48 protein-coding genes (2 of these 48 running past the window's edge) are annotated in these 57,671 nt (G+C 65.4%); 27 read left to right on the plus strand and 21 right to left on the minus strand.

Annotation, left to right across the window (positions count from 1 at the left end):
* The 3 genes from ACFWCF_RS09275 to ACFWCF_RS09285 form a co-directional block, all read left to right on the plus strand.
* Positions 1-733: the 3' portion of a LysR family transcriptional regulator gene (locus ACFWCF_RS09275; RefSeq protein WP_378560000.1), read on the plus strand. The gene continues 203 nt to the left of window position 1, outside the view; the window shows 733 of its 936 coding nt (coding positions 204-936); its start codon lies beyond the left edge, outside the window; the stop codon is at positions 731-733.
* Positions 734-890: 157 nt separating this feature from the next.
* Positions 891-2,228, plus strand: coding sequence for an MFS transporter (locus tag ACFWCF_RS09280; RefSeq protein ID WP_378560003.1), 1,338 nt, complete (start codon positions 891-893; stop codon positions 2,226-2,228).
* 3 nt (positions 2,229-2,231) lie between these two features.
* Positions 2,232-4,130 carry an FAD-dependent oxidoreductase gene (locus ACFWCF_RS09285; RefSeq protein WP_378560006.1) on the plus strand — a complete coding sequence of 633 codons (1,899 nt, stop codon included), beginning with the start codon at positions 2,232-2,234 and terminating at the stop codon, positions 4,128-4,130.
* 83 nt (positions 4,131-4,213) lie between these two features.
* Here the strand turns inward: ACFWCF_RS09285 and ACFWCF_RS09290 are convergent, their stop codons facing one another.
* Complete coding sequence (locus tag ACFWCF_RS09290; protein WP_378560009.1) at positions 4,214-4,873, minus strand: SDR family oxidoreductase; 660 nt, start codon at positions 4,871-4,873, stop codon at positions 4,214-4,216.
* A gap of 80 nt (positions 4,874-4,953) precedes the next feature.
* Entirely contained in the window at positions 4,954-6,150 is a 1,197-nt protein-coding gene (locus ACFWCF_RS09295) for an FAD-dependent monooxygenase (protein ID WP_378560012.1), read from the minus strand.
* A 115-nt stretch (positions 6,151-6,265) separates the two neighbouring features.
* Here ACFWCF_RS09295 and ACFWCF_RS09300 point away from each other — a divergent pair, with 115 nt between their 5' ends.
* From ACFWCF_RS09300 to ACFWCF_RS09315, 4 genes are read left to right on the plus strand one after another with little or no spacing between them, the layout of a single operon-like run.
* The gene (locus ACFWCF_RS09300; RefSeq protein ID WP_378560015.1) at positions 6,266-7,138 is read left to right on the plus strand and encodes an IclR family transcriptional regulator; all 873 of its coding nucleotides are present in this window, start codon (positions 6,266-6,268) and stop codon (positions 7,136-7,138) included.
* Between the two features lie 56 nt (positions 7,139-7,194).
* Positions 7,195-8,265 carry a cupin domain-containing protein gene (locus tag ACFWCF_RS09305; protein WP_378560018.1) on the plus strand — a complete coding sequence of 357 codons (1,071 nt, stop codon included), beginning with the start codon at positions 7,195-7,197 and terminating at the stop codon, positions 8,263-8,265.
* 5 nt (positions 8,266-8,270) lie between these two features.
* On the plus strand, positions 8,271-9,092 hold the full coding sequence (locus tag ACFWCF_RS09310; RefSeq protein WP_378560021.1) for a fumarylacetoacetate hydrolase family protein: 822 nt from the start codon (positions 8,271-8,273) through the stop codon (positions 9,090-9,092).
* Positions 9,093-9,104: 12 nt separating this feature from the next.
* On the plus strand, positions 9,105-9,818 hold the full coding sequence (locus ACFWCF_RS09315) for a maleylpyruvate isomerase family mycothiol-dependent enzyme (RefSeq protein ID WP_378560024.1): 714 nt from the start codon (positions 9,105-9,107) through the stop codon (positions 9,816-9,818).
* 117 nt (positions 9,819-9,935) lie between these two features.
* On the opposite strand, the gene ACFWCF_RS09320 is transcribed toward ACFWCF_RS09315, so the two are convergent.
* From ACFWCF_RS09320 to ACFWCF_RS09330, 3 genes are all read right to left on the minus strand, one after another.
* Positions 9,936-10,313, minus strand: coding sequence for an excalibur calcium-binding domain-containing protein (locus ACFWCF_RS09320; RefSeq protein WP_378560026.1), 378 nt, complete (start codon positions 10,311-10,313; stop codon positions 9,936-9,938).
* 112 nt (positions 10,314-10,425) lie between these two features.
* Positions 10,426-12,369 carry a ketoacyl-ACP synthase III gene (locus ACFWCF_RS09325; protein WP_378560029.1) on the minus strand — a complete coding sequence of 648 codons (1,944 nt, stop codon included), beginning with the start codon at positions 12,367-12,369 and terminating at the stop codon, positions 10,426-10,428.
* A gap of 50 nt (positions 12,370-12,419) precedes the next feature.
* A complete protein-coding gene (locus ACFWCF_RS09330) occupies positions 12,420-13,250 on the minus strand; it encodes a 3-oxoacyl-ACP reductase family protein (RefSeq protein ID WP_378560032.1) in 831 nt (276 codons plus the stop codon).
* 691 nt (positions 13,251-13,941) lie between these two features.
* Between ACFWCF_RS09330 and ACFWCF_RS09335 the strand changes: the two genes are divergently transcribed.
* Positions 13,942-14,703, plus strand: coding sequence for an alpha/beta fold hydrolase (locus ACFWCF_RS09335; RefSeq protein WP_378560257.1), 762 nt, complete (start codon positions 13,942-13,944; stop codon positions 14,701-14,703).
* Positions 14,704-14,801: 98 nt separating this feature from the next.
* On the plus strand, positions 14,802-15,209 hold the full coding sequence (locus ACFWCF_RS09340) for a hypothetical protein (protein WP_378560035.1): 408 nt from the start codon (positions 14,802-14,804) through the stop codon (positions 15,207-15,209).
* 67 nt (positions 15,210-15,276) lie between these two features.
* On the opposite strand, the gene ACFWCF_RS09345 is transcribed toward ACFWCF_RS09340, so the two are convergent.
* The gene (locus ACFWCF_RS09345; protein WP_378560260.1) at positions 15,277-20,754 is read right to left on the minus strand and encodes a carboxyl transferase domain-containing protein; all 5,478 of its coding nucleotides are present in this window, start codon (positions 20,752-20,754) and stop codon (positions 15,277-15,279) included.
* A 779-nt stretch (positions 20,755-21,533) separates the two neighbouring features.
* Here ACFWCF_RS09345 and ACFWCF_RS09350 point away from each other — a divergent pair.
* The 5 genes from ACFWCF_RS09350 (at position 21,534) to ACFWCF_RS09370 (ending at position 25,578) form a co-directional block, all read left to right on the plus strand.
* Positions 21,534-22,718, plus strand: a complete 1,185-nt coding sequence (locus ACFWCF_RS09350) for a hypothetical protein (RefSeq protein WP_378560038.1) — start codon at positions 21,534-21,536, stop codon at positions 22,716-22,718.
* 159 nt (positions 22,719-22,877) lie between these two features.
* Complete coding sequence (locus ACFWCF_RS09355) at positions 22,878-23,345, plus strand: hypothetical protein (RefSeq protein WP_378560041.1); 468 nt, start codon at positions 22,878-22,880, stop codon at positions 23,343-23,345.
* 82 nt (positions 23,346-23,427) lie between these two features.
* Positions 23,428-24,285, plus strand: coding sequence for a ParA family protein (locus tag ACFWCF_RS09360; protein ID WP_378488868.1), 858 nt, complete (start codon positions 23,428-23,430; stop codon positions 24,283-24,285).
* Positions 24,282-24,773, plus strand: coding sequence for a hypothetical protein (locus ACFWCF_RS09365; protein ID WP_378560044.1), 492 nt, complete (start codon positions 24,282-24,284; stop codon positions 24,771-24,773). The genes ACFWCF_RS09360 and ACFWCF_RS09365 overlap by 4 nt, the downstream gene beginning before the upstream one ends.
* 49 nt (positions 24,774-24,822) lie before the next feature.
* Positions 24,823-25,578, plus strand: a complete 756-nt coding sequence (locus tag ACFWCF_RS09370) for a hypothetical protein (protein ID WP_378560047.1) — start codon at positions 24,823-24,825, stop codon at positions 25,576-25,578.
* Positions 25,579-25,586: 8 nt separating this feature from the next.
* Here the strand turns inward: ACFWCF_RS09370 and ACFWCF_RS09375 are convergent, their stop codons facing one another.
* Both ACFWCF_RS09375 and ACFWCF_RS09380 read right to left on the minus strand, forming a co-directional pair.
* Positions 25,587-26,006 (minus strand): CoA-binding protein, encoded by a 420-nt coding sequence (locus ACFWCF_RS09375; RefSeq protein ID WP_378560050.1) that lies wholly within the window; start codon positions 26,004-26,006, stop codon positions 25,587-25,589.
* Positions 26,007-26,041: 35 nt separating this feature from the next.
* Positions 26,042-26,881 (minus strand): hypothetical protein, encoded by an 840-nt coding sequence (locus ACFWCF_RS09380; RefSeq protein WP_378560053.1) that lies wholly within the window; start codon positions 26,879-26,881, stop codon positions 26,042-26,044.
* 118 nt (positions 26,882-26,999) lie between these two features.
* Here ACFWCF_RS09380 and ACFWCF_RS09385 point away from each other — a divergent pair, with 118 nt between their 5' ends.
* Positions 27,000-27,980 carry a TauD/TfdA dioxygenase family protein gene (locus ACFWCF_RS09385; RefSeq protein WP_378560056.1) on the plus strand — a complete coding sequence of 327 codons (981 nt, stop codon included), beginning with the start codon at positions 27,000-27,002 and terminating at the stop codon, positions 27,978-27,980.
* 10 nt (positions 27,981-27,990) lie between these two features.
* Here the strand turns inward: ACFWCF_RS09385 and ACFWCF_RS09390 are convergent, their stop codons facing one another.
* Complete coding sequence (locus ACFWCF_RS09390) at positions 27,991-28,926, minus strand: hypothetical protein (RefSeq protein WP_378560059.1); 936 nt, start codon at positions 28,924-28,926, stop codon at positions 27,991-27,993.
* A 217-nt stretch (positions 28,927-29,143) separates the two neighbouring features.
* On the opposite strand from ACFWCF_RS09390, the gene ACFWCF_RS09395 reads away from it, so the two are divergent.
* Entirely contained in the window at positions 29,144-31,483 is a 2,340-nt protein-coding gene (locus ACFWCF_RS09395) for an esterase-like activity of phytase family protein (protein WP_378560062.1), read from the plus strand.
* A 51-nt stretch (positions 31,484-31,534) separates the two neighbouring features.
* On the opposite strand, the gene fadD1 is transcribed toward ACFWCF_RS09395, so the two are convergent.
* Genes fadD1 through ACFWCF_RS09415 form a run of 4 tightly spaced genes read right to left on the minus strand, consistent with a single transcriptional unit; the run spans position 31,535 to position 36,219 of the window.
* Positions 31,535-33,121, minus strand: a complete 1,587-nt coding sequence (fadD1, locus tag ACFWCF_RS09400) for a fatty-acid--CoA ligase FadD1 (protein WP_378560065.1) — start codon at positions 33,119-33,121, stop codon at positions 31,535-31,537.
* Between the two features lie 2 nt (positions 33,122-33,123).
* Positions 33,124-34,059: an alpha/beta hydrolase gene (locus tag ACFWCF_RS09405; protein ID WP_378560068.1), complete on the minus strand. Its 936-nt coding sequence runs from the start codon at positions 34,057-34,059 to the stop codon at positions 33,124-33,126.
* Positions 34,056-35,384 (minus strand): flavin-containing monooxygenase, encoded by a 1,329-nt coding sequence (locus ACFWCF_RS09410; protein ID WP_378560071.1) that lies wholly within the window; start codon positions 35,382-35,384, stop codon positions 34,056-34,058. Before ACFWCF_RS09410 ends, ACFWCF_RS09405 begins: the two co-directional genes overlap by 4 nt.
* Before the next feature lie 55 nt (positions 35,385-35,439).
* Positions 35,440-36,219: an SDR family NAD(P)-dependent oxidoreductase gene (locus ACFWCF_RS09415; protein ID WP_378560074.1), complete on the minus strand. Its 780-nt coding sequence runs from the start codon at positions 36,217-36,219 to the stop codon at positions 35,440-35,442.
* Between the two features lie 195 nt (positions 36,220-36,414).
* Here ACFWCF_RS09415 and ctaD point away from each other — a divergent pair, with 195 nt between their 5' ends.
* Positions 36,415-38,172 carry a cytochrome c oxidase subunit I gene (gene ctaD, locus ACFWCF_RS09420; RefSeq protein WP_378560077.1) on the plus strand — a complete coding sequence of 586 codons (1,758 nt, stop codon included), beginning with the start codon at positions 36,415-36,417 and terminating at the stop codon, positions 38,170-38,172.
* 4 nt (positions 38,173-38,176) lie between these two features.
* Here ctaD and ACFWCF_RS09425 read toward each other — a convergent pair whose 3' ends face one another.
* Positions 38,177-38,860 carry a TetR/AcrR family transcriptional regulator gene (locus tag ACFWCF_RS09425; protein ID WP_378560080.1) on the minus strand — a complete coding sequence of 228 codons (684 nt, stop codon included), beginning with the start codon at positions 38,858-38,860 and terminating at the stop codon, positions 38,177-38,179.
* A gap of 176 nt (positions 38,861-39,036) precedes the next feature.
* Here ACFWCF_RS09425 and ACFWCF_RS09430 point away from each other — a divergent pair, with 176 nt between their 5' ends.
* The 7 genes from ACFWCF_RS09430 (at position 39,037) to ACFWCF_RS09460 (ending at position 46,965) form a co-directional block, all read left to right on the plus strand.
* Positions 39,037-39,879, plus strand: a complete 843-nt coding sequence (locus tag ACFWCF_RS09430; protein WP_378560083.1) for an urea amidolyase associated protein UAAP1 — start codon at positions 39,037-39,039, stop codon at positions 39,877-39,879.
* 3 nt (positions 39,880-39,882) lie between these two features.
* Positions 39,883-40,563 (plus strand): urea amidolyase associated protein UAAP2, encoded by a 681-nt coding sequence (locus ACFWCF_RS09435; protein WP_378560086.1) that lies wholly within the window; start codon positions 39,883-39,885, stop codon positions 40,561-40,563.
* 7 nt (positions 40,564-40,570) lie between these two features.
* Positions 40,571-42,541 carry a 5-oxoprolinase/urea amidolyase family protein gene (locus ACFWCF_RS09440; protein WP_378560089.1) on the plus strand — a complete coding sequence of 657 codons (1,971 nt, stop codon included), beginning with the start codon at positions 40,571-40,573 and terminating at the stop codon, positions 42,539-42,541.
* A complete protein-coding gene (locus ACFWCF_RS09445; RefSeq protein WP_378488884.1) occupies positions 42,538-43,311 on the plus strand; it encodes a hypothetical protein in 774 nt (257 codons plus the stop codon). The genes ACFWCF_RS09440 and ACFWCF_RS09445 overlap by 4 nt, the downstream gene beginning before the upstream one ends.
* Entirely contained in the window at positions 43,308-44,336 is a 1,029-nt protein-coding gene (locus tag ACFWCF_RS09450) for an isopenicillin N synthase family dioxygenase (RefSeq protein WP_378560092.1), read from the plus strand. Before ACFWCF_RS09445 ends, ACFWCF_RS09450 begins: the two co-directional genes overlap by 4 nt.
* Before the next feature lie 19 nt (positions 44,337-44,355).
* The gene (locus ACFWCF_RS09455) at positions 44,356-45,834 is read left to right on the plus strand and encodes a sodium:solute symporter family protein (protein WP_378488886.1); all 1,479 of its coding nucleotides are present in this window, start codon (positions 44,356-44,358) and stop codon (positions 45,832-45,834) included.
* 210 nt (positions 45,835-46,044) lie between these two features.
* Positions 46,045-46,965, plus strand: a complete 921-nt coding sequence (locus tag ACFWCF_RS09460; RefSeq protein ID WP_378560095.1) for a phosphodiesterase — start codon at positions 46,045-46,047, stop codon at positions 46,963-46,965.
* Between the two features lie 8 nt (positions 46,966-46,973).
* On the opposite strand, the gene ACFWCF_RS09465 is transcribed toward ACFWCF_RS09460, so the two are convergent.
* The 4 genes from ACFWCF_RS09465 to ACFWCF_RS09480 all read right to left on the minus strand — a co-directional run bounded on the left by ACFWCF_RS09465 (position 46,974) and on the right by ACFWCF_RS09480 (position 51,570).
* Positions 46,974-48,458 (minus strand): stealth family protein, encoded by a 1,485-nt coding sequence (locus tag ACFWCF_RS09465; RefSeq protein WP_378491833.1) that lies wholly within the window; start codon positions 48,456-48,458, stop codon positions 46,974-46,976.
* 321 nt (positions 48,459-48,779) lie between these two features.
* Positions 48,780-49,808 carry a 4-hydroxy-2-oxovalerate aldolase gene (dmpG, locus tag ACFWCF_RS09470; protein ID WP_378491790.1) on the minus strand — a complete coding sequence of 343 codons (1,029 nt, stop codon included), beginning with the start codon at positions 49,806-49,808 and terminating at the stop codon, positions 48,780-48,782.
* Positions 49,808-50,749, minus strand: a complete 942-nt coding sequence (locus ACFWCF_RS09475; RefSeq protein WP_378491791.1) for an acetaldehyde dehydrogenase (acetylating) — start codon at positions 50,747-50,749, stop codon at positions 49,808-49,810. The genes dmpG and ACFWCF_RS09475 overlap by 1 nt, the downstream gene beginning before the upstream one ends.
* Complete coding sequence (locus ACFWCF_RS09480) at positions 50,746-51,570, minus strand: 2-keto-4-pentenoate hydratase (RefSeq protein WP_378491792.1); 825 nt, start codon at positions 51,568-51,570, stop codon at positions 50,746-50,748. Before ACFWCF_RS09480 ends, ACFWCF_RS09475 begins: the two co-directional genes overlap by 4 nt.
* 69 nt (positions 51,571-51,639) lie before the next feature.
* Here ACFWCF_RS09480 and ACFWCF_RS09485 point away from each other — a divergent pair, with 69 nt between their 5' ends.
* The 3 genes from ACFWCF_RS09485 (at position 51,640) to ACFWCF_RS09495 (ending at position 54,195) form a co-directional block, all read left to right on the plus strand.
* Positions 51,640-52,395, plus strand: coding sequence for an IclR family transcriptional regulator (locus ACFWCF_RS09485; protein WP_378491793.1), 756 nt, complete (start codon positions 51,640-51,642; stop codon positions 52,393-52,395).
* Between the two features lie 82 nt (positions 52,396-52,477).
* On the plus strand, positions 52,478-52,837 hold the full coding sequence (locus ACFWCF_RS09490; RefSeq protein ID WP_378491794.1) for a PadR family transcriptional regulator: 360 nt from the start codon (positions 52,478-52,480) through the stop codon (positions 52,835-52,837).
* Positions 52,837-54,195 carry a permease prefix domain 1-containing protein gene (locus tag ACFWCF_RS09495; RefSeq protein ID WP_378560263.1) on the plus strand — a complete coding sequence of 453 codons (1,359 nt, stop codon included), beginning with the start codon at positions 52,837-52,839 and terminating at the stop codon, positions 54,193-54,195. The genes ACFWCF_RS09490 and ACFWCF_RS09495 overlap by 1 nt, the downstream gene beginning before the upstream one ends.
* A 96-nt stretch (positions 54,196-54,291) precedes the next feature.
* On the opposite strand, the gene ACFWCF_RS09500 is transcribed toward ACFWCF_RS09495, so the two are convergent.
* From ACFWCF_RS09500 to ACFWCF_RS09510, 3 genes are all read right to left on the minus strand, one after another.
* On the minus strand, positions 54,292-55,818 hold the full coding sequence (locus tag ACFWCF_RS09500; protein WP_378560098.1) for an AMP-binding protein: 1,527 nt from the start codon (positions 55,816-55,818) through the stop codon (positions 54,292-54,294).
* Between the two features lie 92 nt (positions 55,819-55,910).
* A complete protein-coding gene (locus tag ACFWCF_RS09505) occupies positions 55,911-56,813 on the minus strand; it encodes a hypothetical protein (protein ID WP_378560101.1) in 903 nt (300 codons plus the stop codon).
* A 91-nt stretch (positions 56,814-56,904) separates the two neighbouring features.
* On the minus strand, positions 56,905-57,671 hold the 3' portion of the coding sequence (locus ACFWCF_RS09510; protein ID WP_378560104.1) for a hypothetical protein. It continues 4 nt past the right edge of the window; only the last 767 of its 771 coding nucleotides appear in the window; its start codon lies beyond the right edge, outside the window; the stop codon is at positions 56,905-56,907.

Genomic DNA, 57,671 nt, shown 5'->3' on the forward strand with positions numbered 1-57,671 from the left:
ACCCACAGGACATGCCGTCCTCGAGCGGGCGAAGATGGTGTTGCATTTCGCTGCGGAACTCGAGAGCGATGCCCACTCCGAGGCAGGCTCCGTCGCAGGCCCCGTCGCGGTGGGTTGCTACCCGTCACTCGGGCCCACTCTGCTGCCGTCGTTGATCACCGGCTTCACCGAGGCGCACCCGAGGGCGCGCGTCGACTTCAGGGAAGACACGCAGAATCGGTTGCGGGCGCAGCTCGACTCGCGTGACCTCGACGTCGCGTTCCTATACGACCTCGACCTCGAGCCCGGGCTGGAGTCCGTCGTCCTCGAATCCAGGGAACCGATGTTGCTGCTGCCCGCCGACCACCCGGCGGCGTTGGCGGGGTCGCCGGTGCACCTGACGGATCTCGCCCACGAACCGATGGTGATGCTCGACGCGCCGCCGAGTTCGGGTCATGCGGTGAGCGTGTGCGCCGAGGCAGGATTCTCGCCGGTGGTCGCATACCGGACCCAGAACTATGAGACGTGCCGCGCCTTTGTGGGCCGGGGGCTGGGGTGGTCGCTGTTGCTTCAGCGTCCGTCCCTCGACGTGACCTACGAGGGTCTACCGATCGCGGTGCGACCGTTCGCGGAGCCGAAACCGGATCCCGTCGACGTCGTGCTCGCGTGGCGAAAGGATGCGCTTCCCAGTCGGGTTGCGCAAACTTTTGTTCACTTCGTGGTCACAGCCCGCCACGACACACGTGCGTCATGAACTGGGAGAATGCGCTAATGACGGTTTTTCGGGGATAGATCCCCGACTTTATCCGCTTTTCAAATGAATGTGACCGCCCTCATGATGGCTGTACCGCGTCCGAACGCTCGTTAATCGGATCCGTTCCAATTCACTTGGCCGAAGGGCACCCGTACTCATGACCGTTCTTGACTCGACGCCTCAGACGTCGGCAAAAGCGGCGCGCAAAGCCGCGCTCGGCAGCTTCGTCGGCACCGCCATCGAGTGGTACGACTTCTTCATCTACGGAACCGCGGCGGCGCTGGTCCTAGGGCCTCAGTTCTTCCCGGGTTCGTCGGATGTCGCCGGAACCCTCGCAGCGTTCGCGACGCTCGCGGTCGGCTTCATCGCCCGCCCCATCGGCGGTGTGGTGATGGGTCACTTCGGTGACAAGATCGGCCGTAAGTCGATGCTCGTTACGTCGCTGCTCCTCATGGGCTTCGCCACGGTAGCCATCGGCCTGCTGCCGAACTACGACGCCATCGGCGTGGCGGCCCCGATCCTCCTCGTGGCCCTGCGCTTCATCCAGGGTCTCGGCGTGGGCGGTGAGTGGGGCGGCGCAGTGCTCGTCGCGACCGAGAATGCTCCCGCAGGCAAACGTGGTCTCTACGGCGCTGCGCCTCAGTTGGGTGTGCCCGCAGGTGTGCTGCTCGCGAACCTGGTCTACCTTCCGCTGACCGCGTTCCTGAGCGAAGATGCCTTCAACTCGTGGGGCTGGCGCGTGCCGTTCCTCATGTCGGCTGTCCTCGTCTTCGTTGCCATGTGGATCCGTCTCGGGCTCGAGGAGAGCGCCGAGTTCAAGGCCACCAAGGAAGCTCCCTCCGATGTAGACGACAAGATGCCGATCCTCGAGGTGCTCACCAAGCACTGGAAGACCGTGCTGCTGGCCGGCGGCACCTTCATCGCCACCAACGGCATCGCGTACGCCTACATGGTGTACGTGCTCAAGTACGGCGAAACCGAACTCGGCTACAGCAAGACCGCGATGCTGGCCCTACTCATCGCATCCTGCCCCTTCTGGATGGCAGGCATGGCCTACAGCGCCTGGCGCTCCGACCTCGTCGGCCGCCGCACCATCTACATCAAGGCGTCCGCTGCGCTCGTCGTCGCCGCTGCCCTGTTCTTCCCACTGATGGACACAGCAATCCTGCCGGTGATGGCTCTGGCCATGATCGCCCTCGGATTCACCCTCGGCTGCTGCGCCGGCCCGCAGTCCGCGCTGTTCGCCGAACTGTTCCCCGCCAAGATCCGCTACAGCGGAGCATCCCTCGGCTACCAGGTCGGTGCGATCCTCGGCGGTGGCCTCGCGCCCATGGTCGCGACCTCGCTGTTCGCCGCGACCGGCACCTCCATGTCCATCACCGGCTACTTCGTGCTGATCGCCCTGATCAGCCTCATGAGCATCCTGCTCCTGCGTGTGCCGTCCGCAGGCACCGGCACCGAGCAGGCTCAGTCCCCCTCGCAGGAAGGTGTCTGACCCATGTCGACCTACTACCAGCCTCCCAAGTACCCCGCGTCGACGTTCGAGTCGATGACGCCGTCCGACGAGACGCTCCCCGTCGTCGTCGTGGGTGCCGGACCGGTCGGCATGGCCACCGCACTCGGACTCGCACAGCGCGGCATCCCCGTCACCATCATCGAGGCCGCCGACCAGGTGTCCTTCGGTAGCCGCGCGATCTGCATCTCCCGGCACAGCCTCGAAGCCGCCGGTCGACTCGGATTCGGCACGGAACTCGAGAAGATCGTGCTCCCGTGGGTCGGTGGCCGCAGCTACTACCGCGACGAGCAAGTCCTGCACTTCGAGATGCCGCTGCGCGACTTCGACGTGCGCCCGCCCATGATCAACGTCTCCCAGTCGGAGTTCGAGCAGATCATGGTCGACACCATCGAGCAGAACCCCCTCATCACCCTGTACTGGCAGACGTCCATCGCAGGCATCCTGCGCGGCGACGACGAGGTCACCCTCGAGGTCGACACCGCCGACGGCAAGCGTCACCTGCGCGCCCGCTACGTCGTCGCAGCCGACGGTGGCCGCAGCCGCATGCGCGAGCTCGCAGGCCTGCGTCTGCAGGGCACCAGCTACGAAGGCCGCTACGTCATCGCCGACATCCACTGGGAGTCGGATCTGCCCGCAGAGCGGATGGTGTGGTTCGACCCGCCGAGCAACCCCGGCTCGACGATCATCATGCACAAGCAGCCCGGCAACATCTGGCGCATCGACTACCAGCTCGACCCGTCCGAGGACGCCGAGATCGAGACCCAGGAAGACGCCATCCGGGCCCGCATCGCCAAGCACCTCGACTGGCTGCAGAACGACCTGCCGTGGACCCTCGAGTGGAAAGGCTTCTACAGCGCCCGCGCCCTCGCACTCGACGAGTTCACGCACGGACGCCTCCTGTTCGCCGGCGACGCAGCACACCTCGTCCCGATCTTCGGCGTGCGCGGCCTGAACTCCGGCATGGAAGACGCCGAGACCCTCGCGTGGCAGCTCGCCGCCGTGATCAACGGCAACGCCGACACGGCCCTGCTGCAGGCGTACTCCTTCGAACGGCACAACGCGTGGGAGCAGAACGTCGCCAACGCAGGCAAGTCCACGCTCATCATGAGCCCGGGAAGCCACGGATACCGCACCACGCGCGACGCGGTACTCGCGCTCGCAGTGAGTCGCCCCGAGTTCGGTCACCTGATCAACCCGCGCCAGTCCAGCGCGACCCATGCTCGGCTCTCGCCGCTCACGTGGTCGGTTGCTGCCGGTGCCGAAGGGGTGCTTCCGGGCGACCCGGTCGAGGACCGCAAGGTTCGCATCGAGGGTGTCGACACCTCGCTCAACGTCGCGCGTGGTACCGGTTTCGCAGTGCTCGGTGTCGGGCTCGACGAGGCAGGCAGCGTCGCGCTTGCGATCGCGGCCACTGAACTCGGGTCCGCTCTGTCGCCCGAGAGCGTGCGCGCACTCGCCGTCGACAGTGCTTCCGCCGACGGGGTCACCGTCCTCGACGCTGCCGACCTGGCGGATGCGCTCGGCGCGACCGCCGGCGAAGCATTCGTCATCCGTCCCGACGGACTGCTGCTGTGCCGCGTGCCGGTCGCGCAGCTGCCCGGTGTCGCGGGCGCGCTGCGGTCCGGTGCCGCACCGGCCGGTGACGCGCTGCCCGCGCGTCCGGCCGAGCACGTCACCGAGGACGAGCAGCGTCGTGAGAACGTGTGGCTGGGCCTGTCCACCGCACTCGACCAGGTCGCCGAGGACGATCGCGAAGGGTTCCTCACCCGACTTGCGCTGATGCTCGGATCCCAGGTCGATCACCGGCAGTTCGAGGAGGCCATCGCGGCTGCCTCCGACACCTCCCCGGTGCGCGTCGAGGAGCTGGTTCCGCAGGCCTGACACCCGCTCCGGTTTGACCGAATGTCACCTTCATCCATTCCGATGGTATGAGGGTGACATTCGGCCATTCGCGTTCGGACGGTCTAGCGCAGCGCGTCGAGGGCTTCCTCGATCGGAGTGTCGCCGTTGTTGAATTCGATGGTGCGACCCACGGTTTCAGGGCGTTCGAGCACCGCTGCGACGACGGCCGCGACATCCGCGCGCGTCACCTCGCCCTTGTCGCTCGCACCCTGGCCACCGATCTCGATCCGTCCGGTCGGTGCCTCGAGCGTGAGGAGGCTCGGTCCCAGAATCGTCCAGTCGAGTTCGGTGCCGCGCAGGTGTGTGTCGGCGGCGGACTTGGCTTCGGCATACGCGTAGAAACTGTTGTCCTCGGGCACCCCGTGGTCCGGGCGTGCTCCGAAGTACGACACCATCACGTACCGGCGCACGCCCGCCTCCTGCGCGGCTGTCATCGACTCGATCGCGGCATCGCGGTCCACGGAGTACGTGCGGGCGGGGTCGCCGCCGCCGGCACCGGCCGACCACACCACCGCGTCGTGACCTCGCAGCAGTTCGGCGAGCGCCGTGATGTCGAGTTGTTCGACGTCGGCGATGACCGGTGTGGCGCCTGCCGCTCGTACGTCGTCGGCGTGGTCGGGGTTGCGGATGAACGCACTGGTCTCGTGGCCGGCGTCGGAGAGCAGTCGCTCGAGGTGCAGCGCGACCTTGCCGTGTCCGCCGAAGAGTGCGATGCGTGCCATGTCGGGTGCTCCTTGTGTTCCGGGGATCGGGTGCACCTCCCAGCATGCCTGCTGATCGCAACAGCGGCCGAGCTGTGGGTTCAGCGCTTGCGGTCGGAGCTGTAACCCCAGAGCCAGTCGGTGTACTTGTAGCTCGACGTGTCGCGGGTGCGGAACAGTTCGTTGCGCGCCTCACGGCCGGCGCCGTCGAGGTGCCACAGATCGCCCCACATGCGGCCGACCGTGAGGATGCGGTTGCAGCGCGGTGCGCGTTCGGCGTTCACGTCGCGCAGGATCCTCGGCCAGTTCTTCGTGTCTCCTCGAAGGTCCTCGGCGGCATAGTCGGCCAGGCACCTGGCGTCCTCGAGGGCCATAACGGCGCCCGACGCCAGATACTGCAGCGGCGGGTGGGCGGCGTCGCCGAGAAGGAGCATGCGGCCGTCGACCCAGTTGTCGACCGGGTTGCGGTCGAACATCGGCCACCAGCGGTCGGTCCACAGGTATTTCAGCGCTTCCTTGACCGAGTCGTGGCAGTGGTCGTAGGCGTGTGCCAGCTCTTCCGGGCTTCCCCATGTCTCCTCGCCGCGCAGAAACGCGGGAGACTGGAAGACGGCAACCTGGTTGAGCATCTCGCCGCCCCGCAGCGGGTACTGGATGAAGTGGCAGCGCGGGCCGATGTAACCGACGACGTCCTCGATCTCTTCCTCGAGCGGAACCTCGTTCATCGGGAAGGTGCCGCGGAACGCAACGTAACCGGAGCCGACGGGCTTGTCGTCGTGAAGTTTCGGACGCAGACGTGAGTGCAGGCCGTCCATGCCGAGTGCCACGTCGCCGACGTGTTCGGAGCCGTCCTCGAGGATGACGCGCACCCGGTCGCCCTCGGTCACCACGTCGTTCACGGACGAGTTGACGCGCAGGTCTGCGCCGGCCTTGCGAGCAGCCTCCACGAGCACGGAATGCAGGTCGGAGCGGTGAACCACGAAGTACACGCCGCCGTAGTGCTCTTGGTACTCGCGACCGAGATCGACCTTGGTCAGGATCTCGGAGGTCACGGCATCGCGGAAGACGAGGTTCTTGGGCAGGACGCCCTTGGCGATCACCTCGTCGTAGACGCCGAGCGACTGGAGGATGCGGCTGCCGTGCGGTCCGATCTGAAGGCCGGCGCCGACCTCACCGAATTCGGGGGCACGCTCGAAGAGTGTGACCTCCGCGCCTTTGAGCGCCAGGGCGAGAGCATTGGCGACGCCGCCGATGCCGCCTCCGGCAATGAGTACCCGTGCGTCCTTCAGGTCGGACATGAGACTCCTTGGATTCGAGTGTGGGTCGGTCAGTGGGACGAGCCGGCTGCGAGGCGCGCCGTGGCATTGCTCCACCTTGGGTGTGATGTGCACCGCCATGCAATAAAGTTCTGCTATGCAGAAGAAGCCGGGTCGGATCGAGCGGCCCACCTACGCCTTGGAGTCGGTCGACAACGCACTTCGCCTGCTTCAGATGCTGCGCGATGTGGGCGCGCTGAGATTGAAGGACGCCGCCGACGAGCTCGGCACGGCGCCGTCGACCGCGCATCGTCTGCTCGCCATGCTGGTCTACCGCGGGTTCGCGGTGCAGGACGAGAAGCGGATCTATCATCCCGGGCCTGCGATGGGGGTGGGGCCTGCGCGGCAGGGCTGGACCCGCGAGTTCACCGAGCTCGGCCGGCCTCATATGGAGGCGCTCGCCTCGCTGGCAGGGGAGACGATCAACCTCGTCATCCGAGTCGGATCGCAGGCGCGATTCCTGTGGACGGCGGAGACGGAGTCGATCCTCCGGGTGGGCGACCGGCAGGGTCAGGTGCTTCCGGCCGAGCTCACAGCGGGTGGACGGATCCTGCTGGCCGAGCAGCCGCGCACAGTTCTCGAACAGTTGTATCTGCGACCGGCCGACGAGCCACATATCGATCGTGGTCCTTCTCCCGCGTACGAAACCGATCGGAGGATGGCGATCGGGGAGTTCGAGGTGTTCGTCCACGAGCTCGATGCTGCGCGCAAGCTGGGGTTCGCCGTGAACGTCGAGCACACGGAGGAAGGCGTCGCGGCGCTCGGCGTGGCGATTCGCAACGGCAGTGGTCGGGCGATCGGGGCGCTCACGGCGGCGGTGCCCATCAACCGGTACCGGACGCATCTGCGTGGGCAGCTGGTCAACCAGATACACGCCGCTGTTCGCGGTCTCCAAGTAGACGTCGCGGGCATCGAACCCACCGAGTTTCGACATTCTGTAGAGCAGAAATCTATTCCACTTCAGGAGTGACCCGACATACGTTGGGTGCACGCCGGACATGTGCTGCACGCGTGACGAGGAGAACAATGACCGCCCCCGAACCCATCGACCCCGAGGTCCAGAAGCTCTACGACGACTTCGCGACCGAGAATCTCAATCCGCTGTGGACGCAGCTCGGCGACCTGATGCCGATGGCGCCGGCCTCCAAGGCCGTGCCGTTCGTCTGGAAGTGGTCGACGCTGTACCCGCTCGCCCAGCGCGCCGGTGATCTCGTGCCGGTCGGTCGCGGCGGCGAACGTCGTGCGATCGCGCTCGCGAACCCCGGCCTCGGTGGCGTTCCCTATGTCACGCCTACTCTGTGGGCAGCGATCCAGTACCTCGGGCCGAAGGAAACCGCGCCCGAACACCGCCACTCGCAGAACGCTTTCCGCTTCGTCGTGGAGGGCGAGGGCGTGTGGACCGTCGTCAACGGCGACCCGGTCGCGATGCGCCGCGGCGACTTCCTGCTGACCCCCGGCTGGAACTTCCACGGTCACCACAACGAGACCGATCAGCCGATGGCATGGATCGACGGGCTCGACATTCCTTTCGTCCACTACACCGACACCGGGTTCTTCGAATTCGGGTCCGACGGTGTGACCGACGAGAGCACCCCGGACATCTCCCGCTCCGAGCGGCTGTGGGTGCACCCCGGTCTACGTCCGCTCGTCGGACTCGACCGCAAGACCAGCTCACCGATCGCGTGCTACCGCTGGGTCCACACCGACCGCGCTCTCGATGAGCAGCTGGCGCTCGAGGACGAGGGCTACGCAGCGACAACGGAACCCGGCCACGCCGCGATCCGCTACACCAACCCCACGACCGGTGGCGACGTCATGCCGACGATCCGCGCCGAGTTCCACCGTCTCCGCGCCGGCGCGCACACGCGGAAGCGCCGCGATGTCGGCTCCGTGGTGTTCCAGGTCTTCACCGGCCAGGGCCGTTTCCACCTCGGCGATCAGAGTCACGATGTCGTCAAGGGCGACATGATCGTGGTGCCGTCCTGGACGGAGTGGTCGCTCGAAACCGACAACGGCATCGACCTGTTCGCGTTCTCGGACGCACCGATCGTGGAGCGTCTCCACTTCAACCGCACCATCATCTCCGAAGGAGCCTGAAACTCATGCGATTCGCCACTCTCCGCCTCGACGGCACGACCGCTGCCGTGAGGGTGGACAGCGACTCGGCCGCAACCGTGATCGACGGTTACGCCGACCTGTCCGCGCTACTCGACAATGCAGACTGGAAGTCCGTCGCCGAGAAGGCTTCGGGTAAGACCGTCGATCTCGCGAACGCCGACTACGCACCCGTGGTGCCCAGCCCCGGCAAGATCGTGTGCGTCGGCCTGAACTACGCAACGCACATCAAGGAGATGGGCCGCGACCTCCCCGAGTTCCCGACCCTGTTCTCGAAGTTCAAGGAAGCCCTCACCGGCCCCTACGACGATGTGATCGTGCCCGAATACGCAGGTGCGCAGCTCGATTGGGAAGCGGAACTCGCCGTCGTCATCGGCAAGCAGGCGTACCAGGTCAGCGAGGACAACGCTGCCGACTACATTGCGGGCTACTCGGTCATCAACGACTACACGATGCGCGATTACCAGTACCGCACGCTGCAGTGGGATCAGGGCAAGACCTTCGAGAAGAGCAGCGGTTTCGGTCCGTTCCTCGACACCGATTACACGCTCGGTACCAAGATCGAGACGATCCTCGAGGGTGAGGTCATGCAGTCCTCGAACACTCGGGACCTGGTGTTCACCCCGGCCAAGCTCGTCGACTACATCTCGCACATTGTCACGCTGCAGCCCGGCGACGTCATCATCACCGGCACCACCGGCGGCGTCGGCCACGCCCGCAAGCCTGCGCGGTACATCCAGAACGGCGAGACCGTCGAGGTCACCATCGAGGGCCTCGGCACCGTCAAGAACAAGACGATCATCAAATAGGAGAACCCGGACGTGGGATTCAACGATCTCGAACTCTCCGAGCGTCTGCTGATCGCCCGGCACGGCACGGCATATCTGTCGCAGCGGCTCGCGGAGCTGACCGATGACGAACTGGACGGCCCCACCCTGCTCGAGGGGTGGACCCGTCGGCACCTCGTTGCGCACGTCGGCTACAACGCCGCGGCCCTGTGCCGGCTCATGGACTGGGCTGCAACAGGTGTCGAGACCCCGATGTACGCGTCGACCGAACAACGCGGCCAGGAGATCGCCGAGGGATCCACACTGAGCCCCGCGGCGCTCCGGAACCTGTTCGCCCACACCGTCGCACGACTCGACGAGAAGTGGCGGAACCTGCCGGAGGCGGCATGGCAGGCGGAGGTGCGTACCGCGCAGGGGCGACTTGTTCCTGCGGAGGAGACCGCGTGGATGCGCACCCGTGAGGTGTGGATCCACGCAGTCGATCTCGACAACGGGGGTCGCTTCGGTGACTTCCCGCAGGTTGTTCTCGAGTCATTGCTCGACGACATTGTCGGAATGTGGCGCAAGAAGGATCTCGGTGCGGGTATCGCGGTCGAGGTCGAGGGCAACACTCCGATCGTGGTGAAGGAGGACACCGAGATCACCCACAAGGTACAGGGTTCTCTTCCCGCTGTCGTGCTCTGGGCCGCAGGCCGAGGCGCGGTTGGGGTCGAGGGCGGCGAGCTCAACCCTCCGCGCTGGCTCTGACCCTCGACGAAAGTTCCCGACCCCGTGCGCGTTTCCGGTAGCTGTAGCTGCCGGAAACGCGCACGGGTGTTTACGCTTGACGGTCCCTCGACGAGCCGGGGGCCGGGGCCAGAACGATCAGCGAGGATCGCGTTCGCAGCCGACACCGTCGTTGTCGCGGTCGAGGCGCGGAGCGTATCCGGGATCATTGCGGTAGACCGGCGCAGCTCCGGCATTCCACGCCTCGGTGCAGTTCTTGAACCCGCCGCTCGGCGCCGATCGAGGTGCAGGGGCCGGAGCCGATTGCTGCTGCGGCGCGGGGGCCGAGTGTTGTTCCGGCGCCGGGGGAGCGGACGGTGCCGGGGGCGCAAAGGGGTTCCACGAACCACTCGGAATCAGATCGGCCACACCTGTGGGGAGCAGATCGACCAAGGTGAACGCGTTCGCGGTGGCCGGAGCAGCGACCGTCAGAGCCAAGCAGCTCAGGGTCGCGGCGGTCAGGCGTCGGATCTTCATGGGGTATGCCTTTCGAATCATTTCGAGGTCATCCGGGAAATGCGACCTCGAAATGGGTATCGTCCCGTCCGCACAAAACGTTGCGAACGGGACGATCGGCACAAATGGTCTTCTAGCGGAACGCGAGCTCCACGTCGGACGGTGACGGCTGCTCATGTGTGGGATCGATGGCGGCGCGCTCTTCCGCGTCCCGGAACGGGACGACGACCTTCGGGTCGATTCGCATCACGGTGTAACCCGCTACTGCACCGGCACCGAATCCGGGAGCGAAGATGCGCACCGGCTTGTCGATGACACCGTCGCGGACAGCGTCGTGGATCGCGAGCGGGATGCTCGCCGACGACGCGTTGCCGACCTGCTCGATGTTGAAGTACAAGCGATCCGCCGACAGTCCGGCATTCGCGGCCAGCTCGATGATCATCGTTTTGTTCGCCTGGTGCGGCACGATCAAGTCGATGTTGTCGAGCAGCGTCCCGTCCTTGCCTGCCGGTGCGGGCAATTCCTTGATCTCGTCGAGCATCTGCCCCAGGTAGCGGCCGGCGAGCGACTTGACCTCGGGACCGTAGACGGTGATGAAGTTGTCGAAGTCCGGGTTGGGCCAGATGATCGAATTGACTTCGCTCGTCGGACCACTCGCGTAGCTGTTGAAATACTCGATGTCGGTTTCCGCGCCTTCTTCTGCGGGCGACACGACGATTGCCGCAGCACCGTCACCGAAGATCATGCGCGAGGGGCGCACGTTGCCGATCTTGTCGGAGAACTTCTCGACGCACACCACCAGCACCGGTCGCTTGACCTGCTGCAGGATCCGGGTCGCCTCAGCAAGGCCGTAGGGCATTCCTGCACATGCGGCAACCAGGTCGAACGACGCATGGCTCTGGGCGATGCCGAGTTCACCCGAGATCCATGTGGCGAGCGACGGGATCAGCCGTCCACTCGTGCAGGTGCACACGATGACCGCACCGATGTCCTCGGGGCCCACCTTCGCGTGCTCGACGGCCTGCTTGGCAGCGGACAATGCGAGATCCTCGAACGTGCCGGAAGTGTAGCGGCGCTGTTCGATTCCGGTCTTCTGCGCGATCGACTCGGCCGTCATGGGCGACCAGTTGTACGCGGTGTTCCGGATCAGGTCCTCGTTGGTGCAGACCGTGTCGCCGTGTGCGACCGCGATCGCGTCGATGCGCGGCCGGACGGTGAACTCCTTGGCCACGTCGACGGCCGGGTACGGCTTCGCCGGGGGCACGGGTGTCGGGCTCGTGTAGCTCACACCCTTGCGGGACTTCCCGGACGTGGCGCGGTTGATGAAGCGCTGTACTTCACGATCGCGTGGATGGAAGACGATCACGTAGTCGTCGTCCTTCAGTTCCGAGGCCTTGACGACCTCGAGATCGTTACGGTTGTACGGGTGCTGGTTGTGCAGCACCATCGACCACCGACCGAGAGCCTCGAGTTCGGCGACATCCTCACTGCTGTCGAGAACTTCGTCGTAGGTGTAGATCGGGAAGTTCGGATCGTGATTGCCGATCCGGAGCGTCATGTTCTCGTGGTGGGCGAGCAGTTGCTCGACCGTCGGCTTGACGGTGGGCAACGATCCCGCAATATGCCTACGGGATCCGAACACGTTGAACAGCCTTGCGAAAATGAGATTCTCGGCAGAGTCGTTCCAGGCGGCAGGCAATTCGTGGAAGGCAGCCTGGACGGCGGCCATCCGCTCGGCTGCGTCGGGCCACGGGGTGAGGATCGGCATGTAGATGTCGTCGCGGTTGCGGGGGACATCGGACCAACGCGTCGGAGTCTTGTCGAACATGGTGAGCGCGAAGCGATTCGCCCAGAACCCGCTCAGCGCCATGTCGCGCATGAGCTCGAACTTGGATTTGTACACACCCTGGGCGCTGCGCGAGAGGATTTCGGAGACCGACGGGGCCTTCGTGTCGAAGTCGCGGCGGATCACCGAGTCGAGATGCTCAGCGCTGGTGAACGCCGAGAAGTCGAGATCGGGAAAGAAGTTCGAGGGAAAGACGATCTTGCCGTGCCGATTGAGCTCGAATGACTGCATGTGAAGAGAAACCGTTCAGTGGAATGTGGGCTGTTAGGTGGAGTGAGCGGTCACATATCGAGTCCGCCGTTGACACCCCACACCTGACCGGTGATGTACGACGAGGCATCTGCAGCGAGGAAGTGGACGACGCGGGCAATCTCCTGCGGATCGGCAAGGCGCTTGACCGGGATGCTGTCGGTGATGCGGCTGAGAACCTTCTCCGGGATGCTGTCGACCATGTCGGTGGCGACGAATCCGGGGGTGACCGTGTTGACGGTGACACCGATGCTGTCAGGGGTGAGCAGACCGGCCTTGCCCAGATGGAAGGTGGCTTCCTTGGCGAGGGTCTTGGTGAGGCCGAAGAGGCCGGCCTTGGACGCCGCGTAGTTGGCCTGGCCGATGTTTCCGGTCTCGCCGATGACGGACGAGACGTTGACGATACGGCCGGTGCCACGCTCGAGCATGTGACGAAGGGCGGCCTGTGCCAGGTAGAAGGCACCGGAGAGGTTGACGGAGATGACCGTGTCCCAGTCCTCGTCCTCCATCTTCAGTACCGTGCGGTCGATGGTGATGCCGGCGTTGTTGATCAGGATGTCGAGACGACCGTGCTCAGCGATGACCTCGTCGATGGTCCGGCGGCAATCCGCGGCGTTGGCGACGTCGCCCTTGTGAACGGAGTACTTCGCGTCATCGCGGCCGTTTGCCTTCAGATCTGCCAGAAACTGATCGGCCTGCGAGGTGTTGCGTGCGTAGCCCGCAGCCACGGTTGCGCCCTGGGATGCCAGGCTACGGCTGATTGCGGAGCCGATTCCTCGGGTCCCGCCGGTGACGAACGCGACGCGTCCACGAAGCTTGTTGCCCTGGAAGGACTGTGTGGTGGGTTCGGCGGTGCTGGTCATTGTCGTCTCCTCTGACTGGCGGCGATCGCGTCAGGCACGGCGACGTGCCCTTCGGAGCTGCGTATGCCCGATGGTCGTGTGGTAGTGCGCGATTGCGAGTTATCCCCTGCATTGCGTCCGCGCCGAGCGCCCCTGCTCGTTGTTCCCTGCGCATTCAATGATGCAGTACTTCTCAGTGAATGTCATGTGGAATGTATCGCCATCGATTTCTCGTCGAAATCACCAGAATTACTAAACACGATGCAGCGCAAGGTAAGTGAATGGTTCCAGCTTCTTACTCCTGGGTACGAACATGGTGTTTGTTCGTAGTGTCTCCTCTGATGTGAACATTTGGACGCTCGCGAATCTGTTGTGGCGCACAGTATTACTTCTGGGTCAGGTCGGACTGCGATCTCCTGTCGATGATCTTGAACAGCTCAGCCAGGCGACCGAAAAGCGCTGGTGGACAGTGTTTCAGGGAATTTGTCGACCGGGGTGGGGGATAGTGGCATCTAGTGCACAAACCGATAGCACTCGGTGCCAAGAATGCTGTTCGGAATCGGCCGAGTGGTAATGCGGGTCCAATCGAAATGATTTCTGCGACAATCTGTGATGTTGGGCACAAGCGAGTCTGCTGTGTGTCGGCGACCCGCGTTTCGATGCCGTTGTGAGGTGTCCGACTGGAATGATGGTCGGCGTGACACAGACGAAGATGATCTCCACCGGTCCAACGCAACTCGAAGTGCTGGTGAACGGCACGGGGCCGGCGGTGGTCCTGTTACCGTCACTCGGCCGCGACTCCTACGAATTCGCGCCGATAGCGCGGGACCTGGAGGTCGCAGGGTTCTGCGCCCTGCGTCCCCAGCCTCGCGGAGTCGGTTCGAGCACGGGGCCTCTCGACGGGCTGGATCTGCACGACCTCGCCGGCGATGTCGCCGATGTCCTCGCGACCCTCGGGACGGGACCCGCGGTAGTGGCAGGACACGCGTTCGGTCACTATGTGGCCCGCGTGCTGGCGGTGGACCGTCCCGAACTGGTCCGAGGCGTTGCCGTGCTGGCCGCCGGCGCGCGTCGCTTTCCGTCGTCGTTGACCGCGCGCGTCGCGAAGTGCTCCGATCTCGGACTGACCGATGCCGAGCGTCTCCTTCATCTGCGTGAGGTGTTCTTCGCCGAGGGCCACGACCCCTCGGTCTGGCTCGACGGCTGGTGGCCCGACGCCATCTCCTGTCAGCGCGCCGCTATGTCCGCGACCGACAAGGAGTCGTGGTGGCCGATAGCGCCGTCCCCTCTGCTCGACGTGCAGGCCGGTGACGACGTGTTCCGCCCGGCCGATACCCGCTCGGAGCTCATCGACCGATTCGGCGCCGACCTGGTGACGACCGTCCTCATCCCCGAAAGCGGCCACGCGCTGATCCCTGAGGTCCCGCACGAGGTTGCGCGCGTTCTGGTCGAATGGATCCGCACGCTCGACTGAGATGAAGAAATCGTCATCTTCGCCTCATCGACGTCTCATCGAGGGGCGTCAGAGTAAGGGTGCACCGAACGGAACACCCTCGCGAAGGAGAGAAGATCATGGCCCTGAGCCGCACCTGGTGGGCAGCCACAGCACTGGCGACCGCGGTCGCAGCAGGCACGACAGGTTTCGTGCTTTCGAGCTCGAACGAGGCCGCACCGACCGCATCGCCGTCGACCTACACGATCTCGACGGTCGCTGATCCTTCCCCGACCGGACCGACCCAGACCACGACGCCGAATACCGCGATCGCGACGGCGTACGGAACAGGTTCTGCAGATCTCTCGAATGCGCTGCCGTCCGGTGTTCCGTTCATCGACACCAACACCTGCGACGCCTGGTTCGAAGACTGGGACGACACCGTCCCCGATTTCGTCGAGGACTTCTACGACGAGTGGGATGACCGGTGCGACGACCTCATCGACGACGACCATGACGACCAGGACGATGACAACTGGGACGACTAGATGTAACAGCGAAGCCCCGCACCGGATCTGCCATTCCGGTGCGGGGCTTCGTTCGTTCTACGGGTGCTTACGCGAGGGTTCGCGCAATGCCACGCTCGAGGGCCGCGATGATCTGCGGGCGCAGCTCGGCGGCAGGCACGATCGCGTCCACCGACCCGACCTGCTGGGCCCGCTGGATGTTGTGGATCGCCTCGAACTCCGCGGCGACCTCACCGAGCTTCTCCGACCGGACGGATGTCCGCAGCGACGCGAGCTCGACACCGAGGCGTGCCTTCTCGCCGTCCTCTGCCGAGGCCACCTGGGCTTCGAGTTCGACGATGCGCGGGTCGCTTGCCGTGCGCTTGTTGACGTCGCGGGTGAACACCACAGCCGCGGCGGGTGCGCCACCGAGCACCGAGGCGAACGAACCCTCGACCGCGAGGACCTCCATGTTCTCGTTGAGCGCTCCGGAGAACACCACGAACGCACCGCCGTGGTAGCGGGAGACCACCACGAACACGATCGGTCCGTCGAAGTTGACGATCGCTCGGCCGATCTCGGCGCCGTTTTCCAGCTGCACGTTGCGCAGCGACTCGGGAGAGCCGTCGAAGCCCGACAGGTTCGCGAGGACCACGAGCGGACGGTTGCCGCTCGCCGCGTTGATCGCGCGCGCCGTCTTCTTGGACGACTTCGGGAACAGCGTGCCCGATGTCCACTGGTCCGGCCCGTCGGTCGGGAACCAGCCCTTACGAGCGATCGCCCGCGACTCGATGCCGATGACGGAGACCGCGTGGCCACCGAGGTGCGCATCGAACACGACCGAGGTGTCGGCGTCGGCCATGTCGGCCCAGCGTTCGAGCACCGCATGGTCCTGGTCGACGACGGCCCGCATCACCGTGCGGATGTCGAACGGCTTCTTGCGATCCGGGTTGGTCTCGGACGAGAAGATGTCGCCGACGGTGGTGAAGTCGCTCGACGGGTGCACGTGCGGGTAGACGCGCACGTCGCGGTCGATCGGGTCGGTCGACTCGGCCTTGCGGGGGAACCGCTCGCCGGGAACGACGTACGCATGGGCGTAGTGCCCGAAGAGCACCTCGATCGCGGCGGACAGGTTCGGGGCCCAGTACTGCGCCTGGCCGTTCGGGCCCATGACGCGGTCGTAGCCGCCGATACCGAAGTTGTCTTCGGCCGACACGCCACCGGAGTAGTCCAGCGACTGCTTACCTGTGAGTACCATCGCGCTGTCCGGCGTCATCACCAGGATGCCCTTGGTGTGCATGAGCATCGTTGCTTCGGCGTTCCAGTACGGCTGTGCGCCGACGTTGATGCCCGTGACCACGACGTTGATCTCGCCGCCGTTCTGCGTGAACGTGATGATGCGACGCAGTGCGCGCGACACCCAGTCCATGTTCTCGGTACCCGAATCCATCGAGATCGTTGCACCGGACGACAGCGCGAACCATTCGACGGGTGCGCCGAGCTTCTCGGCGAGGTCGATGGCGGCCACGACGCGGGAGCATTCGGCCTCCGCGACGGTACCGAGTGCCTTGGTCGGGTCGCCGAACATCGCGACACGGGTCATGCCCTCGGGGTACAGCTCGGTCGCTGTGGTCACGACACCGACGATCAGGCCGGCCTTGTTGCGACCGTACGGGCGGTCGACGGGGACGAGCTCGCGGTTGTCATCGAAGTCGTACTCGACGAAGCTGCCGTCGTTGCCGGTGAGCAGCGGGATCAGCTCGTACGGGTACACGGTGTTTCGGGCGCGGGAGCGCTGCACCTTCTGCGTGTACTCGTCGAGCGGCTTGAGCGGCTCCTTCGGCGGATCGGTGAGGCCCACGACCACACCGGCACCCGAGCGGTATGAGAATCGCAGAGCGACCTCACGTGCAGGCTGCTCCGGATTATCGCGGAGCCACCCGATGACGGTAATTTCCTCGAGTCCGGCACCGACGGTGAGTGGAGCGGCGTTCTGGGCTGTCCGACGCAGTTCGTCGAATGTCAGGTCGACGAGGGGCCAGACGAACAGGACGACGCGATTGGCGTCCAGGCGGCGACCACCGCGGGCCGACTGCGCGCGCCGCATGCCGTCGAGCGAGCTCGCGAGTGCGCGCTCGAAGGCGGGCAGGCCCACGATGACGCCCGACTCGTCGAACTGCGGTGTCAGGTCTCGCACCTCGGCGAGAGCGATGAACCGCTCGTCGGACGGGTTTTCTTGCGAAACAATGTGATACAGGTACGTATCCGGATTCGCGGGGAGACGGGTGCCGTCGAAGTTCTTCAGACGCCACAGGTCGAGACGCTGGCCGGTGAGCGGGTGGATGTCGCGGATGTTGGTCTCCTCCGCGAATCCCGTCTCGTAGGGCCGGAACGTGAAGACGTGCTCCTCGGCATTGTCGGTGTGGCACACCGTGATCGTCACGCGACGCGCGGACGCGGTGACCTTCCTGGACGCCAACACGGTCTGCAACGCCTGTGCCTGCGCATCGGCTTCGACGGGAGCGTCGTCCCAGGCCAGATAGAGGTCGATGACGAGGTTTTCGGTGCTCGGCAGAGGCTTCGCGGCATCTTCGACGGAATCGAGCAGCGCAGCGAGCTCGGAGTGCCTGGCCTCGGCCGAGATGAGGTATAGACGGGTGCCGCGCAGGTCGAAGTTGCCGGTGACGAATTGGCGACCGTCGCGAACATTCGATTCCACATCCTCGAGGGTGCGGATCTTGTATGCGCGCCGCGTGATCACCTCGAGCAGCGGTCCGGGAACCGACTCGGGACGTGAAATCTGCTGGGCGAGTAGATCGATGAGCGGTTCGGGCGTCGCGACGAGCGTCTCGATCCGCTGCGCGTAGTCGGCGGAACTCTGGTGCTCGGCGAGGTAGGCGAGCGAACCGCGCACCCCGTCGTACACCTGCTCGCGGGCCTTGCGGATCACCGGCTCCTCGAAGAAGCGGTAGCGCAGGTTGCGAGCGGTGTCACCGATGACGGCGAAGCGTACCTGTGTGGCGACGATGAGCCGGTCGAGGACTTCGTTGAGTTCGTTCGACACACCTGACTCGCCGGTGCCGTGCTCGAGCCATCGGTCGAGGAGTGCCGAGACCACAGGGATCTGCGCCTCGATGCGCTCCTGCGCGCAGAACAGCCGGTAGACGGCCTCTTCGAGTTCAGGAGTGCGCTCGAGCTCGATCACGTCGTAGTGGCGCAGCGCGCGCGACAGGCGCCCGCGGAAGCTCTCGGGCAGTCCTCCGACCTCGACGTCGAGCGACTGCAGGTACCCGTGGAAGAACTCGCGGGGGCTGTGCACCTTGTCGTCGCCGGTTTCCTCGTCCTGCGTCGGACGGTTTCGCGACAGTTCGCACACGTCGGCGAACGTGGTGAGCAGAGCGAGTTCGGCGCGCACCAGGTCGCAGGACGCGGCCTTTGCGGTGAGCTGCTCGTACTCGCCGAGCAGTGTTGCGGTGCGCTCGGCCGACACGTCGTAGCCGGTGATCAGTGCTTCGAGCCGGTCGAGGCGAGCGTGGGCGTCGGCGACGGCGTCGTCGGTCAATGCAGGCGCAGCGGTGGGGAACTGCACCCGCTCGGCCACCGCGGTGGTGGTCTCCTCGGCAATCTGATCGACGCGCAGCAGCGGAGCGCCGGCGTCGACCTGGCCGTTGACGACCGCGAGGATCTCGCGGACCTTACCTGCGAACGGCGCGCGGACCGCGGTCTCCATCTTCATCGATTCGAGGACGACGAGCGTCTGACCGGACTCGACTTCGTCACCCACGGCGACGGGAACGGCGACCACGACGGCGGGCGCTGGCGTGCGCACGACCCCGGCTTCGTCCTGACTGATCTGATGACTGACGCCGTCGACCTCGACGAGGAAGTGTGCCGGGCCTGCGATCGAGACGACGTTGTGTCGCTGTCCGTCGAGGGTGAGGCGTGTTTCGTATTCGCCGAGACGCTCGATGTCGACCTCGAGTTCGGAGTCGTCGGCGCCGATGCGGTAGCGGTGCGGACCGATCTGTCCGACGAGCAACTCGTAGCCCTGGCCTTGGTAGCTCAGCTCGACCTTGCGGGTGCCGGTCTGGCCGGGGCGGGGGCGTCCGCCGCGAGCCGAGGCGAGGAAGCCGGCGCGGGCGCGGGCTTCGTCGGCGTCGTACACCTCGACCGAGGTCGCGAGGAGTGCGATGTCGGCGACCTTCGTCGGACCGGTGGCCGTGCCGACGCCGGTGCGGTCGAGCCAGCCGGTGTCGGCAGTGGCGTCGATGACCTCGCTGCGGCCCAACAGGTCGAGGAGGAACGACTTGGTGGTGGTGCCGCCGTCGAGGACGACGGTGGTCTCGCGCAGCGCAGTGCGGAGGCGAGCGAGGGCCTCGTCGCGGTCGCGGCCCCACGCGATGATCTTGGCGACCATCGAGTCGTAGTCGGGCGGGATCACGTCGCCCTGGGCGATGCCGGTGTCGACGCGCAGCCCCGAGCCGAGCGGGAACTTGAGCAGCTGCACGGTTCCGGGCGCGGGTGCGAAGCCGTTGTCGGCGTCCTCGGCGTTCAGACGGGCCTCGACGGCATGCCCGAACTCCGGCGGGCAGTCGCCGGGGAGCTTCTCACCGGCGGCGACGACGATCTGCAGCTTGACCAGGTCGATGCCGGTGGTCGCCTCGGTGATCGGGTGCTCGACCTGCAGGCGAGTGTTGACCTCGAGGAAGGTGAACATCTTCAGGTCGGGCTGGTACAGGTATTCGACGGTTCCGGCCCCACTGTAGTTCGCGGCGCGGACCAGGTCGGCGGACACCTTACGCAGCTCGTCGGCCTGCTCCTTGGTGAGCAGCGGGGAGGCGGACTCCTCGATGACCTTCTGGTTCTTGCGCTGGATGGAGCAGTCGCGCACGCCGGGGGCCCACACGTTGCCGTGGTTGTCGGCGATGACCTGCACCTCGACGTGGCGGGCATCGGTGACGAGGCGCTCGATGAACACGACCGGGTCGCCGAAGGAGCGCTCGGCCTCGCCCTGGGTGCGTTCGAGGGCGAGTTCGAGCTCGTCCTCGGCGTAGACCTTGCGGATGCCGCGTCCGCCGCCGCCGGAACGGGCCTTGATGATCAGTGGGTAGCCGATGGCCTGGGCGTGCCTGCGCGCATCGGCGCGGTTCTCGACAGGGCCGCCGGACCACGGGGCGACGGGCACGCCTACCTTCTCGGCGAGCAGCTTGGCTTCGACCTTGTCGCCGAGCAGACGCATGGCGTCGGCGGACGGGCCGATGAAGGTGATGTTCAGCCGGGCGCATACCTCGGCGAATGTGGGATCTTCGGCGACGAAGCCCCAGCCGACCCATACGGCGTCGGCCTTGGCTTCGGTCAATGCGCGCTCGAGCTCGACGTAGTCGAGGTACGGGGTTGCGGCCGTTGTGGACGGTCGGAGGGTGACGCCCTCGTCGGCCTGGCGGACGAACATGGCCCGCCGCTCGGCTTCGGTGTGCAGCGCGATCGTCGTGATGTCGTAGTTGTGCTCGGAGTTCAGCTCCCGGACTGCCCGGATGAGGCGTACGGCCGCCTCACCCCGATTGACCACTGCGATCCGTTTGAACATACTCGTTGCCACCGTTCTCCATGGTTGTGCGCAATACCGCGCTCGTCGAAGCTCAACCCCATTCGAGGAAGCCAGGTCAACCGAATGCTCGGCCCACGTCACGGGTTGCTAACGCGGCTGGAAACATGTATCGGTCGGCTCCTCGTGGTTGGCGTGGGCATGCGTGTCGGTCCCCGGCCCGTGTGCCCTGCCCCAGGGCGCCGTTGGGCGGTTCGGACGGATCGTTGCGTGAAGCCCGCGGCTGTCTGTTCTAGCAACGCCGCCCCCTGCTTCGGGTGATCCGTCCGGATAACAGCATGGAGGAAACATGAGGGTTTGTCACGTTTTGGTTCCCGGTGACCGGAGCGGGTAAGTGGCGCCCGGTTGGTAGACGGGACGTGTTGTGGGGCATGACTTCCCGGTCGAACCACTGAGACCGGCGGCGGAATTCCAACGGGTGGTGTTGGACGTACTGTGTGGTAACACCGATGAGTAACTTGCACATGGGCCGGAGTGTCTGCGGGGGTGGTCCGGAAATAACGTTGCAGGACAACGTAATTCGTCGCAGATTGGACGCCTGGACGGCACCCGGTGACGGGAGGTACCCAGTTTTCGGAGATTCTCCGTGTGACATCCATCACCGCAGCTCATCGGTGTCTTCGGTCGAGTGGAATGCCTGTCGGAGTTATCCCGCACGGCTCGCGCGGTGACCCTGGGCGAAACCTGGCGATACCGCTGTACCGGCCACTGTCGGAAAATTCTGGAACAGTGGAGGTCGACAGTCTCCGAGGAGGGTCCCGATGACCGAACCCGACCGGTCGAGAGCTCCCATGGAGTTCGAGTCCGAACTCGAACGACGTGAGCGTATCGCCGCCCAGGTCCGACGATGGTGCGATCAGTGCCGGATCGACGGCCGCCGCGAACCGTTGTCCGACGATGCCGCGATTGCGATTGCGTCCGGCCACCTCGACGAACCGGCCAGAGCGGTCCTTGCCGCCCGTCGGAGTCTCGCGCGCAGGATCCCGGATATCGGGGGGTTCGGTGAGCTCCGACGCCTGAGCGACGAGCGGGAGAGATTCGCCGCTCGTGCCGCGGCCCAGCGACCCGGTGTGTCGCGGCTGATGCTCGAGCATCGCGCGAGCGAGATCGACAAGCGAATCCGGTCGGCACGACAGGCGATCGTTCACTCCCCGGCGCACTACGCGCAGGGCGTGCGCGCCGTGCGCCGCGAACGCCGCGACGGCATTCATGTCGAAATCGAGCAGCGCGAAGCGTTGTTCCGGGCGTTGCAGCACACGCCTACCCCGATTCCTGTGGCGGCGGTGGACCGTGCCCGCGACACGGTGTTGAACATCGCGAGCGACCGCCTGAGCCGGTGGTCCGAGCGCACGCCGGCAGCGGAAACGGGACGGCGCGCTGCCGAAGTGCTCGCCCGGCAGGTGCCGGGAGAGGCCGATCGCTTCGTCGACCGCTACGACACCCTGTTGTTTCTCGCGGGGGCTCTGTACGACCAGATCGAGTCGTCGCCTGCGTGGCATTCGGAGCATCTCGCGGTGCAGCGAACGCAGTTGAACCTCACCGACGAGCTCACCCAGATCGCCATCGACGCGGTCGCCCTTCGAGGTCTGCTCGCCGAATTGGAAGACGCGATCGACACAGCGCCCGCGGCCAGGGCGGGGCTCGAGTCCCGGATCTCGGCGCTCGACCCGGTGTGGGCCCAGCTTCTCGACCGGGTGGCGGCCCTCGCTCGTATCGGAGACCTCCTCGAATTTGCAGACGGTCGGATGGCGATGGTGGAAGTTGCGGAGCGCGCGGCAAGCCTCGACGCGAGGATCGACGATCTCGTCGGGCGCTCCGGCTCGCGAGAGCTTTCGACCGACAACACCAACTTCGTCGGCGACCAATTCGGTGGTGCTGCGGAGTCGATAGGAGTGCTGCAATCTGCGCTTCTCGGGGACATTGCGGAGCTGACAGCAAAGGATTGACGTCGAGATTTGTGAATCGCCACAATGCCAAATTGCCTGTCGCGTATAGGTCCGATTCGGCTTCGATAATAGTGATCTGCGCCACTGATCGGCCGCTTGCTCGGGTGTAGCGTCCGTCGCGTTCGGGTGAGGGGGACATAAGTGACGCGAGGGGCAAAAGTGACATTTGGCAGGGGATTGAAATCGGCTGCATTCGGCGGAATTGCTGCGGTGATGTTGGTGGGTTGCGGCTCCGGCGGCACCGTGACCGTGGTCGATGACCCGAAACTGGAATCGGAGTTCGACTCGGTTCTCACATCGGGGCAACAGCGGAGCCTCGGTGATATTGCGGAAGCGGGCGGGCTCGAGAGTGGTTCGTGGGACCGGATGTATTACTTCAGCGCACCGCTACTCATGAGCGAGATCAATCGCTCGCTCGGTACCGAGGGTGCGGTGTGGGAAGGGCTCCCGGGCGACGAAGCCAAGGGGATTATCGTGTTCACCTCGGGTGGTGACGTCGTAAATGCCGTGATCGACCACAAGCCGGCAGTAACGCTGTCGGGATATGCAACCGCGGAGTCGATGGTCGGTCGCGACCAGGCTATTGCGGACTTCGAGCGCGTGGCAGTGGAGTCGCAGGGACACTGAGTGGGCCCCGCGTCGCCTTTGTCCGCCTTCCGGTGTAGTTTGCTGCAGCGACGTGTAGCAACATTTTCGGAGGAGTGCGCTGGTGGCGCGGGTGATCGCGACAATCAACCTGAAGGGCGGAGTCGGCAAGACTACGACGACCGCCGCCCTGGGTGAGTTCATGGCGGCCGAGTTCGGTCAGCGAGTACTGCTCGTGGATCTCGATCCGCAGACCAACCTCACGACGATGATGATCGGCGAGGAGCGGTGGCGGGAACTCAACGAACTCGGTCGCACTCTCGCCACGCTCTTCCAACATGCTGTGGACCCTGACTCCGAGGCATTCGACATCGAGAAGGCCCTCCAGCACGACGTTTCACCCGTGACCGCGGTGCGCGGTGTCGATCTGCTCGCTTCCTCGCTCGACCTCATGGAAATCCAGGAGGGCCTGAGCTTCCAGCAATATGCCGATCCCGGATCGCATCGGCCGATCGAAGTCCTGCACTCGGCGCTCGAACCGATAGCCGGCGACTACGACTACATCCTCGTCGACTGCCCGCCGAACCTCGGGATGCTCACCCTCAACGGGCTCCGGGTTGCCGACGGCTACATCGTCCCCACGATTCCGGACATCCTGTCCACATACGGAATCCCGCAGTTGCAGAAACGCGTGGAGAAGTTCTCCGACCGCACCGGCCATTCGATTCGTGAACTCGGCCTGGTCGTCACCAAGTATCGCAGCGCATCGAGCCTGCACCGCACGATCATCGAGCAACTCCAACGCGACGACAGGATTGCGAACGTCGTTCCCGCCTGGATTCCCGAAGCGAATCAGATCGCTGCGTCCGCCGAGTTCGTTCCATACGGCACCCTCAAGCGAAAATACGGTGGCGCAGGGCAGTTCGATGCCCTACGCATGCTCACCGAGACAATCCTGATGAATGCGCAGGTGTACCTGTGATCGATTCCGAAAACGGCGTGCCCGATGCCCGCCTGCGAGTGCAGATCGGTGAGGCGGGTGCCGCGTTGCTCCGACTCAACGGCAGCGCTCCGAATGCCGCCGGATCGCTCGTCGCACTCGTTCGGGTGATTGCGGACGAAGCCGCACGCAATCAGAGGTTCGCCAGCGCGGTAGCCGGTGCGCTCGGCCACACCGCCGAGACAGCGCCACCTGCGGTGACGGCTGCGGCGCCCAGGAAGACCCCGGCGCGGCGAGCCACGCGTGCGCCCGGCCCGTTCGACCCGTTCGACGCGTTCCGTGATGGGGGAGAAGCGGGTCTGCGCGACAGGCTCGCCCCGCTCGATGTCGACCGATTGAAGGACATCATCGCCGAGCACGCGATGGACTACGACAGGCTCGCTATGCGCTGGCGCACCCCGTCCAAGCTGCAGGAACGCATCGTCGATCGAGTCAAGGCGTTGTCCACCAAGGGCGATGCCTTTCGCTGACCGGTATGGGGGCTTTCCGACAACCGGTACGTAAACGTATGGTTGGCCCATGGAAGACTCAGCCGACCGGGGCGTCCGGGCGTTCGTCACCGATGTCGTTCAGCGCGGCGGAAGCGCGACACCGCTGAAGGGGTCTCGTGCCGTACGGGTCAAGGGAGTGGACGGCCGCAGTTGCGTCGTCCGCGTCCGCTCGACGACCCGGGGACAATGGATGGCTCGCAGACAGGACGGCACACCCGGCAGTGATTCCACGGGTTCGTCGTACTGGGTGTTCGTAGATTTCGCTGGGGAATCCCCGGAGTTCTACATGGTCGAATCCGACGAGGTGGAATCAGGGATTGCCTCGGACGTCGAACTGTGGCTCGCCGAACGCCCCGGCCGTGTACCCACAGGTAGCCATCCCATCCCGATGAGTAGTGTCGCGCACGGGCACGATCGGTGGGATCTGCTCAACCTCAACCGAGTTCGTGACACTCTTCATCGTAAGGAAGTGTCGCGACCACGAACCCGGCCGGTGAAGGCGGTCAAGCCTGCGGCCGAACCCGAATTCGTCGACCCCAGAACGGCGATCGTCTCGGACTTCGGTGGGTATCGGATCCAAGCGCGTTTCGATCCGGAGAACAGCAACGTCGAGATCACCCGTGGTCCGATGGAGGGCCGCCGATTCGGCCATCCCACCACCGCCGCGAACGCCCTCGCCAAATTCGTCAGCGACGACGACGCCGAATACGACGGCTGGACCTTTTGGCGTCTCGACGATCCGTCGGGGGACCCGCTCGGAAAGCACCTGTCGCGCAGCGGATAAGAAGAGTCTCAGTCCCGTGCTTGCGACCCCCACTCGATGGCGGGACAGGTGTCCATGACCATCGCAATCCCGGTATCGATGGTCCGCGCGAAGGCGTCCTCGTCGATCACACCCAGCTGGAACCAGACGCCTTTTGCGCCGATCTTCACAGCTTGGTCGGCGAAGTCGCCGGCAGCTTCGGATCGGCGGAACACGTCGACCACGTCGATGGGGAACGGAACGTCGGCGAGGGTCGCATAGCCCTGCTCACCGAAGACGGTCGGAGCCTTCGGGTGGATGGGCACAACCCGCTTCCCGCGCTCGCGGAGCAGCTTCGCGATACGGTATGCGGTCCGGTTGGGGTCGCCCGACAGGCCCACCACTGCCCATGTCGCGCAGTTGTCGAGCATGAGGGACACGGAGTCGGGATTCTGCCATGCGGTGCTCATGTTCTCCACCGTACGTAGGGACGGTGGAGTAAGCGTCACACTCCGCAGAATGCGGCACCCAGTTGAGGCGGAACCGTGTCGAGAAGCGCTTGCGCGGGGGCGCCGAGGGCAGGGTCGCCGGCGAGCCACGCCACGGCGGGGCAGTCCTCGAGCAGATAGCCGTTGCCGGAGGGCGAGGGCTCGCCTTCGGTGAACGCGCCGAGGACATCGTCGGTCAATCTGCTCGCCGACCCGTACACCGACGCGGCCACGGAGAAATCGGGTCCGAACGACGCCGACGCGTGGAACGCGCGATCGTCGCTCCAGCCCCACTTTGTGCCGATCACTCCGGCGAGCAATGCGGTGCCGAAGTTTTGCGGGTAACCGTCCGCTGCGGTTTCGTGGGCGGATGCCATCGCGGCGAGCACTGGGGAGCCGGGGTCGGTGCGTTTCTTTGCTTCGAGGTACGTCACCATGTCGTGCGTCGACGTGGTGCCGAAACCCCAATAACCGGGGACGTGGGTGTCGACGAGACCGAATTCGGCGACGGTGGTGGAGATCGCCTGCGGATACTTCGCGTGCAGCCGATCGGCGAGAGCATTGTCCGACGAACGGATCATCTCGACGGCGTCTGCCCGGGCGGCCGGATCACCGTGCCGAACAACGTATTCCGCAAGATACAGCTTGACGATGGAGACACCGGCCCGTGACTCGCGTTCGTTCGCGGTACCGGCGCGCGCACCCGATGGGGTGTGTGCGAACGAAATTGCCGTCGAACTCGGAGCGACGATGGTGCCGTTGTCATCGACGATCGGTGCGGGCGCTGCTGCTGCCGTCCCCGCTGATGCCAGGACGATCGCGGCGGTCGCGAGGAGAGCTCTCGTCGAGGGGCGCATGGGCATTGATGGTACCCCGCCACGAGGGGTTCTGATCTGCGTGAGTGGAACCGTCGACCCGTCACCGTCGCGTTGGAAGTCTGTGTGCAGGTATGAAACATCGACCCAGGAGCCTCACATGACACTCAGCGAACTCGAGCGCCCGGCAACAACTGCGGAGGAGATCTACCGCGCCGGCGGAATCGTGGTCACCAAGCTCGGTGAGAACATCGGGGCCAGGATCGATGGGGTGAGACTGTCCGGTGATCTGTCGTCCGAGACCGTCGAAGCCATCCGCTACGCGCTGGCCGTGAACAAGGCGATCGTCTTCCGAGATCAGGAACATCTCGACGACGAGGGCCAGTGGACGTTCGCGGGTCTCCTCGGGCAGCAGACGCAGTCGCATCCGACGGTGCATTCGAAGGGCAAACGTCTCCTTCCGATCGAGGGCGCCGCGAACAGCTGGCACACCGACGTCAGCTTCGTCGACCGCATCCCGAAGGCCTCGATCCTGCGTGCTGTGACGATTCCGCCGTACGGCGGCGCAACCACGTGGGCGTCGACGACGGCGGCCTACAACCAGCTCCCGGAGGCGTTGACGTCGTTGGTCGACAACCTGTGGGCGCTGCACACGAACCTGTACGACTACGCGGAGAAGCTGGATGCCGGAAGCACGGATCCTGAACTCGCGGAACGCAAGCTGTACCAGGACGAGTTCCGCCGCAACACCTACGAAACGATCCATCCCGTCGTGCGCGTGCACCCCCAGACAGGGGAGCGCACCTTGCTCCTCGGGCACTTCGTCAAGGAGTTCGTGGGCCTGAAGTCGTCCGAGACGACCGCGCTCCTGCAGTTGCTGCAGGCGCGGGTCACCAAACTCGAGAACACTTTCCGCTGGGCCTGGTCGCCCGGGGATGTTGCGATCTGGGACAACCGTGCCACCCAGCACTACGGCATCGCCGACTTCGGCGACCACACCCGACGCCTCCACCGCATCACCCTCGCGGGCGACCTGCCGGTGGGAGTCGACGGCACCGAGAGCCGCGTGGTGCAGGGGGATGCGTCGGAATATTCGGTGATCGAGACCCCAACGCGCCTGCCCGGCTTCGAATCGGCTTGAGTAAGTGCGCTCAATGGTGATGAGTGTCGGGGAATTCCTCGGCACTCATCACCATTGAGCGCTGTCTTGATCGTGCTCGGGCAAAGCGCTGGACGACGACGTCGAACCGGTCGAGTTCCGCCCAGTTCCAGCGGATCACTCCCAGGCCGAGATCGCGTAGGGCATCTTCGCGGAACTTCTCGTTGACGAGGTCGCGCCGATCGCTGTATTTTCCGAGTCCGTCGAACTCGCCCGCGACGCCGTCTTCTTCCCAGAAGAAATCCAGCCGGTAGCGACGACCGTCTCGCGTCATTACCTCATGCTGCAGCGCGGGTCGTGGAATTCCATACGCGGCCATTCGTACCCGTGACAGGGACTCGCCGACGCTTTCACTGCGTCCGTCGAGGAAGCTCACTGCGTACCGGGCGCGCGCCACGCCGTCGAGTCCGGCCGCGGCGTCCAATACATGCGACAGTTGCGACCCAGCGCTGGGGTCACGTCGAAGAAGCGAGTCACCGATGGCGACGGCGCGGTCGAACGGGACGGTGCGACCTACGTCCACAATCGTGCGCGCCGTGGACGTGACGGGTACCCCGTCCACACACACGACGTCTTTGTGTAAGTCTGCAACCGCGTGCGCGTGTACTGCTCCGGTCCGGCGCCACCCTTGTCCTCGTGGACGCGACACGTGGACGTGTTTCAAGGGAACGTTCCAGGTATCCGCCCGATGAAGGATCGCGGCGGAAACGTGGCTGACCGCGGTTCCTGAGCGGAGTGTCGAGCCGATGTGACGAGCCCACACCCTGTGCAGACCGGTGGCGTCGAGAGCATCGTGGTCCTTGCGGTGCAGGTAGACACCGCGCGCCAGAGGCACCAGCGCCCCGACCTGTAGATCTCGCTTCACCTCGTAGGCAGAAAGGCCTGACGCGAGGAGTTGTGCTCGGGTCAGTACTCGTGGATCCCCCATACAGGCGATCCTGCCGCACGCCGGAACGGTGCTTCGACGAAAGACGGTCGAAACCGTCGGTTCTGTGGATGAATCGGCCGCCTGTGGACAACCTCCGGCAAAGGTGGCGTACCGGACATGTGCCTGTCGTTCCGTGTTCATCCAGACATCCCTTTCGGGTCATCCTCGGACGAAAAGCTCGCATGATCGCGCAATGGAAAACGAACAAAGAGGACAGATGACGACGTTGAAACGAAGCCGCATGGCGGCGATCGCTGCCATCGCAGCATTGATGACAGCCGCATGCTCGACGGACGAAGGTGGTACACCCGACGAACCTGTCCAGGAGGCCCCGCGAGCTACGTCGCCGATCGACTGGAATGTCCCGGCTTCGGAGCGCTACCACCGGCAGGCGACCTACCCGGTGTTCCATAATCGACCCGCCGACGAGCCGCTGGGTACCGAGTCCGTCGCTGAGATCTCCACCGTCACCCCCGACGGCAACACCGTGATCTACACCGATGCGACAGCCAAACGCATCGGGTTCGTCGATGTGCGCGACCCCGCGAACCCCGTGGGTATGGGAACGCTTTCGCTGGTGGATCTCGGTAACGCCGACGATCAGCCGACCTCCGTTGTCGCATTCGGTGAGTTCGTCCTGGTGGTCGTCGACACCAGCGGAGGCGACTTCATCAACCCGTCCGGGCGCGTCGACGTCGTGCGAGTCGGCGACCGCACACGGGTGCACAGCATCGATCTCGGCGGCCAGCCGGACTCGATTGCGATCAGCCCCGACGGCACGTTCGCGGCGATCGCGATGGAGAACCAGCGCGACGAGGAGTTCACCCCGGACGGCGCCGAGGAAGGCGACCTCCCGCAGGCACCCACGGGATTCATGCAGCTCATCGACCTCGCCGGCGAGCCGGCCGCCTGGACGGCACGTACGGTCGACTTCGATGTCGAGCAGGCCCGCACCGCCGGACTCGACACCCCCGAAGACCTCGAGCCCGAATACGTCAGCATCAACTCCCGCGGCCAGGTCGCGGTGACGATGCAGGAGAACAACGGCATCGCGATCATCGACGGACCCACCGGTGAGGTGACCTCGATCTTCAGTGCCGGAACCGTCTCCGTCGACGGCATCGACACCGCAGAGGACGGCGCGCTCGACCAGACCGGCTCGATCCCGGAGACACCCCGCGAACCCGACGCCATCGGCTGGATCGGCGACAACCACCTCGCCACCGCCAACGAAGGCGACTGGAAGGGCGGCACTCGCGGCTGGAGCATCTTCGACGCCGCGACCGGCGACGTCGTGTGGGACGCCGGCAATTCGTTCTCCCAGCTGGCAGTGCGGACCGGCCTTCACACCGAGGGCCGCGCGGAGTCGAAGGGCCCCGAGCCCGAAGGTCTGGCCATCACCGACATCGGTGGCAGGCCGGCCGTGCTCGTGGCATCGGAACGCAGCAACTTCGTTGCGGTGTACGACGTCAGCGACCCCACCGCACCCGAATTCGTCCAGACTCTGCCGACGACACCCGGCCCCGAAGGCATCCTGCCGATCCCGGAGCGCGAACTGCTCGTCATCGCGTCCGAAACCGACGACGCCGAGGCGCGGGTCCGTGCCTCGCTCAGCGTCTACGGATACGGTGACGCGTTCGCGGAGAACGCCGGAATCCCGTCGTTCCCCTCGATCGTGTCCGGCGACCTCGACGATGTCCCCCTCGGCTGGGGTGCTCTCGGTGCACTGTCGGCAGACCCGGCCGACGACAACCGGTTGTTCACCGCCACCGACATCGCGTACGGCCCGGCGCGGGTCCTCGGTGTGGATCTATCGCAGTCGCCCGCGCTGATCGACAGCGAACTCGCGATCACCGAGAACGGCGAGCCGGTCGCACTCGACGTGGAAGGCCTCTCCGCGCGTCCTGACGGTGGATTCGTCCTGGCTGTCGAAGGTGAGGAAGGCCCCCGCAACGAACTCGTCGTCGTGGCGGCGGACGGCAGCATCGAGGAACGGATCGCACTGCCCGACGACATCGCGGCCGGACTCGGCGGTCAGGGCTTCGAGGGCGTGGCCGTCGACGGTGACGCGATCTGGGCGGTGCTGCAGCGCGAAATCGAGAGCGACGACGAGGGTATCGCCCGCATCGGCCGCTACACCTACGAGAACGGAGAGTGGGAGTGGTTCGGCTATCAGCTCGAGAGCACCGACGCCGAGGGAGACTGGATCGGCCTGTCCGAGATCGTCGTCCACGACGGAGCGCTGCTGATTCTCGAACGAGACAAGCTCAACGGACCCGATGCTCGCGTCAAGGCGATCTACCGCGTCGACATCCCCACCGACGGTGGAGTGACCACGGCCGACGAGACCCCGCAGGTGCTGCCCAAGACCCTGGCGCGCGACCTGCTGCCGGACCTGCAGGCGACCCGCGGCTACGTGCAGGAGAAGGTCGAAGGTGTTGCGATTGCCGGCAACGGCAATCTGTACGCCGTGACCGACAACGACGGACTCGACGACGCGAACGGCGAAACGGTGTTCCTCGACCTGGGGCCGGCCGGAGCTGCGCTCGGCGGCTGACATAGACGCCCGAAATGATGGTTGGCGAAGGATATTTCGATGCACCAACCATCATTTCGGGCGCATATAGCGGCCGTCGCGGAAGGTCCACACGGCGTCGCCGGCCGTCCCGGCTTCCTTCAGCGCGCGTATGAGGATCTTGTTGGTGGCGGTGGTGGGGAGGTCGGAAGCGATCCGCACGTACCGCGGCCATGCCTTGGGTGACAGATCGGCCTGGTCGGCGAGGAACGCGGAGAAGGCGTCGGGAGTCAGCGACGTGTCGTCTCGCAGCACGATCGACGCCATCACCTGGTCGCCGACATGCTCGTCGGGCACGCCGTACACCGCGACCCGGCTCAGCTGCGGCAGCCGCTGCAGGATGCGCTCGATCGGCGCGGCCGCAAGATTCTCGCCATCGACGCGCATCCAGTCGGCCGTGCGTCCCGCAAGGTAGATCCAGCCGTCGGCGTCGGTGTAGGCCAGATCGCCAGACCAGAACATGCCGTGCCGAAGACGCTGGTCGGTGGCGGCGTCGTCGTTGTAGTAACCCGAGAAGAAGCCGGCGCCCTGCGTGTTGACGAGCTCGCCGATGGCCTTGTCTGCATTGAGGAGCGCGCCATGCGAATCGAATTCCGCAGGCGGACACTGCGTGACGGTGACCGAGTCGTACACAGCGACACCCGGGAGGCCTTTACCGATCGACCCCGGTGGAGTGCCCTCGTCGCGGGTGATGATGACGGCGCTCTCCGTCGAGCCGAACCCGTCCCACACCTCGCAATCGAAGCGCCGGGCGAACTCCTCGATATCGCGATCGGTGGCTTCGTTGCCGAACGCGACCCGCAGCGAGTTGTCGGCATCATCGGGTTGCGGTGGGGTAGCGAGCACGTAGGCGAGGGGTTTACCGACGTAATTCATGTACGTCGCGCCGTAGCGGCGGATATCTGGGAGGAGTCCCGACGCCGAGAACGACGCCGGTGCCATCGCCGCTCCACTGCACAGCGACACGCACCAGCCGCCGAGGATCGCGTTCGAGTGGAACATCGGCATCGACAGATATACGACATCGTCGCTCGTGATCGAGAAGCGGTCGACGAGATTGTTGCCTGCGAACAACACCATGATGTGTGCGAGCCGCACCGGTTTCGGGTCACCGCTGGTGCCCGACGTGAAGATCAGCATGAACGGATCCATCGGGCCGGCCTCACGCAGCGGTTCGAGTGCGCCGGCGGACGCCACCGCGTCGGCCCATTCGGTACTCGACACATCGATCACCCGTACGTTCCCGAGGTCGAGTCCGTCGAGCAGAGGCAGATGTTCGGGGTCCGTCAGCAGGATCTGGCAGTCGGCGCGCAGGATGTCGTGGGCAAGACCGGCGCCACGCCGCGTGGTGTTGATGCCGACGAGCGGATACCCGCCGAGCCCCGCCGCCGCGATCGCGAGGAGCATATCCGGGGTATTGCCGAGCAGCGCGCCGATGTGAACCGGTGCGGTGCGGTCGACGAGCGGTAACAGCGCCGCCGCCTGTTTCGACGCCAGCGACAGGTGTTCACGCCACGTCCAGGCATCGGTATGGTGACCATCCCCGTCACCCTGATGGATGAGCGCCGTGGTGTCGTCGTCGAGCCGCTCACGTAGTGCCTGCTGAACGGTGTCGGCCATGTCTACCTCGCAGTGATGGGAGTAAGAGCGATCGGCTCCACGGCCAGATGCCTGGTGAGGAAAGAGATCTGATGCTCGACGGCAGCGCCGAACAAATCCTTGCCCGGCCACACGTCGAAATGGTCGCAGGGGTAGTGCCGAACCTCGGCGCGTGCCCGGAACGCGGCGTCCGCCGCGGCATGCGGTGGCGCACTGCGGTCGAAGTCGGCTATCTGCACGAGCATCGGGCACGACACGGCCGACGCGTGTCGCCCTGGGCGGAACGAACCCAGTGTCAGGCCGATGTCGGCGTCGACCTCGTTGCGCCAGGTCGGTCCGGCGAGGACCGTGTAATCCTCGAAGTAGCCGTCGAGGCTCAGCGCGGCCACCTCGCCCGGCCGGCCGACGAGAGGAATCCTCGTCGGCGCTCTCCCCGTAAGCGACCGGAGTCGGCTCCGCACTCCGACCGAGGTGGAACGCGCCAACGCAGCCGGCGGATGGTGCTGCGCGGCAAGGACACCCGCTGCGACACCGTCGACGAGCGGCGTCAACGCCACCGCTGCCGCCACTGTTGCCTGCGCCGCCACAGTGAACACATGCCCACCCGATAGCGACACACCCCAGACAACCACGCGGTCGGGATCCGCACCGTCGAGAGAGCGGGCAACCTCGATCGCGGCGTGGTAGTCGGCGACCTGACCGTCGGGCTCGACACGTTGCCGTGGGGTCCCGCGGGAAGCCCCGAAACCGCGGTAGTCGAATGCGAGGACCTGTAGTCCCGCGCCGGCCAGTGCGTCGGCGAACGGTGCGAGCCCCGAATCCTTCGTGCCGCCGAGTCCGTGGGCCATCACGACCACGGGAGCGCGACCGTCCCGGACGAAGGCCGCGCCGCGCGCAGCGAAATGCCAGGCGTCGATGTCGTCGTTCCCGGATCGGAAGGTGAGCTGGGTGTACGTCATGACGTCCTTCCACGGGAGGCGCGAGCAAGCCCCGCGGGCAGCTCACGGGTGCGGATGTCGTGCTCGTACACGAAGTAGTCGAGCTGCTGGGTGTGCCGTGGTCGGTCGAGCATGTGGCCGGTGAACTTCTGCTGGTCGGCGACGATTACGCGTTCCATCGTGCGGGGCGACGGCAGCGCATAGTGCCCGGTCACGTATGCCGCGATCAGCCGCGCCTGACATTCGACGAACGGGAACAGTGTCGGGACGGCCTGCGCGAACCCTGCGAACGCGAGGTCGTCGATACCCGGTGCGAAGATCCTCTTGTAGAGAGCGATGTGATTGTCGGGGGCACTGATGAACTCGGGGTCGAAGAACGGAAACGTGATGTTGTATCCGGTCGCGTAGATGATGATGTCGAATTCTCCCGAGGTCCCGTCGACGAAATGGACTGTACGACCGTCGAAATGCTCGATGTTCGGTGAGGGGGTGATGTCGCCGGATCCGAGCCGCAACGGCAACTCGACGGACTGGGTCGGATGTGCTTCGAAGAACTTGTGGTTCGGGGTCGGAAGCCCGTACCGCTCGGGACGACCCGACAACAGTGGCTGGCCGAGCTGAGCGAGCGTGCGTTGCCATCCGAGCGGTACGTGGGGGAGTGTGCGGAAGTACTTGTCGGCCGGTCTGCCCGCAATGTACTTCGGGACGATCCACGCGCTCGACCGCGTCGACAATGTCACCTCGGTGTCGAGGGCCCTCGACGACAACTCGACTGCGATGTCGGCGGCGCTGTTGCCGATACCGACGACGAGGATACGTTTGCCCGCGAAGTCGAGCGGCGTGCGTGGGTCGATGTAATGGTGCGAGTGGAGTGCGTCACCGGTGAACTCTCCGGGAAACTCGGGCACGCGTGGATCCCAATGATGACCGTTGGCCACCACCAGGAACTCGAAAGCGCGGGTGCTGCCGTCGTCGAGATCGAGTTCCCATCCGCCGCCGGGCAGTCGACGCGCCCGGCGGACACCGTTGCCGAACTCGATGTGCTCACGTAGGCCGAAGGCGTCGGTATAGCCGTCGAGATAGTCCTTGATCTGACTGTGGTGAGGAAAATCGGGATAGGACTCCGGGATCGGATAGTCCCGGAACGACAGTTGATGCTTGGACGTGTCGATGTGCAGCGACCGATACGCGCTGCTACGCCCGTTCGGATTGCCGAACGCCCAGTTCCCGCCCACCCGATCGGACGATTCGAAGCACGTGTAGGGCACCCCGTAGTCGCACAACATCTTGCCTGAGGTCAGGCCGCTGATACCCGCGCCGATGATGGCGGTGGTGGGAGCCGTCATGGGGTCACAATGTAGAACATGTTCCATGCGTTGTACATGGAAATCGGCCGACGGATCATCGACTTCGAGGCCCCGGTGCCATGGCCGCTAGGTGGGCGGGCATATCCGGGTAACGGCGCGTATGGGCGCCGCCGTTGAGATCGACGGTCGCTCCGGTCATCCACGACGCCGCATCCGACGCGATGAACGCGACCATCTCGGCGATCTCCTCAGGTTCGCCCGCACGCCCCAACGGCATGTTCTCCAGGTAGTCCTCCCGTAGGCCCGGGACCAGAGCGACCCCCGCGGTCAGGGGCGTGTCGACGAGCCCGGGCGACACGGCATTGACGCGGATCCCCCGCGATCCCAGTTCGAGCGCCGCGACCTCGGTGAGCATGAGTACTCCCGCCTTCGCCGAGCAGTACGCCGCCATTCCCGACGCCGGTTGGCGACCGTTGAGCGACGCGATGGTGGTGACACTTCCCCCGTCTCGCAGTACGCGACCGGCATGCTTGAGTACAAGGAATGCGCCGGTCAAACAGACGTCGAGCGTTGACTTCCACTCGTCCAACCCGAGGTCGGTGATCAGCCCGAGTGCTGACAGCCCCGCGCATCCGACCACCGTGTCCGGTGCGCCTTCCCTGTCGACGACGCTCGAGAACAGCGCCTCCACCGACGCTTCCTCGGTGACGTCCACGTGGAGTGCGCGAACACGATCGCCGAGTTCCGCTGCCCGCTCGGAGGCGGCCTGCTCGTTCACGTCTGCGACCACCACTGTCGCTCCGCGCTCATGCAGGAGACGACACGTTGCCCAGCCGATGCCCGACGCTCCGCCCACGACCACAGCTACCTTCACGAATGCTCCTTCGAGAGTCCGGTTTCCGAGGAGTTCTACTCGCATATCCCGGATTCGGTCAATCCGTGCCCATGCCGCTGAACGAGGTCTACGCTCGGGAATACCGGCCTGTTCCGGGGCGCTCATGCATGCGGTCTGGGAGGTGCCGGGAACAAGGCCGCACGTCGGCACCGCGGGTCGTCCGGGAGGTTCGTCATGAATCCGGTAGTGGTGGAAGCCCGAGCAACAAGGCCGTATCCGGAGCGGCGAGCCCGCAAGGGGGCGGTGCTCTACAAGCTCATCACGACGACCGATCCGAAAACGCTCGGGATCATGTACATCGTCACCGCCTTCGCCTTCTTCCTGGTCGGCGGGCTGATGGCGTTGCTGATGCGCACCGAACTCGCCGTGCCGGGTCTGCAGTTCCTGTCGAACGAGCAGTACAACCAGCTGTTCACGATGCACGGCGGCATCATGCTGCTGCTCTATGCGACACCCATCGTGTTCGGCTTCGCCAACTACATCCTCCCGCTGCAGATCGGCGCCCCCGATGTCGCATTCCCCCGATTGAATGCGTTCAGTTACTGGCTGTTCCTGTTCGGTGCGCTCGTCGTTCTCTTCGGTCTGATCACTCCCGGTGGTGGCCCGGATTTCGGCTGGACCTCGTACATGCCGCTCGCCAACGCGATCCACGCACCCGGGGTCGGTGCGAGCCTGTGGTTCGCCGGCCTGGCAGTCACCGGCCTCGGCACGATTCTCGGTGGCGTCAACATGATCACCACAGTTGTGTGCATGCGCGCGCCGGGTATGACCATGTTCCGGATGCCGATCTTCACGTGGAACATCTTCATCACGATGATCCTGGTGCTGCTGGTGTTCCCCCTTCTCACCGCGGCGTTCATGGGGGCGTTGGTCGATCGGCTCCTCGGCGGACACATCTACGATCCGGCGACCGGCGGTGTGCTGCTCTACCAGCACCTGTTCTGGTTCTTCGGGCACCCCGAGGTCTACGTGGTCGCGCTGCCGTTCTTCGGCATCGTCTCGGAAATCTTCCCCGTCTTCAGCCGCAAACCGATCTTCGGGTACTCCGGACTGGTCTACGCAACCATCGCGATCGCGGCGCTGTCCGTCGCGGTGTGGGCCCACCACATGTACGCGACCGGTGCGGTGCTGTTGCCGTTCTTCGCGTTCATGACCTTCCTCATCGCGGTGCCGACCGGCGTGAAGTTCTTCAACTGGATCGGCACGATGTGGCGAGGTCAGATCACCTTCGAGACGCCGATGCTGTTCTCGGTCGGCTTCCTGATCACGTTCCTGTTCGGTGGCCTGACCGGGATCATCCTCGCAAGCCCGCCGCTCGACTTCCACGTGCACGACACCTACTTCGTGGTGGCCCACTTCCACTACGTGCTGTTCGGCACCATCGTGTTCGCGACGTACGCAGGCATCTACTTCTGGTTCCCGAAGATGACGGGCCGGATGATGGACGAACGGCTCGGCAAGTGGCATTTCTGGCTGACGTTCGTCGGGTTCCACACCACGTTCCTGGTGCAGCACTGGCTCGGCAACGAAGGTATGCCACGTCGGTATGCCGACTACCTGCCATCCGACGGGTTCACCAACCTCAACGCGGTCTCCACCATCGGGGCGTTCATCCTGGGTGCGTCGACGTTGCCTTTCCTGTGGAACGTGTTCAAGAGCTACCGCTACGGCAAGGTCGTCACGGTCGACGACCCGTGGGGTTACGGCAACTCACTCGAATGGGCCACCACATGCCCGCCGCCGCGTCACAACTTCACAGAATTGCCGCGCATCCGCTCGGAACGCCCCGCGTTCGAGCTGCACTACCCGCACATGTCGGATCGGATGCGCGCTGAGGCGCACGTGGGTCCCGGCAGCCAGAAGCACAACGTGAGTGTGCTCGAGGAAGGTGCGGAACGCACCCCACCCGACAGTGCGGACACACAACACTGACGCCTCATTCGCACGCGCGAACAACGCCGAGTGACTCACCCGCGAGACCGACGACGAGTGCCCGCGCCCGATCCACGACGTCAGAGGGACGGCCGAGTACGGTGAGCGCCGCGGTCGCCAGGGTTTCGGGAAGACGCGCGTCGATCGGGTGTTCGTCGGCGCGGATGTCGATGACCGATTCCACGAGCCGGAACGGCAGGTCGGCGCGCGGATCTCTGGCGGCGAGTACTCCGCCGCCGAGTACCTCGACCGCGAGGTCGCGGTAGCGCCGGGCAAGGCGTAGGCGTCCTTCCCTGAACGTCTCGAACGGGTCGGTGCGGACCTCCGGCAGCATGTACAGGGCGCCCAGATTCCACCGCCCCGCGCACAGTTGCGCCGCGTCGTACCACGTCAGCGCGCACAGCAGCACCTCGGCCGGTTCGGTGTCGTCGAGGCTCTCGTCGAACTCGACGGTCGGGGTGATGGTGTCGTGGAGCAGTGTGGCGAGGATGTCGTTCTTCGTCGCGAAGTGGTTGTAGAGCGACGCCTGGCGCATGCCGACGGCGTCGGCGATCTGCCGCGTCGTGGTGGTCGCGAAACCGCGCGTGCTGAACAACTCTGCGGCGGCGTCGAGGATCTCCGCGCGGGCGGTGTTGCCCGGGCGCCTGGGGCTTGTCAGCCGTGGTCGGCCGGGTCCTGCTCTGGTCACATCGACACCCTGCCACAGCGAGTTATGTTGCTGCCCAATCTGATCGATGTGTGAGCGTTACGTCATCCGCCCGAAACATCGGCCACACACTTGTTACGCCGAGGACATCCCCCGAAGATGCGCGCTCTGAAAACTGTCACTCGACAGTTTCCCCGTCCACGACGAATCGGAGCGCCATGACCGAGACACTCGCGACAGCCACGACCCACGCCGCCCGAACCCACGCACGTGCCCAGGCCGGAACCGTCACCGATGCCATGCCGATCGTGCCTGCGTCGGCGTGGCCGACCCCACCCAACGGCCGCTCCGTGTCGATGACCTGGGCCGAGACCGTGCCGGGCGGCCGCTACACCAGGAAGGTCCTCGCCCGCGGCACCCGCCTGCGTCTGCGCGACCTCGACGGCGCCGCGTGCGCCCACCTCCTGCTGTTCCGCGCCGACGCCCCGCACGAGCGGCTCAACGTCGCCGACACCGTCAAGGTGCCGTGGCAGGCCTACCTCGGCGTCGGGCATCCACTGCTGTCGGATCAAGGCCGCGTACTCGCGACCGTCGTCGCCGACACCTCCGGCCACCACGACGCCCTCTGCGGCACGAGCCATGCCGCCGGAAACGCCGCGCGATACGGCGCGGGTGCGCTGCACTCCGCGTCGCCGGCGGGACGTGAACTGTTCAAGGTCGCCGCAGCCAAGCACGATCTGCAGCCCCGCGACCTCCCGCCGTCACTGTCGTTCTTCCACGGCATCCGCGTCGGGGACGACGGCGCGCTCACCAGCACCGGCACTGCGGGCGCCGGCGCGTATGTCGAACTGCTCGTCCACCTCCCGATCATCGTGCTCATTGCCAACACCGCGCATCCGCTCGACCCGAGCCCCGACTTCGCCACCACCTCCCTCGAAGTGACCGCGTGGCGTGCCGCCGGCGACCTCGATTCGGTCGGTACCTCCGATCCCGAGTACCGACGCGCCGTGCTCAACACCGAAGACGCCTGGGCTGCTGCCGAATCCGGAATGGAGAACTGAGACATGACCGCCACCCTCGACACCGCCACCCTCGACACCGCCACCCTCGACACCGACGCACTCGTCCCCGGAACGGTCGTGCTCGACGAGACCGTCGAACTCCGCGGCCCCTGGTCGGCGGTCGTCGCCGCCGGCGACGTCCTGACCATCGTCGATCTACACGGCAACCAGGCCGTCGACACCCTGATCTACGACGCCCACGACACCGCCTCCCGCTACAGCGCCGCCGCGACCGTTGCGGGACAGGGCAACTTGTTCCTCTCCACCGGATCGGTGCTGCGCGACGCCGACGGCGAACCGCTCATGACGCTCGTCGGCGACGAGGTCGGCAACCACGACACCGTCGGGGGTGCCTGCTCCCAAGAATCGAACACCCTCCGCTACGGGCACCACACCAAACATCAGCACGCATGCGTCGAGAACTTCCTGATCGAAGGCGTCAAGTACGGGCTCGGTAAGCGAGACCTGGTGTCCAACATCAACTTTTTCATGAACGTGCCCGTGGAGACCGATGGCACCCTCGGCATCGTCGATGGCCTGTCGGCGCCAGGCAAGCGTCTCGCCATCCGGGCCGAGCGCGACGCGCTGGTGCTCGTCTCCAACTGCCCGCAGATCAACAACCCGTGCAATGGTTTCGATCCCACACCCGTGCGGATGATCGTCACACGCCCGCAGGAGGTGTGAACCGGCCATGACCACGAAGATCACCGTCGAACGCCCCGGAATGCTCACCACCGTCCAGGACTATCCGGGTCGCGCCGGATACTGGCAGATCGGTGTCCCGCCGTCCGGGCCCATGGACGACCTGTCGTTCCGGCTCGGCAACAGCTCCCTCGGAAACGACGAGGGTGCACCCGGCCTCGAATCCGCCATGGCCGGGCCGGCTCTGCGTTTCACCGAGAACACCGTGGTGTGCGTGACGGGCGCCCCGGTCGCGGTGCGCGTCGACGGTGAGATCGTGCCGCAGTGGCGGCCGGTCACGGTTCCGGCGGGCGGCCTGCTCGACGTCGGAATGATCGACGGGCCGGGCCTGCGTGTGTACGTGCTGATTGCCGGCGGCCTCGACGTTCCCCAATTCCTCGGCAGCACAGCCACCTTCACTCTCGGAACATTCGGTGGTCACGAGGGCCGCACCCTCCGCGAAGGAGATGTGCTCGTCGTCGGTGACGCCACTGCGGCCAAGCACACGGCAGTGCCCTCCGAACACATCCCCGCACTGACGTCGCACTGGCAGATCGCGGTCACCGAAGGCCCACACGGCGCACCCGAATTCTTCACCCGCGCCGACATCGACACCCTCTACGCCACCGACTACGAAGTGCACTTCAACTCCGACCGCACCGGCGTCCGACTCGTCGGCCCGGTACCCGAATGGGCCCGCACCGACGGCGGTGAGGCCGGACTGCACCCCTCGAACATCCACGACAATGCCTACTCTGTCGGCGCACTCGACTTCACCGGTGACACCCCGATCCTCCTCGGACCCGACGGCCCGAGCCTCGGCGGCTTCGTGTGTCCGGTGACCGTGGCGTCCGCCGACCGCTGGAAACTCGGTCAGCTCGCCCCCGGAAACACGATCCGGTTCGTACCGGTGCGCGCCGAGCGCGTCGCATCCCGCCGCACACTCGGAACCGCGCGTCGCGCAGGGTTGTCGCTGGTCACCTCCACCGGCGGCGACGGCGACGACGGGGTGCTCGCCCGCCGCGACGGCCATACCGACGTCACCTACCGGCGCAGCGGCGACGACAACGTGCTCGTCGAATACGGCGACATGACCCTAGACCTGGGCCTGCGCGCCCGCGTCCACGCACTGCACCAGCGTCTCGACGCCGACCGGCCTTGCGGCCTGCTCGAACTCACCCCGGGTATCCGCTCGCTGCAGGTCAAGGTCGACCCCGACGTCCTGCCCGTCAAGACCCTCCTCGGCCACCTCGCGGAGGTCGAGGACACCCTCGGCGACAGCGACGAACTGGAGGTACCCAGCAGACACGTGCGGCTGCCGCTGTCGTGGGACGACCCCGCGACCCGCGAAGCCATCCAGCGCTACATGCACGGCGTGCGCTCCGATGCGCCGTGGTGCCCGTGGAACATCGAGTTCATCCGCCGCATGAACGGCCTGGACACCGTCGCCGACGTGTTCGACACCGTCTTCGCCGCCGAGTACATGGTGCTCGGGCTCGGCGACGTGTACCTCGGCGCGCCGGTCGCGACGCCGCTCGACCCGCGACACCGGCTCGTCACCACCAAATACAACCCCGCGCGCACCTGGACTCCGGAGAACGCGGTCGGGATCGGTGGCGCGTATCTGTGCATCTACGGGATGGAAGGCCCGGGCGGCTATCAGTTCGTCGGACGCACCACCCAGGTGTGGAACCACCGGCATCCGCAACAGGCCGGGCCGTTCGAGGACGGCACGCCATGGCTGCTGCGATTCTTCGACCGCATCTCCTGGTACCCGGTCGATCCCGAGGAGCTACTCGACCTGCGCGCCGACCTCGCCGCCGGTCGCGGTGGGGGAGTGGAGATCACCGACGGCACCTTCTCCCTCGCCGAACACCGGAAGTTCCTGGTGGACAACACCGAACCGATCGACGCCTTCCAGCGCGTGCAGTCCGTGGCCTTCGCGCAGGAACGTGCACGGTGGAAGGAAGGCGGCGCGTGACGGTCGCTACGTCCCTCTCGGGAACCCGTTTCGAGCGCACCCTGCTGAGCAGACCGGAGCATCCGGACGACACGACGACTCGTGTCACCTGGCTACAAGGACGCGCACTGTACTGCGATCTTCGACAGCCCGCCGCGCTACCGAAGATCGAGGCACCCGCGCTTCGTGCCCTGGGTATCGGAGACCTCCTCGTGCTGGCTGATCAGGACGGATTCGCCGGCCCACTGTTCGACAACGGCGACCACGTCGAATGGGGCCGCACAGTCGCGCTGCACCCGGCAGGCCCGACACCGGACGCGGGCGCGCTGAATGCATTCGACCACGGCACCCTCGTCGAGCAAGGCATATTCGAGGACTACATCGAACACTGGCGGATCGCCGCCACCTCACCGGACATCGACGAGTACCTGCTCGAGGACCTCGACACCGGTGCACCCGGAGTCGTCGTGCGCGTGGGCGGCGACTTCGCATTCGCCCGGGGCCGTACCCACGTGCTCGACAGTCCACCGCTCGACAGTCCACTGCACGAACAGATCCGCGGAGCCGCGAGCCTACGCGCGGCACAAGACCTCTTCGACTGTGAGATCGCGCTCGGCGTTGTGCGCGGCGAGCAGTGGATCATCACCGCCTCGAGTCTCCCGTATCGGGTCGGTGCACACCTGAATCCGGTGTTCGGCGACCGGATCGGCACTCGCGACCACGACCTCGACGGGAATCCCGTCATGCGGAACTGGCAGCGACTCGACCCCGACTCCAGGAGAATCCCGTGACCTTCACCAGTATTCCGGTCATCGACGTCACCGCTCTCATCGTCGGCACGGATGGACGCGACGTCGTGGTCGACGAACTCGGCCGAGCGGCGCGCGGGGTGGGCTTCGCTCAGATCATCGGTCACGGAATCGATCGCACCCTGATCGACGAGCTGAAGGGCGCAGCCGAGCGATTCTTCGCGGAACCGGAAGACACGAAAATGTCGGTGTACATCGGTAATTCCACCAATCATCGTGGATATGTCCCGGCAGGGGAGGAAGTGTTTGCCGGAGCCACCCCCGACCACAAAGAGGCCTACGACCTCTCGATCGATCTCCCGGCCGACGACCCGGACTATCGTGCGGGCAATCCGTTGCTCGGACCCAACCAGTGGCCCACGCTCGACAACTTCGACGGCCCCGTCACCGCCTACTACGACGCGATCTTCGGTCTCGGCCGAGTAATCCTGCGCGCCTTCGCCGAAACTTTGGGTGAGCCAGCGGATCTCTTCGATCGATATGTCACCACCCCACCCGCACAGCTGCGGATGATCCACTATCCGCACGACCCGAGTGCCGACGACCGGCCGGGTATCGGTGCCCACACCGACTACGAGGTGTTCACGCTCCTGCTGCCCACGGCGCCGGGACTCCAGGTCGTCAACGCCGAGGGCACCTGGATCGACGTTCCGTACCGTGACGACGCATTCGTACTGAACATCGGTGACCTACTGGAGATTTGGACCAACGGGATATTTACAGCGACGTCACATCGGGTGCGTAAGGTAGCCGAAGAGCGTTACTCGTTCCCGCTCTTCTTCAATGTCGACTACGACACGTGGGTCGAACCCCTGGATCGATTCGTCGGTGAAGACGGTCCGCGGTACGACGGTGTACGAGCGGGCGAGCACCTGTTCGCGCAGACCGCCCAGAGTTTCGTCTACCTCCGTCGCCGTCTCGCTGATGGTGAGATCGCTCTTCCCGACAATGCACGCCCTCTCTACTCGCTCGGACGCGAAGCCCAACGCAGCGCTCCTGCCGTCTGACCCTCTCGATGGAGCTGTCATGATCATCACCGGTGTCGCCGTGTGCCTCGTAGTTCTGCTCGGGGCCGGTTTCTATTCCACTCGCAAAGTTCGCGGAGATACCGGGAACTTCCTCCTGGCCGGCCGCTCACTGGGCGCGCCCGTCATCGCGGTTCTGCTCATGTCGCAGGTCATCGACTCCAACGCGACCCTCGGCAGTGCAGACCTGTCCGCCGCATTCGGTTTCTGGGCCGGCGCTGCGATGCCACTGGGTATTGCAGTGAGCGTGCTCCTCGTGGGCCTGTTCTTCGCGAAGAAGCTACGCGCTACCGGAGTGGTGACCCTTCCCGAATATTTCGGGCAGAGGTTCGGGCGAAGCACCGAGATCACCGCGTCGGTCCTTACGGTCGTGAGCTTCGGGATCCTGCTCGCGGGCAACTTGGTCGCGCTGGGCTACCTGCTCGAATACTTTCTGGGCCTGAACTACACGATGGCAGTGCTGGTGATCATCCCGTTCGTGCTCGCCTACACCATGGCCGGTGGGATGTTCGCCAGCGTCTACACCGGCATGGTGCAGTTCGCCGTGATGGTCGTCGGAATAGTCTCGCTGCTCGTTTGGGTTGCGTTCGGCCCCGGCTTCTCGAGCCCCGAAGGCCTCGGGATAGGTAACCTGGGTCAGCTCACCGATCCCGCGCAGGGTGCAGCGATCAACTGGGCGACGATCGTCGCGCTCGGCCTCGGCAACCTCGTCGCGATCGACCTGATGCAGCGCGTGTTCTCCGCCAAGTCGCCGCATGCCGCACAGCGTGCCTGCTTCTCCGCAGCGACGGGCATCCTGCTGCTGTGCGTCCCGCTGTCGTTCGTCGCACTCGCGGCGGTCTCCATCGTGGGGGACAAGGCAGCTGATGCGCCGATCCTGTACGTGCTGCTCGGCGAGTACACGCCGCAGTGGCTGTCGATCCTCGTCCTGTCGGGTCTCGTCACTGCGTCGCTGACGACGATCAGCGGAATCCTGCTGTCCACCGCGACTGTGCTGGTGCGCAACATCTTCCGGGTCGGTGGTGAGCACGCCGCGATGTCGTCGGATGTCATGAAGGCGACTCGCTGGGCGATGCTCCCGATGGCGGTGCTCGGTGCGATCGTCGCACTGCGAGTCCCGCAGACCGGCATCCTGCTCACCCTCACCTTCGACCTGCTGCTCGCGTCGCTGGTGGTGCCGTTCATCCTGGGCCTGTTCTGGACGCGCGGTGACGGCGTTGCCGTCGCCGCGGCTGCGATCGTCGGTATCGGGGTGCGCGTCGGGTTCTTCGTCCTGACACCCACCATCTACGGTGTCGACAACACCCTGCTGTACATCCCGAACGATCTGGTGACGGCCGACGTCGACGGGTGGACGACATTCCTCGCCGTGATCGTCTCGCTCGTTGTGTACGTCGGCGTGGCGCTGGTACGACGGCCGACTCCGACGCCGATGCCCGCTGCAACCTCGGGCCCGGAGAAGGAACTGGTCGCGGCGTAGATGTGAACCACCCGAGGCGCGGTCGGGACCCACCGGTAGGGCCGGTGGGTCCCGACCGCGCGTGTGCGCAGGTCATGGTTGGTCATCGGGTGTTTGCCGGATCTTTCCCAGACGAGGCCGCGGCGGTCGTGTTGGAGAGGTACAACAGATGCGGTTAGCCTCGAAGTCGGCGTGGAATCCTGAAACGTCGCCGAACGGAAGCGAGTGATCATGACCGGCTCCGCCGAGTCAGAGCGAGTAGCCGAGTACCCGCGGCCGTCGCACACCCTCCTGCACCTCAGCGACACCCACCTGGTGGGTGGAACCGAACTGCTCTACGGCACGGTCGACAGCGACGCGCACATCCAGCGCATCGTCGACGACATCCGTGCGTCGCAGGTTCGTCCCGACGCCCTGGTCTTCACCGGCGACCTCGCCGATCGCGGCCAGCCCGACGCCTATGCGAAGCTGCGCGCGATCGTCGAGCCTGTGGCGCAGGAACTCGATGCCCGGGTGATCTGGGCGATGGGTAACCATGATGACCGCGCGACCTTCCGCGAGCGTCTGCTGGATCAGGCACCGGATTCCGGACCGATCGACCAGGTTCACTACGTGAACGGTTTGCGGGTCATCACCCTGGACAGTTCCGTGCCCGGATTTCACCACGGCGAGATCGGCCCTGACCAACTCGAATGGCTCCGAGGCGAACTCGCGACGCCCGCGCCGTTCGGAACCGTGCTCGTGCTGCATCATCCTCCGGTGCCGTGCGTGTTCGACCTCGCGGTGCTCGTCGAACTTCGAGACCAGGCCGGGCTCGCCGACGTGGTGCGCGGCTCTGATGTCCGAGCGATTCTGGCGGGTCATCTGCACTACTCGACCACGGCGACGTTCGCCGGAATCCCGGTGTCGGTGGCGTCGTCCACCTGCTACACCCAGGATCTCAATGTCCCGAGCGACTCGCAGCGCGGCCGTGATGGAGCACAGGGATTCAACCTCGTGCACGTCTATCCCGAGACCATCGTGCATTCCGTTGTGCCGACCGGCAGCTATGCGCTCGCCGGCCGGCACGTCTCCGCCGAGGACACCGCGCAGCGTCTCGCTGATGCGCGGGTCAGGATCCCGGAAAACCCGGGGCTCACACTCGACGCCTGACCGGGAGGTCAGCGGGGATAGGCGGTTTCCCACGGTGCGGGGATCGGATAGTAGTGCTCCAGGAACTGCGTGACCTTCGCGGTGCGCACTTCCAGGTCCACCTCGGGGGCGCTACCGTCGTTGAGACAGATGAAGTCGGTTCTGCGCCTGGCGAGCAGCGTATCGAGTTCGCGTAGGCCCGAATTCGTCGTCGTGTCGACGTACTTCACGCGGGCCGACAACTGTTGTACCGCGCGTCCCGTCATCAAGGCGTAGTAGTGGTAGAAGGAATTGGTCACCGAGATGTTGTCGACGGCGCGGAAGGGGCTCCCGGCGGTCGCGGTGAACTCGGTGTCGAACTCTCGCTCCATCTCCTCCACGATGCTCCGCCTCAGTGGTGCAGGCGCATGCTCGAGGTGATGGGTGATCGTCACCCCGAAGCGCTTTCGCAGCAAACCTCGATTGACACGCGCCGAGTTCTCGAAACCGCTGCGTTCGCTGTGGTTTCGTCCGAGACCGATTCGAACCTCGGACTCGATGAACTTGCTGATCCCGGCCGGAGAGAAGAACACCTGAGGATCCACCGAGCGGCCGAAGAACATGTCGTCGTTGGAATACACGAAATGTTCCGACAATCCGGGAATGCGATGTAACTGTGCCTCGACGGCCTGCGAATTATGCGTCGGCAGCATCGACTGGTCGGCGAAGAACTCCTCACTGCGCACAAAGGTGACCCGGTCGTCGTCGGCGAGCCATTCGGGTCGATCCGAGTCGGTTGCGACGAAGATCCGTCGTACCCACGGGGCGTACATGTTCACGGAGCGGAGCGCGTACTTCAGTTCGTTGATCTGCCGGTAGCGTGCGGGGGAGTCGTCGCCCTCTCCGACCACATAGCTCTGCATGAGCTTGGCGCGCTTGGCCTGGAATGATTTCGACGACCCGTCGACCCAGGAGAAGACGAGGTCGATCTCGAACGGAAGTCCCGACGGGTGTGCGTCGAACATGCCCTCGATGGTCGGCCAGGTTCGTCCGTACCGCTCGACGGTGGTGGACACCAGTTCGCTGCGCAGCACCGTATTTCGCGTGAGCGAATTCGGTCCGGGGAGGACGAGTTCGTCGCCGCGTCGTTGCCACAGCTCGATCCCCACACCGCTGGAAGCGCCGTACCGCAAACCGCTCACAGGCTCCACCCGCGGACGATACAGCCGGAACGCGCGGGCCTTCCGGATCTGGGACAGGCGTCCGTCCGCTACGAGTACAGGGCGAATGCTCTTTGCCCCGAGCGTTTTCGAATAGAACGGTTGATCCGTACATGCCGATGCCAGGCTCGCCTCGAGGATCTTCCGGTCGGCCCGGTCGACGGCCAAGCAGGGACGATCGTTCGCTCTACGGATCAGTGTGTACGCAATACCCGCCGTGTCGAGGACATCCCGGATGAACAGCAGATCCTCGACCATCGCCTGGTGCGGTGTGGTCGTCGCGATGGGCAGGACGTAGCGGTCGGTGTGCCAGATCGGAACGAGTGGCCGATCGGGGATCGGCGGGAGTGCGGGAAGGGACACCGCGCCCGGATTCGTGGGGACAAGTGAGGTCGAGGGCTGTGCCTGGGTGATCGTGGAGTGCTCCGTTCGGTGAGATTTTTCCGATAGAGCGCCATCCTAGTCGCAATTGTTCACCGAGAGAAGTGGGGGAAATCGCAGGTGAAACGGGATGTCATCAAATTTCGGTGTACGAGTGTTCTCTGTTCGCGGACAGGTAGGGCTGCCAACGGCGAAGTCCCCGCCCGAGAAGCTCGGACGGGGACCCGGTCCCTTGTGCGACTGTGCGCGATCGCGTCAGGCGGACGCGGCCTCGCGCTCGGCGACGAGGTTGAGCGCGATGTCGACGATCATGTCCTCCTGACCACCGACCAGCTTGCGCTTACCGGCCTCGAGGAGGAGGGTGCGCACGTCGATGCCGTAGCGTGCGGACGCGGTCTCCGCGTGACGCAGGAAGCTCGAGTACACACCGGCGTAGCCGAGGGTGAGGGTCTCACGGTCGACGCGCACCGGGCGGTCCTGCAGCGGTCGGACGATGTCGTCGGCTGCGTCCTGCAGCTTGAACACGTCGCAGCCGTGCTTCCACTCGTACAGGTCGGCGACGGCGATGAACGCCTCGATCGGGCAGTTACCGGCACCGGCGCCGTGGCCGGCGAGCGAGGCGTCCACGCGGTACACGCCCTCCTCGACAGCGATGACGCTGTTCGCCACCGACAGTGAGAGGTTCTCGTGGGCGTGGATACCGATCTCGGTGCCCTCGTCCAGGATCTCGCGGTAGGCGCGGACGCGGTCGCGAACACCGCCCAGGGTCAGGCGTCCGCCGGAGTCGGTGACGTACACGCAGTGCGCGCCATACGATTCCATGAGCTTGGCCTGCTCGGCGAGTTCCTCGGCCGGAGCCATGTGGCTCATCATCAGGAAGCCCGAGACATCCATGCCGATCTCGCGAGCGGTGGCGATGTGCTGCGCGGAGACGTCGGCCTCGGTGCAGTGAGTGGCGATGCGCACCGAGCGCACACCGAGGTCCCATGCGCGCTGCAGGTCGTGGACGGTACCGACACCGGGAAGCAGCAGCGTGGTCAGACGGGCGTTCTGCAGCACCTCGGCTGCCGCCTCGATCCACTCCCAGTCGGTGTTCGAGCCCGGACCGTAGTTCACGGAGCCGCCGGCGAGGCCGTCGCCGTGCGCGACCTCGATCGCGTCGACGCCCGCGTCCTCGAGGGCGGTGACGATGCGCTTGACGTCGGTCGGCGAAATACGGTGACGCACCGCGTGCATGCCGTCGCGGAGGGTGACGTCCTGAACGAAGACGGTGGTGTTGCTCATCAGGCGTTGTCCTTCTTCTGTGCGATCCGCTCAGCGATCTGGAGTCCGGCGGAGGTCATGATGTCGAGGTTGCCTGCGTACGCGGGCAGGTAGTGGGCAGCGCCCTCCACCTCGAGGAAGACCGAGACCTGGTGGGTCGGGCGGTTGCCGTCGACGAGCAGCGTCTCGACCGGCTGATCTTCGGGGATCTCGGTGATCTGCACCTGCTGCTTGAGGCGGTAGCCCGGCACGTATGCCGCGACGTCGCCCACCATCTTCTCGATCGACTGACGGATCTCGTCGTGGGTGGACGGGTCCGGTGCGTCGACGAGGCAGAACACCGTGTCGCGCATGATCAGCGGCGGCTCGGCCGGGTTCAGGATGATGATGGCCTTGCCCCGGCGGGCGCCACCGACCGTCTCGATCGCCGACGACGTGGTCTCGGTGAACTCGTCGATGTTCGCGCGGGTTCCCGGGCCGGCCGACTTCGACGCGATCGACGCGACGATCTCGGCGTACGCCACCGGCACGACGCGAGACACGGCCGCGACCATCGGGATGGTGGCCTGGCCACCGCATGTCACCATGTTCACGTTCTGCGCGTCGAGATGCTCGTCGCCGTTGACGGCGGGCACGACGAACGGGCCGATCGCGGCCGGCGTGAGGTCGATCAGACGCTTACCCAGCGGAGCGAGGCGCGCGTTGTTCGCGATGTGCGCCTTCGCGGAGGTCGCGTCGAACACGATCTCGATCTCGTCGAAGTTCGGCAGGTTCACCAAACCCTCGACGCCTTCCGCAGTGGTGGGCACCTTCATGCGTGCGGCGCGGGCGAGGCCGTCCGACTCGGGGTCGATACCGACCATGGCACCCATCTCGAGAACCTCGGAGGTGCGCAGAACTTTGATCATCAGATCGGTGCCGATGTTGCCCGATCCGATGATGGCAACCTTGGTCTTGCTCATGCTTGCTTTCCTTCCACGAAACGGGCTGTCACGGTGCCCAGGCCGGACACGGTGACGGAGACGGTGCTGCCTGCGGAGACGGACGCCATCGGGCCGAGTGCACCCGACAGGATCACCTGGCCTGCCTTCAGCGGCTGACCGAGTTCGCGGGCGGTCTGTGCGAGCCACACGACGGCCTGAATCGGATCGCCGAGGCAGGCGGCGCCGTTTCCGGTGGAGACCTCGGTGCCGTCGATCTCCATCGACATGGTGACGTCGACGGGCTCGAGTTCGTCGAGCGTGCGGCGTTCGGTGCCGAGTACGTACACACCGGATGACGCATTGTCGGCGACGGTGTCGCCGAATTTGATGTCCCAGTTGGCGATACGGCTGTCGCAGATCTCGAGTGCGGCGACGGCGTAATCGATGGCGTCGCGCACCTGAGCGGTGTCGAGCGGACCGTCGACGAGATCGGCGCCGAGCACGAACCCGACCTCACCCTCGACCTTCGGCTGGATCAGCAGGCTCATCGGGATGTCGGCGCCGTTGTCGAACGCCATGTTGTCGAAGAGCACTCCGAGGTCGGGTTGACCGACACCGAGTTGTTCCTGCACGGCCTTGGAAGTGAGGCCGATCTTGCGGCCCACGATGACGGCGCCCGACTCCGTGCGGCCCTCGTTGAAACGCTGCTGCACGGCGTAGGCCGCGACGAGGTTGCTCTCGCCGATCAGGTCGCGGATCGGAGCGGTCGGGGTGCCGCTCGCTGCGGCGGACACGAGGCGGTCTGCTGCGGCGGCGATGTCCGCTTCGCTGACCGCTGCGATGTTCGTGGGGTTGCTCATGACCTCTACTGTCCTGCGTCGGGGCCTCATGCAACAACGATTCGTCTCACTGAGCGATACGCTGATCTCGTGACAGCGAATCTGGACACGGTGCTCGGCAAGGCGGTGACGATCCTTCGTGCTTTTCGACCCGACGACAATGTCCTGCCGCTGGCCGAGCTCGTGCGGCGCACCGAACTCCACAAGGCCACGGTCCACCGACTCTCCGGGGAGTTGGTTGCGAACCGGTTGCTCGATCGCGTCGAGGGCGGTTACCGCCTCAGCGGTGGGCTGTTCGAATTGGGGATGCGGGCCTCCGTCGAACGCAGCCTGCTCGAGATGGCCATGCCGTTCCTTCAGGATCTGTACGAACGCACCCACGAAACTGTGCACCTGGGCGTGCGTGACGGACTCGATGTCGTCTACGTCGCGAAGATCGGCGGACATCGGCAGGCCAAGTCGCCGTCGCGGACGGGAGGGCGAAATCCCTGGTACTGCACCGCAATCGGAAAGTCACTGATGGCCCACGCCGACCCGGAGTTGCTCCGGGAAGCGTTGTCGATGCGCATGGTTCGGCGCACACCGCACACCATCGTCGCCCCCGGAATTCTGCGCAAGCAGCTCGAGCGGGTCGTCGAAACCGGTGTCTCCTTCGAGCGGGAGGAGTCGGCGTTGGGTATCACCTGCGTGGCGGCGCCGGTGTTCGGAGCCGACGACGAGATCGTCGCCGCCATCAGTGTCACCGGTCCGACCGGACGTTTCGTGCCCGAGAGTCACCTCGCGGCGGTCCGTGCATCCGCCGAAGGTCTGCGCAGCACCGTGGGGCGCCGTGAGCGGCTGCGCTGAACGAACTCAACCCTAGAGGAGCAATGTACCTAGAACTGCTAGGGTATGTTCCGCACCTAGATGAGCTAGGTATAGGAGGGTCATGCACATCGACAAGGACCTGGTGGCCGCGTCGGCGACTCCCTTGGTGCTCGGAATACTCGCCGAGGGTGAGTCATACGGCTACGCGATCATCAAACGCGTCAACGAACTGTCGGACGGTCGCATGCAATGGACCGACGGAATGCTCTACCCGCTGCTGCACCGGCTCGAGCGCAACGGCTGTGTATCCGCGTCCTGGCATATCGCCGAGAACGGTCGTCGACGGAAGCACTACACGATCACCGAGACAGGCAGGAAGATGCTCGCCGAACGTGTCGCACAGTGGACGGTCGTCGCCGACGCCTTGCATCAGGTGTGGGAATCCACCATTTCGCCACCGACGGCCGAAGGGTGGGCATGATGGCCATCGACGCACAGCTCGAATCGCAGATCGCGCAATGGCGAGGATACGTCTCGGGGCATCGGGTGATCTCGCCGGCCGATGTCGACGAAATGGAAGGGCATCTGCGCGATCAGGTCTCGGACCTGTCGACCGCCGGACTCACGGCGGGCGAGGCATTTCTCGTCGCGGTGGGACGAATGGGCAGTGTCGACGCCATTTCGCGGGAGTTCGCGCGCGAACACTCCGAACGGTTGTGGAAGCAACTTGTGCTCGTCCCGGCCGATTCGGACACCCACCCGACGCGCAGACCGCGCGAATTCGGCGTGGTTCTCGCACTCGCAGTAGGGGCAGGACTGGCCGTCAAGGCCGGCCTCGAATGGCTTTCCGAACCGGTCCTCGCGCGCAATCTGAGCATCGTGATCCTGCCCTTCCTGGTTGCGTACTTCGCATGGAAGCGGAACATGACCGTTCGGAGCGGAGTGGCCCTTGCGGCACCCTTCGTGGCAGCGGCACTGGTGCTGAACGTCTTCCCCTTCGAGGAAGGTGGAGTCACCGAGATCATCGCGGCGATCCACGCCCCGATCGTGTTGTGGCTCGTCGTCGGTGTGGCATACGTCGGAGGAGAGTGGCGTTCCGACCGCCGACGCATGGACTTCGTCCGGTTCACCGGCGAATGGGTCGTCTACATGGTCCTGCTGGCGCTCGGCGGTGGAGCGCTCGCGGGCCTGACAGCTGGAACGTTCGGGGCGCTGGGCATCGACATCGGATGGTTCTTCGAAGCGTGGGTCCTTCCGTTCGCGCCGGTGGGTGCGATGATCGTGGCGGCGTGGCTCGTCGAAGCGAAACAAGAAGTGATCGAGAACATTGCGCCCGTGCTGACCCGGGTGTTCACACCGCTCACCATCGTCATGCTGCTCGCCTTGTTCGCGGCATTCATCGCTGCGTTCGTGTCGTCGCGGAGTGTTCTCGACGTCGATCGGGAACTGCTGATCCTCATGGATCTGATCCTCGTCCTCGTGCTCGGACTGCTGCTGTATGCCATCTCCGCTCGCGACCCGCACACACCGCCCGATGTGTTCGACATGGCCCAGGTGGTCCTCGTGGTTGCCGCGTCGGCCGTCAACGTCCTCATGCTCGCTGCCATGCTCACGCGCATCGCGGAATTCGGATTCACGGCGAACAAGGTGACCGCGCTCGGGTTGAACCTGGTACTGCTGATCAACCTGTGCGGAGCCGCGTGGCTGGGCATCCGATTCGTCCGCGGACGGTGCGGATTCGGTCCCGTCGAACGGTGGCAGATGCAGTATCTGCCCGTATACGGCGCGTGGGCCGCGCTGGTGGTCGTCGCGATCCCACCGCTGTTCGGCTTCGTATGACCCGCGACGCGGGCGAGGTAGAAGGGCCGCTATGACCGAGGACCGATGCGCCGGGAAGATCCGGCACATCGGTCCTCATCCATTCGGCTCCTCGGATCAGGACCGGTTTCGGAGCAGGTACTTCTGGATCTTGCCGGTGCCGGTCTTGGGCAGCGGACCGAAGATCACCTTCTTCGGCGCCTTGAAGCCGGGCAGCGACTCGCGCGCGAACGCGATCATCTCTTCCGCGGTGACTTCCGCGTCGTCCACCAGCGACACGTATGCGACCGGTACCTCACCCCATCGCTCGTGCGGTTCGGCCACCACCGCGGACTCGAGGACTTCGGGGTGACGAGCGAGGACCTGCTCGATCTCGATCGACGCAATGTTCTCGCCACCGGAGATGATGACGTCCTTCGACCTGTCCCGCAGTTCGATGTACTGGTCGGGGTGCATGACGCCCAGGTCGCCGGTGAGGAACCAGCCCGAACCGAACGAAGTCGCGGTCGACTCGGGGTCGTTGTAGTACCCGAGCGCCACCGTGTTGCCGCGCAGCGCGACCTCGCCCATCGTTTCACCGTCGGCGGGGACGTCGTTGCCGTCCTTGTCGAGGATCCGCACCGGGAATCCGACGACGTTGGCGTTGCCCTGGCGTGCTTTGAACCGGGCCTGATCGTCGATCGGGGCGGACTTCAACTCCGTCGGGAACTCGCAGAGCGTCGACGGACCGAACGTCTCGGTGAGCCCGTAGAGGTGCGTGACGTCGAATCCGAGGTGACCGAGCCTCTCGAGCATCGTCGGCGACGGCGGTGCTCCACCGGTGCCGATCTGCACCCGCCGGTCGAGTTGATGTGCCGAGCCGTGCGCAGCGAGGTCGATCAGGACCGTCGGCGCCGCGTTGAAATGGGTGATGGATTCCGAGTCGATGAGTTCCCAGATGCTTCCGGCGTCGATCTTTCGCACGCACACGTGGGTGCCACCTGCCGCGGTGACCGCCCACGTGAAGGTCCACCCGTTGCAGTGGAACATCGGGAGAATCCACAGGTAGGCCGTCTCGGTGTCGAGCTTGTTGTGGAACGCCATCGCCATCGCCTGCAGGTAGGCGCCGCGGTGGTGGTACATCACGCCCTTCGGCCTGCCCGTGGTACCCGACGTGTAGTTCAGGGCGATCATCGAATATTCGTCCGACACCGCGAGTTCCAGCTCGTCGGCGCGTTCGAGCTGAGCTTCGTACTGGGCCGAGTCGAGCTTCGCAGGCACGTTGACCTGCTCTGCGACTCCGCGCAGCGACTCGTCGTACAGCAGTACCGTCGAGCCGGAGTGGTCGACGATGTACTGCAGCTCCGGCGCGGTGAGGCGGGTGTTGAGAGAGACCAGCACGGCCCCGGCCATCGTCGCGCCGTAATGGGCGTCGAGCATCATCCGGCTGTTCGGTGCGAGCACCGCAACTCGATCGCCCGGCTCGACGCCGAGGGACGCGAGGAGACCCGCGAACCGTCGCGCCCGTCCCAGCCACTCCTTGTAGGTGATGCGGACATCGCCGTCCACGACCGCGACCCTGTCGGGAAAGAGCATTGCGGAGCGGTGCAGGAACGACACCGGCGTCAGCTGCATGTCGGTGGGCGGGCGATTCTCGGGGTGCATCACGGTCCTTCCGATCGTGTCCTGACGATTGTATGGCAGGAGAGTGCCACGCGGTGACACTGAGTGCCATGGGCGTCGGTTACAGTAGCCGATCAGGACGCTCTTGTCCGTGCCCGGTCGGCCGCACGCTCGAACCGCCGCGCGACCACCTCGAACTGCTCCAACCCTGACCAGTCCCACCTGACGACTTCGAGCCCCAGGTCGCGGAGGGAATCTTCGCTGCGCTTCTCGTCGATGAGGTCGAGCGGCCCGGTGTACTTCTCGTGGTCGTCGAACTCTCCGACAACCCCGAGCGCTTCCCAATAGAAGCCGACGCGGACGCGTCGACCGTCGTAGGTGAGGAGCTCACGTCGGAGGTCGGGGACGGGAAGGCCGTACTCACGCATCCGAATCCTCGACAGCGACTCACCGACGCTGTCGCTGCGGCCGTCCAGGAACTGCAACACCGACGAGGCCGACACCAGACCGTAGCGGCAGCGGGACGCCTCGAGCACGCGGGAAATCTGGGATGCGGCGCTCGGGTCGAGGCGCAGCGCCGCATCTCCGACGGCGACGGCCTGGTCGCGGGGGAGAGTCCGGGCGAGGTCGACGACGGTGCGGGCAATCGACGTCACCGGAACACCGAGGACGTGCGTGATCTCGCCGTCGTCCCAGTGCGTGGTGTGAGCGTGAAGACCTGCCGTCACGCGACCACTGCGGCTGGGCGGGCGGGAGACATGGACGCGGCGCAGCGGAACATCCCACACGTCGATGCCGTGCAGCGCCGCAGCGGAGATGTGACTGATCGCCTCATCCGGGTTCAGAGTGGAACCGACGTGTCGTGCATGCACGCGGTGAAGCTCCACGGTATCGAGTGCATCGAAGTCCTTGCGCCACAAATACAGTCCGTGAGCGACGTTGGCGAGCTCGCCCGACCGCAACGCCCTCCTGATGCTGTTCTCGGACATGCCCGACGCGATGAGCGTTTTCCTGGTGAGTCCCCGTGGTTCGTCCATGAGCGGATAGTGCCGCGAGAAGAGCGCCGCGCGGCAGCGAAAATCGTATTGCTGCCGAATCTGTGGATGAAATGCGTGCCTGTGGACAACTTCAGAACAAGCGCGGAGTCGCGTGCGAGCCGTCGCGCACCTCGGCCATGCGAGCATCCCAGCGTTCGACGAGCCACATCTCCACCAACTCCGGGCGGGTCTGAATCTTCTCGGCCCACCCGCTCAGGAGCCCGACGTAGCGGAGGTAGCGGCGCAGCGTGAAATCGGCGACCGACGGATCCTCCAACCAACCCTCGTGCACGAGCGTCGACACGCCGTGCTGATCGAGCAACTGCGCGGGCCCGGACTCGGTGTGCACATCGACGGCCCACAGATACGTGGCGAACAGTGGAACTCCCACGCCGGGGGTGTCGGGCCATCCCGACCACGTGAGCCGGGAGTTGTCCGGTAGCGACTTGGTCTTCGCGCAGTAGTCGAGGACACCCTTGATCTTGTCGAGAGGGCTGCGTCCGGCGGGTGCATGAGCATCGACAATGTTCGGGAAGCGACGCGCAGAGCGTCGCCGCGGGTGCGCGCTGCGCCATGCCGCGCACAGGAACAGCAACCCCACACCATCGTGATCGGCGTTGACGAGTTCACTGCCCAACCGCAGGTCGTTGCGGGGGACGACGGCCTTGCCGCTGGTGACGATGCGCCCGTCGAGATTGCGTCCGCGCAACCGAATATCGTGGCCGGCGTCCTCGAGGTGGTCGTTCCACCACTTCAGGTCGACTGTCACCCCGTCGTCGAGCACCTGCAGGTCGTACATGCGGAGACGGCACCAGTCGGCACAGGCTTTCGGTGGCTCGAACCCTTCGTCGTAGGCAT

The sequence above is a fragment of the Rhodococcus sp. NPDC060090 genome, assembly GCF_042729855.1.
GTDB lineage: Bacteria > Actinomycetota > Actinomycetes > Mycobacteriales > Mycobacteriaceae > Rhodococcus.

What these genes read in the sequence shown, in the direction of transcription:
- ACFWCF_RS09280 (WP_378560003.1), top strand. Translation starts at nt 891, where the DNA reads ATGACCGTTCTTGACTCGACGCCTCAGACGTCGGCAAAAGCGGCGCGC.
- ACFWCF_RS09285 (WP_378560006.1), top strand. Translation starts at nt 2,232, where the DNA reads ATGTCGACCTACTACCAGCCTCCCAAGTACCCCGCGTCGACGTTCGAG.
- ACFWCF_RS09290 (WP_378560009.1), bottom strand. Translation starts at nt 4,873, where the DNA reads ATGGCACGCATCGCACTCTTCGGCGGACACGGCAAGGTCGCGCTGCAC.
- ACFWCF_RS09295 (WP_378560012.1), bottom strand. Translation starts at nt 6,150, where the DNA reads ATGTCCGACCTGAAGGACGCACGGGTACTCATTGCCGGAGGCGGCATC.
- ACFWCF_RS09300 (WP_378560015.1), top strand. Translation starts at nt 6,266, where the DNA reads ATGCAGAAGAAGCCGGGTCGGATCGAGCGGCCCACCTACGCCTTGGAG.
- ACFWCF_RS09305 (WP_378560018.1), top strand. Translation starts at nt 7,195, where the DNA reads ATGACCGCCCCCGAACCCATCGACCCCGAGGTCCAGAAGCTCTACGAC.
- ACFWCF_RS09310 (WP_378560021.1), top strand. Translation starts at nt 8,271, where the DNA reads ATGCGATTCGCCACTCTCCGCCTCGACGGCACGACCGCTGCCGTGAGG.
- ACFWCF_RS09320 (WP_378560026.1), bottom strand. Translation starts at nt 10,313, where the DNA reads ATGAAGATCCGACGCCTGACCGCCGCGACCCTGAGCTGCTTGGCTCTG.
- ACFWCF_RS09325 (WP_378560029.1), bottom strand. Translation starts at nt 12,369, where the DNA reads ATGCAGTCATTCGAGCTCAATCGGCACGGCAAGATCGTCTTTCCCTCG.
- ACFWCF_RS09330 (WP_378560032.1), bottom strand. Translation starts at nt 13,250, where the DNA reads ATGACCAGCACCGCCGAACCCACCACACAGTCCTTCCAGGGCAACAAG.
- ACFWCF_RS09335 (WP_378560257.1), top strand. Translation starts at nt 13,942, where the DNA reads ATGATCTCCACCGGTCCAACGCAACTCGAAGTGCTGGTGAACGGCACG.
- ACFWCF_RS09340 (WP_378560035.1), top strand. Translation starts at nt 14,802, where the DNA reads ATGGCCCTGAGCCGCACCTGGTGGGCAGCCACAGCACTGGCGACCGCG.
- ACFWCF_RS09345 (WP_378560260.1), bottom strand. Translation starts at nt 20,754, where the DNA reads ATGTTCAAACGGATCGCAGTGGTCAATCGGGGTGAGGCGGCCGTACGC.
- ACFWCF_RS09350 (WP_378560038.1), top strand. Translation starts at nt 21,534, where the DNA reads ATGACCGAACCCGACCGGTCGAGAGCTCCCATGGAGTTCGAGTCCGAA.
- ACFWCF_RS09370 (WP_378560047.1), top strand. Translation starts at nt 24,823, where the DNA reads ATGGAAGACTCAGCCGACCGGGGCGTCCGGGCGTTCGTCACCGATGTC.
- ACFWCF_RS09375 (WP_378560050.1), bottom strand. Translation starts at nt 26,006, where the DNA reads ATGAGCACCGCATGGCAGAATCCCGACTCCGTGTCCCTCATGCTCGAC.
- ACFWCF_RS09380 (WP_378560053.1), bottom strand. Translation starts at nt 26,881, where the DNA reads ATGCGCCCCTCGACGAGAGCTCTCCTCGCGACCGCCGCGATCGTCCTG.
- ACFWCF_RS09385 (WP_378560056.1), top strand. Translation starts at nt 27,000, where the DNA reads ATGACACTCAGCGAACTCGAGCGCCCGGCAACAACTGCGGAGGAGATC.
- ACFWCF_RS09390 (WP_378560059.1), bottom strand. Translation starts at nt 28,926, where the DNA reads ATGGGGGATCCACGAGTACTGACCCGAGCACAACTCCTCGCGTCAGGC.
- ACFWCF_RS09395 (WP_378560062.1), top strand. Translation starts at nt 29,144, where the DNA reads ATGACGACGTTGAAACGAAGCCGCATGGCGGCGATCGCTGCCATCGCA.
- fadD1 (WP_378560065.1), bottom strand. Translation starts at nt 33,121, where the DNA reads ATGGCCGACACCGTTCAGCAGGCACTACGTGAGCGGCTCGACGACGAC.
- ACFWCF_RS09405 (WP_378560068.1), bottom strand. Translation starts at nt 34,059, where the DNA reads ATGACGTACACCCAGCTCACCTTCCGATCCGGGAACGACGACATCGAC.
- ACFWCF_RS09410 (WP_378560071.1), bottom strand. Translation starts at nt 35,384, where the DNA reads ATGACGGCTCCCACCACCGCCATCATCGGCGCGGGTATCAGCGGCCTG.
- ctaD (WP_378560077.1), top strand. Translation starts at nt 36,415, where the DNA reads ATGAATCCGGTAGTGGTGGAAGCCCGAGCAACAAGGCCGTATCCGGAG.
- ACFWCF_RS09430 (WP_378560083.1), top strand. Translation starts at nt 39,037, where the DNA reads ATGACCGAGACACTCGCGACAGCCACGACCCACGCCGCCCGAACCCAC.
- ACFWCF_RS09435 (WP_378560086.1), top strand. Translation starts at nt 39,883, where the DNA reads ATGACCGCCACCCTCGACACCGCCACCCTCGACACCGCCACCCTCGAC.
- ACFWCF_RS09440 (WP_378560089.1), top strand. Translation starts at nt 40,571, where the DNA reads ATGACCACGAAGATCACCGTCGAACGCCCCGGAATGCTCACCACCGTC.
- ACFWCF_RS09455 (WP_378488886.1), top strand. Translation starts at nt 44,356, where the DNA reads ATGATCATCACCGGTGTCGCCGTGTGCCTCGTAGTTCTGCTCGGGGCC.
- ACFWCF_RS09460 (WP_378560095.1), top strand. Translation starts at nt 46,045, where the DNA reads ATGACCGGCTCCGCCGAGTCAGAGCGAGTAGCCGAGTACCCGCGGCCG.
- dmpG (WP_378491790.1), bottom strand. Translation starts at nt 49,808, where the DNA reads ATGAGCAACACCACCGTCTTCGTTCAGGACGTCACCCTCCGCGACGGC.
- ACFWCF_RS09475 (WP_378491791.1), bottom strand. Translation starts at nt 50,749, where the DNA reads ATGAGCAAGACCAAGGTTGCCATCATCGGATCGGGCAACATCGGCACC.
- ACFWCF_RS09480 (WP_378491792.1), bottom strand. Translation starts at nt 51,570, where the DNA reads ATGAGCAACCCCACGAACATCGCAGCGGTCAGCGAAGCGGACATCGCC.
- ACFWCF_RS09490 (WP_378491794.1), top strand. Translation starts at nt 52,478, where the DNA reads ATGCACATCGACAAGGACCTGGTGGCCGCGTCGGCGACTCCCTTGGTG.
- ACFWCF_RS09495 (WP_378560263.1), top strand. Translation starts at nt 52,837, where the DNA reads ATGGCCATCGACGCACAGCTCGAATCGCAGATCGCGCAATGGCGAGGA.
- ACFWCF_RS09500 (WP_378560098.1), bottom strand. Translation starts at nt 55,818, where the DNA reads ATGCACCCCGAGAATCGCCCGCCCACCGACATGCAGCTGACGCCGGTG.
- ACFWCF_RS09505 (WP_378560101.1), bottom strand. Translation starts at nt 56,813, where the DNA reads ATGGACGAACCACGGGGACTCACCAGGAAAACGCTCATCGCGTCGGGC.